This is a genomic window from Agrobacterium tumefaciens, assembly GCF_005221385.1.
GTDB lineage: Bacteria > Pseudomonadota > Alphaproteobacteria > Rhizobiales > Rhizobiaceae > Agrobacterium > Agrobacterium tomkonis.
Genome location: NZ_CP039904.1, coordinates 2,083,832 through 2,141,502 on the forward strand (window position 1 = coordinate 2,083,832; position 57,671 = coordinate 2,141,502).

General features: G+C 57.6%; 48 protein-coding genes (2 of these 48 running past the window's edge). 23 read left to right on the plus strand and 25 right to left on the minus strand.

The genetic code is table 11. The features are described from left to right. From nac to CFBP6623_RS24785, 7 genes are all read left to right on the plus strand, one after another. Positions 1–447, plus strand: the end of a protein-coding gene (nac, locus tag CFBP6623_RS24755; RefSeq protein ID WP_080843151.1) for a nitrogen assimilation transcriptional regulator NAC. 492 nt of this gene lie to the left of the window's left edge; only the last 447 of its 939 coding nucleotides appear in the window; its start codon lies beyond the left edge, outside the window; its stop codon occupies positions 445–447. A gap of 145 nt (positions 448–592) precedes the next feature. Further along, positions 593–2,656, plus strand: a complete 2,064-nt coding sequence (locus tag CFBP6623_RS24760; protein ID WP_080843152.1) for a hydantoinase/oxoprolinase family protein — start codon at positions 593–595, stop codon at positions 2,654–2,656. 11 nt (positions 2,657–2,667) lie between these two features. Then, complete coding sequence (locus tag CFBP6623_RS24765; RefSeq protein WP_080843153.1) at positions 2,668–4,344, plus strand: hydantoinase B/oxoprolinase family protein; 1,677 nt, start codon at positions 2,668–2,670, stop codon at positions 4,342–4,344. 9 nt (positions 4,345–4,353) lie between these two features. Further along, on the plus strand, positions 4,354–5,160 hold the full coding sequence (locus CFBP6623_RS24770) for an SDR family oxidoreductase (protein WP_080843154.1): 807 nt from the start codon (positions 4,354–4,356) through the stop codon (positions 5,158–5,160). Between the two features lie 12 nt (positions 5,161–5,172). Next, the gene (locus CFBP6623_RS24775; protein ID WP_080843155.1) at positions 5,173–5,871 is read left to right on the plus strand and encodes an HpcH/HpaI aldolase family protein; all 699 of its coding nucleotides are present in this window, start codon (positions 5,173–5,175) and stop codon (positions 5,869–5,871) included. A 924-nt stretch (positions 5,872–6,795) separates the two neighbouring features. Beyond that, on the plus strand, positions 6,796–7,947 hold the full coding sequence (locus CFBP6623_RS24780; RefSeq protein WP_080843156.1) for an RHE_PE00001 family protein: 1,152 nt from the start codon (positions 6,796–6,798) through the stop codon (positions 7,945–7,947). 248 nt (positions 7,948–8,195) lie between these two features. Further along, entirely contained in the window at positions 8,196–9,914 is a 1,719-nt protein-coding gene (locus tag CFBP6623_RS24785; RefSeq protein ID WP_080843157.1) for an Eco57I restriction-modification methylase domain-containing protein, read from the plus strand. A gap of 3 nt (positions 9,915–9,917) precedes the next feature. On the opposite strand, the gene CFBP6623_RS24790 is transcribed toward CFBP6623_RS24785, so the two are convergent. The 5 genes from CFBP6623_RS24790 to CFBP6623_RS24810 form a co-directional block, all read right to left on the minus strand. Further along, on the minus strand, positions 9,918–10,604 hold the full coding sequence (locus CFBP6623_RS24790; RefSeq protein WP_080843158.1) for a hypothetical protein: 687 nt from the start codon (positions 10,602–10,604) through the stop codon (positions 9,918–9,920). Beyond that, complete coding sequence (locus CFBP6623_RS24795; protein WP_080843159.1) at positions 10,601–11,704, minus strand: hypothetical protein; 1,104 nt, start codon at positions 11,702–11,704, stop codon at positions 10,601–10,603. Before CFBP6623_RS24795 ends, CFBP6623_RS24790 begins: the two co-directional genes overlap by 4 nt. Before the next feature lie 14 nt (positions 11,705–11,718). Next, complete coding sequence (locus CFBP6623_RS24800) at positions 11,719–14,220, minus strand: sensor histidine kinase (protein ID WP_080843160.1); 2,502 nt, start codon at positions 14,218–14,220, stop codon at positions 11,719–11,721. Between the two features lie 365 nt (positions 14,221–14,585). Then, entirely contained in the window at positions 14,586–16,070 is a 1,485-nt protein-coding gene (locus tag CFBP6623_RS24805) for an HAD family hydrolase (protein ID WP_080843161.1), read from the minus strand. Positions 16,071–16,361: 291 nt separating this feature from the next. Continuing rightward, on the minus strand, positions 16,362–17,282 hold the full coding sequence (locus CFBP6623_RS24810) for a DUF4238 domain-containing protein (RefSeq protein WP_167379198.1): 921 nt from the start codon (positions 17,280–17,282) through the stop codon (positions 16,362–16,364). 47 nt (positions 17,283–17,329) lie between these two features. On the opposite strand from CFBP6623_RS24810, the gene CFBP6623_RS26975 reads away from it, so the two are divergent. The 3 genes from CFBP6623_RS26975 to CFBP6623_RS27135 all read left to right on the plus strand — a co-directional run bounded on the left by CFBP6623_RS26975 (position 17,330) and on the right by CFBP6623_RS27135 (position 19,140). After that, entirely contained in the window at positions 17,330–17,503 is a 174-nt protein-coding gene (locus tag CFBP6623_RS26975; protein WP_167379199.1) for a hypothetical protein, read from the plus strand. 129 nt (positions 17,504–17,632) lie between these two features. Then, positions 17,633–18,448, plus strand: a complete 816-nt coding sequence (locus tag CFBP6623_RS24815; protein ID WP_080843163.1) for a hypothetical protein — start codon at positions 17,633–17,635, stop codon at positions 18,446–18,448. Positions 18,449–18,882: 434 nt separating this feature from the next. After that, the gene (locus CFBP6623_RS27135) at positions 18,883–19,140 is read left to right on the plus strand and encodes a hypothetical protein (protein WP_232370465.1); all 258 of its coding nucleotides are present in this window, start codon (positions 18,883–18,885) and stop codon (positions 19,138–19,140) included. 126 nt (positions 19,141–19,266) lie between these two features. Here CFBP6623_RS27135 and CFBP6623_RS24825 read toward each other — a convergent pair whose 3' ends face one another. The 19 genes from CFBP6623_RS24825 to CFBP6623_RS24920 form a co-directional block, all read right to left on the minus strand. Further along, a complete protein-coding gene (locus tag CFBP6623_RS24825; protein ID WP_080843164.1) occupies positions 19,267–20,478 on the minus strand; it encodes an SIR2 family protein in 1,212 nt (403 codons plus the stop codon). A gap of 597 nt (positions 20,479–21,075) precedes the next feature. Continuing rightward, positions 21,076–22,218, minus strand: a complete 1,143-nt coding sequence (locus CFBP6623_RS24830) for a Fic family protein (RefSeq protein ID WP_080843166.1) — start codon at positions 22,216–22,218, stop codon at positions 21,076–21,078. A gap of 641 nt (positions 22,219–22,859) precedes the next feature. Further along, positions 22,860–23,420 carry an FMN reductase gene (gene msuE / locus CFBP6623_RS24835; RefSeq protein ID WP_080843167.1) on the minus strand — a complete coding sequence of 187 codons (561 nt, stop codon included), beginning with the start codon at positions 23,418–23,420 and terminating at the stop codon, positions 22,860–22,862. A gap of 50 nt (positions 23,421–23,470) precedes the next feature. Then, the gene (locus CFBP6623_RS24840) at positions 23,471–24,652 is read right to left on the minus strand and encodes an acyl-CoA dehydrogenase family protein (protein ID WP_003504233.1); all 1,182 of its coding nucleotides are present in this window, start codon (positions 24,650–24,652) and stop codon (positions 23,471–23,473) included. Between the two features lie 115 nt (positions 24,653–24,767). Next, positions 24,768–25,871, minus strand: coding sequence for an LLM class flavin-dependent oxidoreductase (locus tag CFBP6623_RS24845; RefSeq protein ID WP_003504237.1), 1,104 nt, complete (start codon positions 25,869–25,871; stop codon positions 24,768–24,770). Positions 25,872–26,000: 129 nt separating this feature from the next. Beyond that, positions 26,001–27,113 carry an LLM class flavin-dependent oxidoreductase gene (locus tag CFBP6623_RS24850; RefSeq protein ID WP_003504238.1) on the minus strand — a complete coding sequence of 371 codons (1,113 nt, stop codon included), beginning with the start codon at positions 27,111–27,113 and terminating at the stop codon, positions 26,001–26,003. Beyond that, a complete protein-coding gene (locus CFBP6623_RS24855) occupies positions 27,110–28,828 on the minus strand; it encodes a dipeptide ABC transporter ATP-binding protein (RefSeq protein ID WP_080843168.1) in 1,719 nt (572 codons plus the stop codon). The genes CFBP6623_RS24850 and CFBP6623_RS24855 overlap by 4 nt, the downstream gene beginning before the upstream one ends. Next, on the minus strand, positions 28,807–29,652 hold the full coding sequence (locus CFBP6623_RS24860) for an ABC transporter permease (RefSeq protein WP_080843169.1): 846 nt from the start codon (positions 29,650–29,652) through the stop codon (positions 28,807–28,809). The genes CFBP6623_RS24855 and CFBP6623_RS24860 overlap by 22 nt, the downstream gene beginning before the upstream one ends. Next, positions 29,649–30,659, minus strand: coding sequence for an ABC transporter permease (locus tag CFBP6623_RS24865; protein ID WP_080843170.1), 1,011 nt, complete (start codon positions 30,657–30,659; stop codon positions 29,649–29,651). The genes CFBP6623_RS24860 and CFBP6623_RS24865 overlap by 4 nt, the downstream gene beginning before the upstream one ends. A 38-nt stretch (positions 30,660–30,697) precedes the next feature. Beyond that, complete coding sequence (locus CFBP6623_RS24870; protein WP_080843171.1) at positions 30,698–32,353, minus strand: ABC transporter substrate-binding protein; 1,656 nt, start codon at positions 32,351–32,353, stop codon at positions 30,698–30,700. A gap of 332 nt (positions 32,354–32,685) precedes the next feature. After that, positions 32,686–35,091 carry a molybdopterin guanine dinucleotide-containing S/N-oxide reductase gene (locus CFBP6623_RS24880; RefSeq protein ID WP_080843173.1) on the minus strand — a complete coding sequence of 802 codons (2,406 nt, stop codon included), beginning with the start codon at positions 35,089–35,091 and terminating at the stop codon, positions 32,686–32,688. A 38-nt stretch (positions 35,092–35,129) separates the two neighbouring features. Beyond that, complete coding sequence (locus tag CFBP6623_RS24885) at positions 35,130–36,506, minus strand: FAD-binding oxidoreductase (RefSeq protein WP_080843174.1); 1,377 nt, start codon at positions 36,504–36,506, stop codon at positions 35,130–35,132. Positions 36,507–36,619: 113 nt separating this feature from the next. Beyond that, complete coding sequence (locus CFBP6623_RS24890; RefSeq protein WP_080843175.1) at positions 36,620–37,222, minus strand: 2-hydroxychromene-2-carboxylate isomerase; 603 nt, start codon at positions 37,220–37,222, stop codon at positions 36,620–36,622. A 12-nt stretch (positions 37,223–37,234) separates the two neighbouring features. Continuing rightward, positions 37,235–37,807 carry a TetR/AcrR family transcriptional regulator gene (locus CFBP6623_RS24895; protein WP_080843176.1) on the minus strand — a complete coding sequence of 191 codons (573 nt, stop codon included), beginning with the start codon at positions 37,805–37,807 and terminating at the stop codon, positions 37,235–37,237. Between the two features lie 49 nt (positions 37,808–37,856). Continuing rightward, positions 37,857–38,885 (minus strand): ketopantoate reductase family protein, encoded by a 1,029-nt coding sequence (locus CFBP6623_RS24900; RefSeq protein ID WP_080843177.1) that lies wholly within the window; start codon positions 38,883–38,885, stop codon positions 37,857–37,859. A 309-nt stretch (positions 38,886–39,194) separates the two neighbouring features. Beyond that, positions 39,195–39,632: a hypothetical protein gene (locus tag CFBP6623_RS24905; protein WP_232370466.1), complete on the minus strand. Its 438-nt coding sequence runs from the start codon at positions 39,630–39,632 to the stop codon at positions 39,195–39,197. 187 nt (positions 39,633–39,819) lie between these two features. Next, complete coding sequence (locus CFBP6623_RS24910; RefSeq protein ID WP_080843178.1) at positions 39,820–40,698, minus strand: efflux RND transporter periplasmic adaptor subunit; 879 nt, start codon at positions 40,696–40,698, stop codon at positions 39,820–39,822. Further along, positions 40,695–40,904 carry a DUF1656 domain-containing protein gene (locus tag CFBP6623_RS24915; protein ID WP_080843179.1) on the minus strand — a complete coding sequence of 70 codons (210 nt, stop codon included), beginning with the start codon at positions 40,902–40,904 and terminating at the stop codon, positions 40,695–40,697. The genes CFBP6623_RS24910 and CFBP6623_RS24915 overlap by 4 nt, the downstream gene beginning before the upstream one ends. After that, a complete protein-coding gene (locus CFBP6623_RS24920) occupies positions 40,901–42,922 on the minus strand; it encodes an FUSC family protein (protein WP_208613761.1) in 2,022 nt (673 codons plus the stop codon). The genes CFBP6623_RS24915 and CFBP6623_RS24920 overlap by 4 nt, the downstream gene beginning before the upstream one ends. A gap of 34 nt (positions 42,923–42,956) precedes the next feature. On the opposite strand from CFBP6623_RS24920, the gene tnpA reads away from it, so the two are divergent. The 12 genes from tnpA to CFBP6623_RS24980 all read left to right on the plus strand — a co-directional run bounded on the left by tnpA (position 42,957) and on the right by CFBP6623_RS24980 (position 54,195). Further along, positions 42,957–43,367 carry an IS66-like element accessory protein TnpA gene (tnpA, locus tag CFBP6623_RS24925; RefSeq protein ID WP_080842790.1) on the plus strand — a complete coding sequence of 137 codons (411 nt, stop codon included), beginning with the start codon at positions 42,957–42,959 and terminating at the stop codon, positions 43,365–43,367. Beyond that, complete coding sequence (gene tnpB, locus CFBP6623_RS24930) at positions 43,364–43,711, plus strand: IS66 family insertion sequence element accessory protein TnpB (protein WP_080842789.1); 348 nt, start codon at positions 43,364–43,366, stop codon at positions 43,709–43,711. The genes tnpA and tnpB overlap by 4 nt, the downstream gene beginning before the upstream one ends. 45 nt (positions 43,712–43,756) lie before the next feature. Next, complete coding sequence (gene tnpC / locus CFBP6623_RS24935) at positions 43,757–45,412, plus strand: IS66 family transposase (RefSeq protein WP_233282618.1); 1,656 nt, start codon at positions 43,757–43,759, stop codon at positions 45,410–45,412. 518 nt (positions 45,413–45,930) lie between these two features. Next, the gene (locus CFBP6623_RS24940) at positions 45,931–46,737 is read left to right on the plus strand and encodes an AraC family transcriptional regulator (protein ID WP_137002593.1); all 807 of its coding nucleotides are present in this window, start codon (positions 45,931–45,933) and stop codon (positions 46,735–46,737) included. A 39-nt stretch (positions 46,738–46,776) separates the two neighbouring features. Further along, complete coding sequence (locus CFBP6623_RS24945) at positions 46,777–47,151, plus strand: VOC family protein (RefSeq protein WP_080843181.1); 375 nt, start codon at positions 46,777–46,779, stop codon at positions 47,149–47,151. 442 nt (positions 47,152–47,593) lie between these two features. Further along, complete coding sequence (gene paoA / locus CFBP6623_RS24950) at positions 47,594–48,241, plus strand: aldehyde dehydrogenase iron-sulfur subunit PaoA (RefSeq protein ID WP_175415507.1); 648 nt, start codon at positions 47,594–47,596, stop codon at positions 48,239–48,241. Beyond that, on the plus strand, positions 48,238–49,188 hold the full coding sequence (locus tag CFBP6623_RS24955; protein ID WP_080843183.1) for an FAD binding domain-containing protein: 951 nt from the start codon (positions 48,238–48,240) through the stop codon (positions 49,186–49,188). The genes paoA and CFBP6623_RS24955 overlap by 4 nt, the downstream gene beginning before the upstream one ends. Before the next feature lie 5 nt (positions 49,189–49,193). After that, a complete protein-coding gene (paoC, locus tag CFBP6623_RS24960; RefSeq protein ID WP_080843280.1) occupies positions 49,194–51,398 on the plus strand; it encodes an aldehyde oxidoreductase molybdenum-binding subunit PaoC in 2,205 nt (734 codons plus the stop codon). Positions 51,399–51,439: 41 nt separating this feature from the next. Further along, complete coding sequence (locus CFBP6623_RS24965) at positions 51,440–52,369, plus strand: XdhC family protein (protein ID WP_080843281.1); 930 nt, start codon at positions 51,440–51,442, stop codon at positions 52,367–52,369. Continuing rightward, positions 52,362–53,003, plus strand: coding sequence for a nucleotidyltransferase family protein (locus tag CFBP6623_RS24970; RefSeq protein WP_080843184.1), 642 nt, complete (start codon positions 52,362–52,364; stop codon positions 53,001–53,003). Before CFBP6623_RS24965 ends, CFBP6623_RS24970 begins: the two co-directional genes overlap by 8 nt. A 341-nt stretch (positions 53,004–53,344) precedes the next feature. Next, on the plus strand, positions 53,345–53,818 hold the full coding sequence (locus tag CFBP6623_RS24975) for an Hsp20 family protein (protein WP_080843185.1): 474 nt from the start codon (positions 53,345–53,347) through the stop codon (positions 53,816–53,818). A gap of 77 nt (positions 53,819–53,895) precedes the next feature. Next, complete coding sequence (locus CFBP6623_RS24980; RefSeq protein WP_080843186.1) at positions 53,896–54,195, plus strand: DUF982 domain-containing protein; 300 nt, start codon at positions 53,896–53,898, stop codon at positions 54,193–54,195. Between the two features lie 33 nt (positions 54,196–54,228). Here CFBP6623_RS24980 and CFBP6623_RS24985 read toward each other — a convergent pair whose 3' ends face one another. Next, positions 54,229–54,906 (minus strand): DDE-type integrase/transposase/recombinase, encoded by a 678-nt coding sequence (locus CFBP6623_RS24985; RefSeq protein WP_137002595.1) that lies wholly within the window; start codon positions 54,904–54,906, stop codon positions 54,229–54,231. Between the two features lie 2,215 nt (positions 54,907–57,121). Between CFBP6623_RS24985 and CFBP6623_RS24990 the strand changes: the two genes are divergently transcribed. Continuing rightward, a protein-coding gene (locus tag CFBP6623_RS24990; RefSeq protein WP_137002596.1) for an energy transducer TonB family protein crosses the window boundary here: on the plus strand, positions 57,122–57,671 show its 5' portion. It continues 176 nt past the right edge of the window; 550 of the gene's 726 nt are visible here — the first part of the coding sequence; it begins with the start codon at positions 57,122–57,124; its stop codon lies off the right edge, out of view.

The window sequence follows — 57,671 nt, forward strand, 5'->3', positions numbered from 1 at the left end:
CGCGAAGAAATGTTCCTCGTCTCGCCCGCCGATATGAAGTTGCCGGCCGAACCCGGTCAGCCGCTTCCGCTCTCGGCGCTGGATGGCCACGCGATGTTGCTGCCGAGCAAAGCGCATTTTCTTCGCCGGCTCATCGATGAAGGGCTGGCCCGCGCCAGGGCGCGACCGGAGGTCATTTCCGAGCTGGAATCCGTGCCGGCGCTCGGGGCGGCGGTACTGGACGGTCTCGGCTCGACGATCCTTCCAGCCTCCGTTGTTCTGGAAACCCCGAGCTTCAGCGGCGCCCAACTGCACCCGCTCACAACCCCTGTCATCGACGCCACGGTTTCACTCTGCGTCTCCGATCATATGCCGCTTTCCGAGCCGGCTCTGGCAGCGCGTTCCGTGCTTCTCGAGATCGTCACCAAGCTCAAGAGCGGCCACCATCCTGGCATTCGCGCCATCTGAATTCGCTATAAGCAAACCCTATGGCGGCAGACCGAGGTTGTGTTGGTAAAGGTGGGCTGAAGGCTTCAATTTTCCATCAGTGAACGGATTCAAATTTGGGTCCACAAGGCAGCCAAAGAGGCTGCATGGTCGCTCGAGGGAAACAATGGCAAAACTGGCTTTCGATACTGGCGGTACCTTTACCGATTTCGCGCTTCTGGACGACAGCGGCGAACTTCACCTCCATAAAGTCCTGAGCACGCCGAAAAATCCGGCGGAAGCCGTTGTGCAGGGCGTGTCGGAGCTGCTCGAAAAGAATGCGGACGCGATTGCGATCGAGAACCTGCAGGTGCTGGGTGCAACCACCGTCGTCACCAATGCCGTTCTGGAGCGCAAGGGCGTTGAAACCGGCTTCGTCACCACCGACGGTTTTCAGGACATGCTGCGCATCCGCAACGAGGGGCGTTACGATCTCTACGACTTGAACATCAAATATCCCGATCCGCTGGTCACCCGCGCCAACAGTTTCGGCGCCGAAGAACGCATCGCCGCCGATGGTGAGGTGATGACGGAACTCAAGGAAGAGACCGTTCGCGAGATCGCCGAACGGCTGAAGGAAAAGGGTATTCGCTCTGTGGCGGTCTGCCTGCTGCACGCTTACAAATATCCGCAGCATGAGCATCGCGTCGCCGCCCTTCTGCGCGAGGAAGACCCTGACATTTTCGTGTCGCTGTCTTCCGAGGTCTGCCCGGAAATGCGCGAATTCGACCGCGCCTCGACAACGGTGGTCAACGCCTATACCCGCCCGCAAATGTCGGGCCACGTCGCCCATCTGCAGCGGGAGTTTGCTAAGAAAGGCATCGACCGGCAGGTGCTGTGGATGACCTCTTCAGGCGGTCTTGTGCCAAGCCGCCGCGCCGCCGAACTTCCCGTGCGCCTGATCGAATCCGGACCCGCAGCAGGCGCTGTCGCCGCCGCCGAATTCGGCCGCACGGCGGGCGAAGCAAGCGTTCTTTCCTTCGACATGGGCGGCACCACCGCCAAGCTCTGCCTCATTCCCGATGGCGAACCGAATGTCGGCACCGATCTCGAAGTCGCGCATTACCAGCGTTTCCGCAAGGGCTCCGGTTTTCCGCTGAAAATCCAGTCGATCCAGATGATCGAGATCGGCGCTGGCGGCGGTTCCATCGCCGCGAAGAACCCTCTCGGCCTTCTCGATGTCGGCCCGCATTCCGCCGGTGCCATGCCGGGTCCGGCCGCCTATCAGCGCGGCGGAACCGAACCGACGGTGACTGACGCCGATATTCTGCTCGGTTACATGGGAACTGAATCCTTCGTCGGCGGCTCGTTCAAGGTGTCGAAGGGCGCGGCCCATGGGGCGATGTCCAAACTGGCCGCTTCTCTCGATGTGTCCGTCGAGCGCTGCGCCTGGGGCATCCACGATCTCGTCAATGAATCCATGAGCAAGGCGGCTGCCATGCATGCGACCGATCTCGGCGTCGATCCACGCTCTTTGCCGATGGTCGCTTTCGGCGGAGCAGGCCCAGTGCACGCCTACGGCATCGCCCGCAAGCTCGGCATTTCGCGCATCATCTGCCCGACCGGCGCCGGTGTCAGCTCCGCCATCGGCCTGTTGATCGCGCCGGTCGCCGTCGATCTCTCCGCAAGCCATCCGATGGCGCTCGATGCCTGGGATATCGATGCGATGAACCACCTGCTCGATGATCTTTCCGCTCAGGGTGCGGAAGTCGTTTCGGCCGCCGGCGTTCCGAAGGAGACGATCACCAATCGCTATACCGTGGATATGCGCCATGTGGGGCAGGGACACGAGATCACGGTGGTACTGCCCGACCGTAACCTGCCGAAAGACCTTTTCCTTGAAGAATTGCGCGGCAGCTTCTTCAAGCTCTATCGCGAATTGTTCGGCCGCACGGTGGCCGCACCGCTGGAAGTCATCACCTGGCGTCTCCGCGCCAGCGGCGAGAAGGATCAGGTCACCCGGCCGCATGAAACTGTTGTTGCCGAAGCCCGAAAGGGCAGCCGCCAGGTCTATTTTCAGGAGGCGGGCGGCTATGTCGAAACCTCGGTTTACGACCACTACAAGCTGCCGGTCGGCCACGAGGTGAAGGGGCCTGCCATTGTGGAACAGCGTGAATCGACGGCCGTTGTCGGGCCGAGCGGCGCCTTCCACGTCGATGCCCACGGCAATCTCGTGATCAACATTCTCTAAGGGGCAGTCAGATGTCGAAACCCGCAACCGATTTCAACGATCCGATCAACCTTCAGGTCATGTGGAACCGCCTGATCTTCATCGCGGATCAGGCCGACAATGTGCTTGGCAAGACGGCATTTTCGCCGATCGTGCGTGAGAACCATGATTACGTTACGGTACTTCTCGACAGTAAGGGCAGGGCGCTGGCGCAATGCACCTGGTCGATCCCGGTTTTCATCACCTCGCTGCCCGCGGCGGCGCAGAAATATTTCCTGCCGAAGTTTCCGGTCGAGATGCTGGAAGAGGGCGATGTTCTCGCGACCAACGATCCGGAAATCGGAACCGGCCATCTGCCCGACGTGACGATGATCACGCCGATCTTCAAGAATGGCAAGGTCGTCGCCTATGCGGGATCGATCGCTCATCTTCCCGATATTGGCGGCGCGCCGCTGCATTCGGAAGCCAGCGACATTTTCGCGGAAGGCATCCGTTTCCCTATCGTCAAGCTGCTCAAGGCCGGCGTTCCGAACGAGGATGTGTTCGATATCATCGCAGCCTCCGTCCGCCTTCCCACGGAAGTGCGCGGTGACCTGGAATCGATGATCGCCGCCAACAATGTCATGGGCCGCGAACTGGTGAAATTCCTCGATGAATACGGGCTGGACGATGTCGATGGGCTGGCCGACGCCATCCACACCCGTTCGGAGGCGCAGACGCGCAAGGCGATCCGCGAATGGCCGAACGGCACCTATTCCGCCGAAGTCCTGCTCGACGGCTACGATGTCGACGTCAAGCTGAAAGCCTCGGTGATTGTCAGGGACGATTCCATTCATGTGGATTATACCGGCACGTCGGATCAGGTCCTGCACTCGATCAACTGCCGCACGAACTACCGTTACGCCCATTCGGTCTACGCGCTGAAATGCCTGCTCGATGCCGAAACACCCAATAATGAGGGCTGCATCGTCCCGATCACCGACGAGGCGCCGCTCGGCTGCATTCTCAATCCGCAGGAATGGACGGCGGGCAATTCGCGCAACCTGATCGGCCACGTCATTCCCTCGCTCATCTTCAAGGCGCTGGAAGGCATCGTACCCGAAAAGGTTCTGGGCGATAGCGGCGGCGCGCCGATCTGGGCGGCCAATTGCGTCGGCCAGCGCAACGATGGCACGCAATATGGCTCCGTGCAGAATTTCCATGGCGGGCAGGGCGCACGCGCCGAATTCGACGGGCTGGATACGCTGAGCTTCCCATCCAACTGCAAGGTCACGGCCATCGAAATGTTCGAGGTCGCCGTTCCGGTGCTGACGGAACGCAAGGAACTCATCGCCGATTCCGGCGGTGCCGGCAAACATCGCGGCGGTCTCGGTCAGCGCGTCGTTCTGCGCAATCTCGGCAAGAACCCGATGAACATCTATCTGGCGTCGGAACGCGTCCGCCACCCTTGCTTCGGCGTAGTGGAAGGCCAGAGCGGGTCCGCTGGCAAGGTGATGAAGCAGGGCAAGTCGCATTTCCCCAAGGGCAAGGTCGTTCTTCAGACCGGTGAACGTCTGGAAGTCCAGACACCCGGCGGTGGCGGCTGGGGCAGGGCCAGCGAGCGTTCGCGCGCGCTGATCGAACAGGATATTTCCGAAGGTCTTGTCACCGCGAAGGCGGCGAAAGAAATCTTCGGCTATTCTGGCGCCATTGCCGCCGCAGCCGAATAGGAGATGAGAATGGGACTGCTGAACGGAAAAATTACGCTGGTAACCGGCGCCGGTTCAGGCATCGGCCGCGAAACCGCAATTCTGCTGGCGAAAGAAGGGGCGACGGTCGTTCTGACTGGACGCCGTCTCGATCCGCTGCGCGAGGTCGCGGAACTGATCGAGAAGAAGAAGGGCAAGGCCATCGCGCGCACGCTCGACATCGCCTCGCGCGAGGCGATCTTCGACACGGTGAAGTCGATCGGCGAGGCCGTCGGTCCCATCGATATTCTGGTCAACAATGCCGGTTCCGCCAGCAAGGTGCTCAACGCCCGCTTCATCGGCGAGGAGGAGTGGAACGCCACCCTCAACGTCAATCTGACGGCCGTGTTCAACCTGACGCAGGCGGTGCTGCCGGAGATGATCGCAAAGGGTGAGGGCACCATCATCACCGTCTCCTCGCTCGCCGCCCTCAATCCCAATCTTCTGGGCGGCGTGGCCTATGGGGCTGCCAAGGCGGGCGTGAAGAACTTCATGACCTTCCTGCACAATACCTATCGCAACCAGGGTATCCGTGCGACGACCATCCTGCCGGGCGAGACCGATACGCCGATCATGAACAACCGCGCGCGGCCGCCCCTCAAGGAAGAACGCGCCGTGATGATGGATCCGCATGACGTGGCCCGCGCCATCGTGCTCTGCGCCAGCCTGAACAAAAGCGCGGTCATTCCGGAACTGCACATCTGCCCGACCCATATGCGTGACACGTCGAAGGATATCGATGTCGCGCGCTGGATAGGGGCGCCGGACGATACGCCGGATATGCCGAAAAAGAACTAGGGAGAGACGTCCATGAATGGAGCAAAGCTGCGCGCCCGTCTTGCGGCGGGTGAAGCTATCAGCATGTTCACCCCGCACCACACGTCGTCGGGCCTTTCCGCCCGGCTGGTGGAACTGGGCGCGGACGCGGTCTTCCTCGATTGCGAGCACGGTACATGGAGCTTCGAGGATGTGCGGGCGACCGGGCAGGTGGTGCGTTCCGTCGGTGGCGCTGCCATCGTGCGCCCGCATTCGCACGAGCGGCCGATCATCATCCGCTACCTGAATGCTGGCGCGGACGGGATCATGGTACCCATGGTCGGCAATGCCGACGAGGCCCGCGCGATTGTCGACGCGGTGCGTTACGCCTTGCCGTCCGATCATGAAAAGCGGCTGGTCATCGCCATGATCGAGACCGTCGATGCGATCGATGCTCTGGACGAGATGCTGACGGTCGAGGGGATCGACGTGTTCTTCATCGGTCCCGGCGATCTTTCGCAGGATATGGGCTATCCGCCCGCGCCGCCATTCGGCGAGCCGCGCCCGGATGTGGTGATGGAGAAGGTCGCCATCGCTGTCGACAAGATACGCGCGGCCGGAAAGATTGCGGGAACGCTCGCGACGCTGGATGAATTGCCGCACTGGCGGGAACGCGGCGTACAATTCTTCTACGTCCATTCCGATCCGTTCCTGCGCCGTGGTCTCGCCGCGGTGAAGAAGGCTCTTGGTTGAGGTAGCATATTGCAGATCCGTAGCAGGGCGCACGCTCGACTGGCACGCCCGTTTCCGTCATGCGCCGGTGTACCCAGCGCCCAGCCGTCGAAAGCTCAGCCGGCTTGGCGGGCTCCGAACGGGGTCCGCCGTCATCCCCGCCGCCGCGCTTGATCCGCCCACAGTGCGGCGTCTCCCGCGGTCCCCGCGTTTTTTTGGGTCCGGGTCCCCATTCAAATTACTCAGCCGCGGGTTTCATGCCGATACTGTCGATGTCGGCGATCGACTGAAACTCGCTTAGATACTACCGTCGCAATGCAAGCCTTACGCTGTCGTGCGAAATAGTCCGCCACGGTTATCAATAGCGAGAAACTTCACTATATCACTGCGTGGTTGGGGCGGCAGCAAGTAATGATTAAATCCTTCCCCCGCAACCAGTTCCTACGCTATCGTATCCTACAATAGCCCGAAAACTGCGATCCAGTGCGCAAAAGCACTACGATCATGGGTGCAAGGTGCAAACCGAAGGCACACGTTCGCGCAGATGAGCGAGCGTGTCCGACGACGGTCATACGACGTGGCTGTAGGTCAACGGCACTCCTCGATGGGCCGGAAGCGTGAACGCCTAATGTTGCCTTATATAACGCGAAGTTGGTAGGTGCTACCGCAGATTCCTTTGCGCGAGGAAATGACTAAGGACGGATGTCGCTCGGTGGTAGCTTAAGTCAGAGTGAAAAAATGATATCCAATAAATTCTCTTATTTTCAATGTGTTTCTGAGAGTAATTCGGATCCATTTAAGTATATATGATCCTTTCGTTGCTATGGAAACATCTTATCTATTGTCGATAAGGGGTACTTATCGATGGTTAGAAGGCCAACTGACAATCATGCGATGTGAGGAACTCTAATATTCTGATAGAGTTCCTATAAGAAATCATTTACCATGATTTCAATGGCTTACGATCTCGCGAAAATCAGCATGACAGCCTTGATGCGACCGGCTTTCGACGCCGGTGTCGCCCTGGCGCGTCTCGATGAGCGCATCGCCCGTTCACCGATCGGCGCCGGCTGGATCGAACGCCAAAACTTCGCCGACGCCTGTGCTTCCCTCTGGATCGACGGCGAACTCGTCCATCTCGAAGACCTCGTCCTCCACGACGCGTTTCGCGATACCCGCGCGCCAACCCACGAACTCACCATCGCTCGTGACGTGCTCCGCACCCGTCGGCGCATTTCTGGGCAGTCGCCGGATTGGGCGTTGTCCGCAGAGGGTATCCGAACGTTGCGACAAACCCAGGCGTGGCCTGGACCATCAGACGGTCCTGACAACGCTGAGAACGACCGCAGTATTCAGCCTGCACAAGTGGTAGAGCGGGAAGGGGAGGGGGATGATGATGGCGACGACAAAGATCTCCCGGGCGTGGACCTCGTGGCCATCGATGCCCTGCTAGCCCGATCTGACGCCGCGATCGAACACGCAAAACGCCCCGACCGGCCTGCGATCGACACCCGCGAGCGAGATACTCTCGTCTATGATCTCGACTGGGACGAGGATGCCCGGCTCGACGAATGGCGCGGCGTGCTGCGCCGGGCCAACGAGTTGCCGGCGGTGCTGCAGGCGATCATTGCCCTCGATGCCTGGAACGAACTGTCCGTGCTGCAGCACGCGCCCTGGCTCGGCCGGCTGTTGGCCGCGTCGATCCTGCGGCAGGCGGGGATCACGTCAGGCGCCCATCTCGCCGCCATCAATCTCGGTCTGAAAACCATTCCGGTCGATCGGCGCCGGCATCGTGACCGGGAGACCCGGTTGCTCGCCATAGCCCACGGACTGATCGCCGCCGCGGAGACCGGACTCAAGGAGCATGACAGGCTGGCGCTGGCCCGGACACTGTTCGAACGAAAGCTGGAGGGACGCCGAACTTCTTCAAAATTGCCCGAGCTCGTCGACTTGGTGATGGCAAAGCCGTTGGTGTCGGCCGGGATTGTGGCGAAGACGCTGGACATGACGCCGCAGGCGGCGCGGCGGATCGTTTTGGAGCTGGGTCTGCGCGAGATGACGGGGAGGGGGAGGTTTCGGGCGTGGGGGCTCCTATGAGTAGCATTTCTGATCTTCAAAGCCAATGAATCGCGGTGGACGACAAGCTGTAGGACTATCGGACAACCATAAAGCTGAATGCAACTATTGCGATATGGTCGCCCATGGCAATGCACAGTTTGCTGTTGCTGGCGACGAGAGTTTGTTAAAGAATGATGTTGTAGAGCCTTAAAAGAAAAGTCGGAGTTAGGTTAAGCGGTGATATTCGAACGGGTTATTCAGATCTCCAGTAGGCTGAGCGGGTGGTGATGAATTTTGTGAACGTCCATGCTGCTTTGGAAACGCAGGCGGGCGAGCGGGTCGCGTTCGATGCTTCTAATGCAGCGCGAGGATTGCAAGAACGACGCCAACTCGGGGCATTCTACACACCGCAAAGGCTTAGCGGGATGTTATCGGACTGGGCAATCCGGGGAGCTGACGATCTTGTCCTCGAACCTAGCTTCGGCGGTTGCGGATTCCTTGCTTCCGCTTTGTCGACGTTAGCCCGCAGGGGTGCAGCTGACCCTGCGAAAAGAGTATTTGGCTGCGATATCGACTCTTTAGCATTCACCCACCTATCAAAACTGTTCGACGGCCGTAGCGACCTGGACGGTTTCGTGCAAGGTGATTTCCTCGACTGTTTTGAAGTTAACGTTTGGCCGAGCCAATTTACGGCGGTGATTGGAAATCCTCCATATATTCCCCATCAGCGCATAGGGAAGGAGAGGGTACGAGATCTCTCCTCGCGCGTGTGGCCAGTGACAGGCGTTGGAGGTCGGAGTAGCCTTTGGGCCTACTTCATCTGGCACAGTCTAAGATTCATCGCAATTGGCGGGCGTATGGCTTGGGTTTTGCCCGGCGCGTTCATGCAGGCCGACTATGCAAAAGCGCTGAGGGATTATTTGCCTCGCCGCTTCGAACGCGTCGCTGCATTTGTGGTCCGTGATAGACTCTTCATTTCGGAAGGAACTGACGAGGAAACGGTAGTCTTGCTAGCCGATGGTTTCCTGTCGTCAGAGGCCGATGGAAGGATGGCTGTCGGGATAGCTGCCGATCTTGAGGAACTTGAGAAGACGATCTCGCGATGGAATGAAGGTCTCTGGACTGGTGATTTAAGCGGTCGCAGCGCGGCGAGCCTCAGCCTCACGTCAGCTGAGACCTCGCTGTTTTCGGCAGTGGCCGCTCACGAGAGCGTAGTAATGTTTGGCAAGCTCGCCAAAGTCCAGATCGGGGTTGTAACCGGCGCAAACGATTTTTTTGTGTTAAGTCGCTCGGGCCTGGAAGCCGCCGGGATCCCCGAGTCGGTCTGCATCAAAGTGCTTTCCAAGTTTAAGGCATCGGCGAGCATCACTCTTGTTGACGAGGATTTCCACAAATACGCTGCGGAAGGAGGTAAGACGTTTTTGGTTTCCCTTGGGAATGAAGACCAATGTGCCCCGATCGAAAAATACCTCTCGACCTTCGATACAAAGCGGCGCGAGGATAACAGTACCTTCCGCAAACGCCGTCATTGGTCTGAGACATATGATGGCAGACATCCAGACGCTTTTTTTCCAGTGATGCATCATGATGGCCCGAGACTTGTGCTCAACGAAACCGATGGGACGTCGACGAACACGATACATCGCGTGTTCTTTCATGCCGCCGCGGCATCGGCCAAAATGCGCAAATTGGCCGCTATCAGCATTTTGACGTCATTCAGTCAGATGTCGGCAGAGATCGTGGGGCGAAGATACGGATCTGGCGTCTTGAAGCACGAACCACGTGACGCCGAGCGGCTGCAGCTACTGATGCCCAAAGTTGGTACAGCGGAATTGAATTCGGTGTTCCAAGAACTAGACCAGTTGCTTAGGCGCGGAAGCCGAATCGAAGCGTCCAAGCGAGCCGACAGCTTCATATATGCGGCTGCCGGCCTGACTTCTACGAAGAAAATTTCCGATGATCTTCTACAGGCGCTTGCAGTGGTGCGCCAGCGCCGTCGCCCTTGATCTCTATTTTTTTGCCTTTTGCACCCAGCGATCGCCCCACATTGAGCCCAGTGCCGTCGATTGACCGACACGCAGGCAATCTGCGAGTATTTTTGCGTAGGCTTCGAAGCAAAGCTGTTGGAACAGCTGGATGGACTTGCACCACGCGGGATCGTCGCGAAGGTGTTTTTTCCAAAGCGCCTCGAAGAAATTGGCAGAGACTACTTCGCAGAGGAGGGCAATCTCCATTGGTGGATGACACCAACGTGGTTCCTTGACGGGAAAATCCGTTGCACGATGTCCCCGCGCATGCCCGCCGAACTGCAAGTGGTAGGACGGACCGCTCTGCCCTGCATTCGCCCGATCTACATGCCATCTTCCGATTGGGTCGCCGACGCGATCAAACATCTCCAACGCTATATCGAGAGATTCAAAAGGCGGATGATGTTCGTCTATCTGCGCGACTTTTATTTTCGAAATGAGATTGAGTTGAATGTCGTGACCATCTTTGTCCTTGGCGCGAGCGAACGAAATCGGCCGTGCAGGCTTAATTTCAACCGACCATGACTTTGATCTCTTCTGCTTGATTATGTTCTTGCTCTCGTCGGAAAGCGCGGAACGGCCCTCTTGGGTCAGTATACCGGCCAAGTGTAGCTTTTCCGCGATAACACTCAGAGCTTTTCCAGCGTCCTCCGCCCTGAAGTCAGTCATTTTCCACCTTCGGTACGTTCCATTTCCTGGACGTCGTTTACAAGATCCGCATCTGTTTCATCTACTTCCAAAGGTGAGTTTAGATGCTTATAGGTGTCTTTCTGTATGCAATCCCAGCAGATACGCCTACGCGTCGTGTATCGTGGGGCTCGAGGATCATAAGCGGCAAGCGAGTGGCGAAGTTCCGATGGACGGCCGCATGAAGCGCAGGCGAATACTGGATACTCGTCGACGCTACCGTTCCAAGGAGACATATTCGGTCTGATTTCCTTCCCTAGCGTATCGCTTAGCTTTGCCGCGCGTTCGGCAGAGGTCAGGCCTGATGATCGGTCCTCGAATATCTTTTCACTGAAGACCTCAAGTCTCCCTGACCACCATCTGCGCCATCCATCTCCGAGAAGTCCTGTGTATAGGACGCCCGCCTCTTCGAGCGCACGTGCGATCAAATGAAAATCTTCCGGGTTGATCCCGAGCATCGCACAGGCCCAATGGTCATCGATTAGGATTGCGGGCCTTTCGATCATGTTTCGAAGTAGCTGGCGAATGATAAGATGCGGAGCTGCGGCGGTCTCGAAAGAACGACGGAGTTCCTGGCTGTCGAGCTGCTCAGTATCAAGCTCATTCGCGCCGAGAATCTTTGAGATGTCAAATTTCGTGTGCATCTGTCGAAGAGTCTCGTATGCACGCGCTAGAGCGATCAGCTCTGTTCTGACTCGGCCCCGGTTTTCATTGACCTCTTCTTTGGAATATACTTTGTCGAAAAGATCGTGGGCTGTCTTATCGGGATCATATGCCGCCTTGAGCTTGGTTTCGTTGGAGACCAGCACGAGACTAAAGTCGTTGGCTGGATGCATGATCGCTACATCCCGCAAAAGCTGAGCTAGCCCGCTGCCTTTATAGGTATGTCCAGCCTCGATACCCGCATCGACTTCATCAAGCCTATAGTCCAACGCGACCACATGTGGGTTACGCTCGCGGATAGTCAGAGCCTGGGTGGTCAAAGGAGATACCTTTAGGAATTCGAATTCCAATTCACCAGGAGTGCTCATAACGCCGGCGTAGGCCTCGTCCGCGTCGTCTACAAAAACGCCCTTAAACATCGACTGCTGAAATCCTATTTTGAGAGAATGCGAAACTCAATCTTGAAATTGTACCCATGACTGGGCGTGGCAACCGAAACGGATCCGCCATAACTTTCGGCGATGTCTGAAACGATTTTTAGACCTAATCCCGTGCCGGGGCCTGCTATGCCGTCCTCCTCCGAACCAGCACTGGTCGTGAAGAATGGATCGAATATGCGGTCAGCGATTTCCGGTTCTAACCCTGTGCCGTTGTCTTCGAATGCGAGCACGATGTGCTGATCGATTTTCCGCGCGGATATCCTGATTCTTTTAGGATGGGCCTTGGCACGCTTCATCGATTTGACTGCATTGGTCAGGAAGTTAAGCAGCATAGAGTCAAATTCGGCCGAGTGCATCGCCGTTGTCCGGATAGAAGGTGGCGATATGTCGAGGACAAAGTCGACACCCTGCTTGGTCATGTAGTTTTTGAACTGCGCCACGAACCGTTGGACGGATCCTTGCACTGACAGCTCGTTAAGTTCCCGGCTTTCGGTCTGGGACAGCAATCCAGCGATGTATCCTCCGATGTCGAAGACGCGGCTTACCGCTTTCTGCAGCTCCAGATGCTGGTCGGAAAGCTTGCCCTTCATCACCGGGTCCGCTATTTCCAAAACGAGATCGTTCAGCAGATGAAGGTTCGATACCAGTGCTCCCTGAGAGCCTTTGATTTCGTGGCCGAAGACGCCGATTGATATCCCAAGCGAAGCCAATATCCGCAGCATCTCCTCGTACTCGATGGAGGCCGCGCGCTGCTGCTCTACAACCCGCTCGTACTCGACGATGAGTTGTTCCGCTTCGGCAAGGCTTTCTTGGACTTCTTCGTTGACGTCGCTGTCTTGCCTACTCGTAATTAGGCGCTCTCGGAAGTCTCTGAGGACCTCGGAGGGCTTTTTCTGTTCGGGAACGTAGTTGCGCTCGCTGGCTCTGGTCTTACGCTTGCGTGTTGAAGCTATTCTGATTGCAGCCCACTCTAACGCCCAGCGGGTGAAACGGCGCAATTCCACAAATGCTTCATTTTCTATGAGGCCTTCACGGCTACTAGTCTCTTCGAATAGCGATTCCGACAAAGGAGGAATGCTGACTTGACCGAAAAAATTCGAGTTGTTGGCTGGGACGAGAATATTTCTGCGACCAGTATCAGCAGCTAGCTGAAGCCAGTCGTCCGTGGGGTCACCGTACGGCTGGACGCGAAAGCCATTGCGGTAGATTCGAATGCCACCAAACTCGCGGCTCATACGTGCGGCTTGTTGAATGGATAAGCCTGAAAAATGTTCTGGGCTGTAAATGAAGTATCGCGAATCCAGTTTGACCGGACCAGTCAAAAGAAACTTTTCTTCGCATATTGCCTGCTCATCCAGCTCGAATTTCGGGGATGTAACCCGCAAGCTGGCAATTCCCTTATCATCGATAGCAGCCGTGATCGTTGCAAGCGCATGCGAGAGAAACGATCGTTCGATAGAAAATAGTTCGCGCTGGCTCTCTTGGGAAACGTCGTTAATTTCTACTTTGAATCCGGGGTCCGCCCTAAAGCCCCCCTCCAGAACGAGGTGGGTATCGTCGATCGCTACGGGGAATGGTGGCTGTAGCAGAACGACAGCTCGCCACACCTTTTCGATATCCGATGCTGACCATCGCTCACGCAGGTCCTCGATTTGAAGTCGGGTGCCATGATCTTCGGAGGGCTTTGAAAATCGCTCTATTGAGCTGAATACGTCTTGAAGTGAAGCACCCGCAATGAAGTCGCGGTCCCAGTCAAACTGAACTCGATAACCAAAGCTCTCACCTGCTGGTTTGGACACGAATGTGAGGCGCTTTCCCAGACGCTGCACAGAGAATCGTCCAATACCTTTTTTACCGGCACGAGCACGACCGAACACCGGCGAGGTGGGCTCGGTATCTTTCGCGTTCGTTGATATCCGCATCCACGACGACCGGATGACGTCCTCGGTCATCCCCACGCCGTCGTCTTCGATAACGAGACTGCCGCCTATTTTTTCCTGATTGCTGAAAGTAAGTGTGACCTTCGTAGCATCTGCGTCGTAGGCGTTCTTGATGAGTTCAGAGAGAGCGGTTTCCTGCTTGCTGACAAGCTGCTCGCCGAGCCTTTGGATATGGGCAGCATCGACAGAAAACCGAACTCGGTTAGGATCGTCATCAACAAACTCCCGGCTGGCCGCTTCCACGAGATGCCAATTCGGGATTTTCTTGCTGACCTCAGCTTCGACTATCTTCCGTGGGTCGATACTGGTCGTGTGATCCAAGTCGGCGTCGTATTCTACGGGGTGCTCAGCATGCGAGACTTGAAAGCTCAAAACGCTTTCCCGACCCTTATCGACATAGCCGCCATGGACGATGCTGAGCTTGCCAGGGGTTATGCCAACGAACACGCCAGCTGCGGTGATCAGCTCGACTACCTCGTTGGCATTCCTAGCCTTTCTTATGTACCAAGTACCGCCAAAACGAAAAGGGTAGCCAATAATCTTGTCTTCGGTCATGTTATCCACGTTTAGCGCCGATCCTTGTTAGACCGTAGGCTTGATCGCAAAGCTTTGGAACCACGCCCAAGACCGGACTGGCCGTCTCAATAGCGACGGTCTTCTTCCGAAATGGCGGTGTAGGTGGTACTCCTCTCTGCGTTGCAAGCACGTTAGGGCTGTTGTCTCGGTATTTCAACCTAGGACATACGCGAAACGCGAGCCCGAGCACATTTCAGGAACCCGTCGCCGAGGAAATCCTAGGCGAAGACCGTGCGAAATCGTCATTTTTCACCTCAGAAAGAGGATGCTCGGCAACGAAGGCGGGCGTCTTCAGTTCAGAGCCCGCCTTCTGCGTTAAAATTCGAGGTGGCCGCGTCTCGATGCTACGGCCGTTTAGACTCTTCGAGGACACGCGCATCGCGCGGGTAGTCACCCGGACGTTGCGGCTGCGCAATTAGCAGAGTGAGAAGGACTACTCCCAGCATGGCTAAGCCTGCAGCATAGAATATCGTCAGTCGTCGTTCGGAATTCGTTTTCCAGCAGAGGATTTTTACATCGCCGCTCATTTGCGAGATCGTCGTGCCGAGACCGATCCCCGGAATTCGATCGGCAAACTCTTTTTCGATCGTGCTAGCGTGTTTAACAGCTCCCCGGAGGAAGATATGGTACCAATATCGATCCATAAAAAAGAAGGCTAACCAAGCGAAGCCGGCAGCGAGTACAAGCCCCACGCCCGCTGAAATCCTGACACCAAACACATCCGCCTGAAGGCCCTGCTGATAGGTAAAGCCCACCGAAGCGATCAGCGCACCCACCACCGTTATCGCGAAATTCCTTATGCGCATTTCTAGATCATTGAAATGCTGTTGGACGTCGACGGTCTTCTTCCAAGTTTCAAGAGCATACTGGGTTGCCGTTTTGTCATCGACGATCGCACCAGGCTTGATATTGAACGACTCGAATTCGCAGTGAATAAAAATTTCAGCGAAGGAATCTGTCAGCACTGCACTTGGTTCGAAGTCGTGACCCTTCTCAACGATGGCCTTTTCACGCTGTACATCGGCTTCCGTCCAATGAGACACTTGCCTTAAAAGGTCATATTCAGGGCGGCGCTGACTCTCGCCGTACTTTGCGTGTATATCGAAGACACCGACATCGCGAGCCATCGCAACATCTTTGAAAAGGCTGTCTCCGACGTAGGCGCATCGATTGACCGTCGCGCCTACCTCCTTGATGATATCCAGCAGCACGCGTGGATTTGGCTTGAGTTCATCCGGCGGGGTGTGGCGCGATTCCGTAACCTGTAGTTCGTAGAATTCCTCTGGAAGTCTTCGCATCCTGTCGACCGACACACCGCTTGGCATATCGTGGTCCTCGGGACTAAACATTACGTCTATAACACCGTCCAACCCGAAGCGCTTCAGGCGGTACGCGCTGTAAAACGCCATGGACTCCGTATAAGCGACGATCTTCGTGCCTTGGCCTTTAATCCGCCACAGGGACCTCAAAACGCTTGGGTAGAGTTTGAGGTTGAGGTCCCGACCCTGCCGCGACAATTCGATAGCTTCTCGGAACGCTGTTCGAATGTCCCCGCGCTGGCGCAAGTCGGCAAGTGCTTCAATTTCCTCGAGAAGGAATGTGTATTCGGAGGTGCGACGTATCCGATGCACATTTCGAATGTCAGCCTGAATTTCTGCTTCGGCGCGGACGGTCTGTTTTATTATCTCGCGGTAGATTGGCTCAAAAGACGCGTACCATACCGCGAACCAATCAAAGAGGGTGTTGTCAAGATCAAGGATGAGGGTATCGACGACTTTGCGCGGCACGGGATGTCTTTCAAAAGTTATGGTGGCGCTGTTCGCAGCCATAGCTGAGTATTGTCAGTGCGCCGGGCTACAGCGTGAGAATTCACAATAACGGTCTCTGTTCAATGATCATAGGGCTATATCAAACGAGCCAGCACAGAGGAGAGCCTTTTGGCATGCGCGGAAGCAGATGGGTGAGCAAAAGCCCTGCTTTTGCAGCACTATTTGCGGAGGATGCCGATCTGCCTCCACCCCGGAGCCAAGACTAATATCCTGACGAATGTCTAGCTAGAGAAAAACTTGAAGTCAGAGGTTGACGGTTCGTATCCGTTCAACGCGAGTATTACGGATTGATTATTTGCTAGTGGCCGCGCCGAACGTGGCCGGCAGCGCCGTCTCCTTGATTTTACCTAGCATAGCCGCCAGTTTCTCCTTCTGCGAGCTTTCGTCGAGTCGGATCTGCCACCCGAGATGCTCATCGACGAACGTATCCATGATATCGAGATCGGTGAAAGCGACTTCAGCGCGGCCAAGCGTCAGGAAATTGAGAAAGGTCGCCTGCTGCCAGATCGTGAGTTTCTCAAGCTCGGCAGTGAGCGCAGGTTGCGAACACCAAAAAAGTCCGGACGTTGGGCTCAGGGCGAGTCCCACAAGGAAGTTTCGCTCATAACTACCGACGCGGCCAACCGGATAATTTGAGGACAGCAGCCGCGGGGCGTGTGTCTCGAACGCAATAGGCGGGCAGCCGAAAAGGATGTCGGAGAAGGTGAAGTCATTGGCGATCCCCAGGCCTGCTGCCGTTTTACCGGTGTGAATGGAAGACAAAAGACGTGCAGCCTCGCGAGCACCGACTGTGTCGCCAGAAACCGCGTTTTGACCGGCGTGCAGCGCTCCGACGTCGGCCTCGGATAGGCTCATCAGCGCAATCGTTCTAGGATTCCGCATTTCAAGCATCACGACATAATGACTGAAGGTCCTGCGTTCTTCGGACGATAGTGAACGTATGCCTGTTTCCCTGGCTTTCTTGACGATCTCGGCACCGGGGGTATCGAGAAGTGCGGTCACGATTGTCGTTTCGAATTCAGCTCGCCCGTCGGTATTCTCTATCACGTAGAGGTCATTCTCAGAGCCAAGATTGACGATGCCGGCGCCCTTCCTGAAATGCAACTTGCCGGTATGAGCGATGCGCACATATCGGCTAACGAGCCTGCCGTCCTGGGACCAAGCAGCTAGAAAATGCTGCGGAACATAGTGATGGTTAGTGGGTGTGTTCATAGCCTTCATCCTACGCGTTGCCGATGTTGCGACAGGTTCGGACGAACATGAAATCAAATTCTGTCAGAAACCTTACCGGTACGCGAAAAACGCCGGCCAAGGCGAGTGCCAAACCTACCGACCGCGGTTTTGGTGAGCAATTCGCCCTCGAAACCCATCTCGGCAGCAAATGCCGACAGCTTGCAGAGATCGAGGCTCATCTGGCCGCGACGCAAGAGTAAGAAGGCGGGGATGAGGGGCGGCGTGTGGCGTGAAATGCGCGGATGATCCTCGCAAATTATTACCCAAATATTTGCCTTTTGCTCGTTTTGGTTGTACGCTTGCGCTCTATGTCTCTGGGGGGAGGATCTATGGAGTCGAGAAGTTTTCTGCCTGCACTGGCAACGGTCTTTTTGAGTGCCTGCACAACCGCAGATTTGGCGCCGAGCACGAGTGATCGCCCGGTTCCCCTCGAAGCGATCCTAAACCAAATGAAATGCGAGATGGCTCTCGCCTTCACGCAGGTCGATCCCAAAAAGCTTGATCTGACCGGCTGGTACATTGACGGTAAGCTTACCGCCAAGATCATAACCTCAAGCGGTTCATCCGCAGGCGTAAACACGCCTGAACTTGTTCCGTTGGGATCAGGGGTCAGTGCCGGTTTCAAGGTGGGTGGCGGAGTGATTGTATCGAGGACGTTGAATCAAGTCAGCGACTTCATTGTCTCTCCGTACGCTCACAACACCGATATCTGCAACGCACCCCGCGCACCTGGCGTGCGAAACGTAAACGGACTGGGCATTTATGCGTGGCTTCACAACCTGACCTCGACGGCGTCCGGAGATCCCAAAATCGCTTTGTCGAATTTGGGTTACACACTCGATTTTGGCGTCAAGCGGACGGGCGATGCCGGCCTAGACGTTGTTGTCATTGGGATCAAAGCTTCGGCATCGACCAATGTTTCGCGTGACGATACAAACCAGCTGGTGCTTAACTTCTCACCGGGAGAGGCCGCGGTCAAAGGTGCGAAGGAACAGCTGCGGAGAAATCCAAGTCCCGGCAAGTTCGATGTAGGCGGCGCTGTATTTACGCCCTTCAACCTGAAGGTTCCGGGGGGCGGGGCTCTACTGAATGATGAGACCTTGCTAGAACTCCAGCAAAAGAGAGTATTGAAGGAGCCTGATTGAGACGAGGCTCTGGCATAACGCGCATGTCGCTCTTGTCGCCTAAGATGGCTGTTTACTTGGACTATCCCGGGGCGGGCAGTAGGTCCCGCTCGCCCTTTGGACCGTTATGCCGGAGCTCCTGCGGCTGCCCTTCGTCACACCGACATAGGGCGCGAGTTCCCGCTTTCCCGCGCGTCAAACGCGCCGCCCTCGTGGTAGCGCGTGACGGTCGCGCAAAGCGCTGCCTTCCCTTGCGGCCCGGATGCCGCAAGCGCCAAACGCGTCAGGGATGGAAGTCCTACAAGGGGAGGCGGTGCGAGGCACCGGCTTGCGCGTAAAATTGTGTCCTCCGCCTATGGCGCCCGTCATTGCGCCACGCACACACCGAGTGTTCTGCAGCCAGGCAGAGTAAGCGATCTCATGCGCGAGAGCTCGAGACGTTCGGCTATCCGCTGATGACGATCGGCCCTATCGAGCACGGATTAGCCGAGGTCTATCCGCATCCGGCGCTCGTCGAGATGATGGCAGCACCGAAAAGACTGCTCTACAAATTCGCAAAGATCCGAAGCTACTGGCCGGCCGATGGCGCTGAGACACGACGCGATCACCTGCGCAACGTCTGGCAGACAATCGTCGCGCAACTCGATGAAAACGTCGCCGGTAAGCAGACATGCTGCCGCTCCCCGACGCCGATGCCAACACCTGGGAGATGAAGGCATTCGACGATGGTCTCGACGCGGTGATCTGCGCCTAGGCCGGCGCTTGCATGCTTATGGGACGGGCGATGGCATACGGCGACGACACCTCGGCCGCCTGGATACCGCGCGTCGCAGGCTAACTTATATCTTGCCCGTCGAGCTGAGGTTCTTCAGTCCTTCTTTAAGTTCACCCCAGCCATCGATCCATGCTGGCCTGACGCCCAAATGCGTGAGACTTGCTAGGAGTATTTCCTGCGTGAGCGTGTCACTTGGCTTCGGCCGGATCCAGATATGCTGCGGATTGGATCGGTCGGAGTTCCCATGCGCGCGATGATAGTCCTTCGCGTCCGCCTCTAGGGAGCTCATCCATCGACGTATATTGGTATCCGACATCGACAGGCCACAGAAAACCATATGTGTCGATTGGCCATAAAAGAGATAGACGCTCTGCGCCCAGGCGGATCGGCCGCTCGAAAGAGCGAGATATTCTTCTTCAAGGAATACGAGACGATCGCGGCGATCTCGCGTGCGGCCACCAACGCGCTCCAAGGGAGCGATCGAGCCGTGGCAATGATAGATCGGGATCTTGTCGTCGTAGGCGCCGCCGGTGCCATTCACTGCAGCGAAGAGGTAGGGCGGATGGCCGTGCGGCGGCGGACCGCGGTAGTGCTCGCGACGTAGATAGAGGTCTATGTACGTTTCGAGAAAAGTATCTGCGTTGAACGAAAGGACGGCCTGTGGACCGTGTCCCGCCTTGGCGGCTTCGATGAGGAACTGCCCAACCGGAAACAGAGAACATCCGGGGAAGCTGTCTTCGAGGAAGTCGCAGACTTCGATGGCTTTCTTTTTCTCGATTGTTTTCGGGTTGTTCAAAACTGCCGTGAGGTAGGACTCCAGACCTAGGCCGCGCGCCTTGCTTCTGATCGTGGCATACAGGCATTGCTCAATTGCCTCTGTCACATCGGCATTGCTCTTGCCTTTCCGCTTAAACTCGTTTGCGGCCGCCTGTATCAGGCCATCAAGCGACCAACCCAGGGCCAACAAGCGATCAAACGTCGTTTGTGGTATATCTTCGCCGAATGACTGAGACATGAGCTCTTGCGTCAAACTCTGCCAATCAGGGGCTATTCCTCTTGAAATTCCGGCCCCGAGGCACACCGTGTAGCGGTTTGGCTTCAGATATCCTCGAAATTTGGGATCACAAGCAAGAACGGGCTTGAGGAGGCCCTTGGCAGTGGAAGCGCTGATAGTCATCGATGTTCCAAATAATTGATTTAATGATTTAATCATCTCATAGTTGTGTTTCGTCCCGGTTAACGCGGTCTGCCATAGCGGGACATCGCGTCGATGCATAGTCGGCCCCGGGACCGGCCATGGGTGCTGATGCGGCACGTGCACCGAGAGCCTGCGCGGCGGCGCGGCTGGGCGGGTCTCGTGCCGTTTGAAAATCGCTTCCGTCGGGAAGGGCTTTGCCCCCAGCGCAAAATTCGGTACGGAGCAGGTTCCCGGACGCCTCCGCCTGCTGCCGGAAAGGATGCTGGATGAGCTGAAGGCGATTACTGAACCACGAGCACCCTACTCGGCAATGGCCGGCGCCTGGCTTGAGGACTTCATGCAAAAAATCGCATGGGCCGCCACGACGAATGCGCGATAGTCGCACTCGCGATCACCTACAGCCATGCACATTGCGTTCGATTTGAGGCTCGTGAGTTAACCCCTTGTTTGCTCCATAAGCTGCCTTACGCCGCACCTATTATCCGCATACGCCAAATAAACGAGGTTTCAGCTACATAGAAGATTTGATGGGCAGGTCGCAGGTTCAATTCCCATCAAGAGCTTAACTTCAGGCCCAAAACTGTCCGCGCATTAAGAGCGTTGTCCTGACGATCACAAAGGGTGCGAAATAATGAAGTTGTCTTGCAACTCCCATCGCCGCCGCACGAATTGATTTTACCCGGTATGAGAAGCGTGGTTCGCTGAGAAGTTTAAAACCAACTCGTAGGCCGTGCTGCGTCCACCAGCTTCGCCTCTTCGTAAAATTCCTTTCGCCATCAGGTCCGCAATATCGCGAGATGCCGTATCCTGGGAGGCGTTCGTCAATTTTGCCCACTTTGTCGATGTGAGCTTGCCCTGGAAATTTCCTTCTAAGAGCCGGTTGATGACTTTAGCTTGTCGTGAATTGAGATCGCTTGCAGAATGCGTATGCCAGAAATCATTCTTCAGCATCACGTTGTCGAGGGTCAGCAGCGCCTCACCTACAGCGTTGCCCAGACGATCGAGGAACCACTCGATCCAGCTCGTGATGTCGAGGCTTTTTTTGCTGGTAATTGATTGCAGTGCTTCATAATACCCGATGCGGGATCGCTCGATTGCTGCGGACATGGAATAAAGTCGCTGCGCTCCGCCGCCGCCGCGTGCAAGCGTCATGTCAGCTATCGCACGAGTTATGCGGCCGTTGCCATCGCCGAAAGGGTGGATCGCAACAAACCAGAGATGGGCAATGGCTGCTTTGATGAGGGGATCCGGTTCGTGCGAACCGTTAAACCACTCAAGAAAAGTTAACATCTCAGCTTCAACGCGATCTGCGGGCGGAGCAACATAGTGGACTTTCTCATGCCCGAATGCACCAGAAACGATTTCCATACGGCCGCCAGAGTCGTCACGCCAATCGCCGACACGAAGCCTATGACCCCATTCGTTGCGGCCGGTCGGGAATAGGGCCGCATGCCATTGGAACAGTCGCTCGGCCGTCAGTGGTTCCGCGCAATTGATGGTGGCATCGAGCGTGATATGGACGATGCCCTCGATTGAGCGGTTTGGAGTAACAAATCCATCGATATCGATACCTAGGCGCCTGGCGAGCGAGGATCGAACCTGTTGCTCATCCAACTGTTCTCCCTCGATCGCTGATGACTTTACGACGTCATCGGTCAATGCTCGCAGAAATGTCGCCTCGCGGGTACGAAAGCCGAGGCTTTCGACGCGGCCAATAAGTCGTCCTTGATCAAGGCGTACATCCGCAATCCTTGATGTAAGGCGGTCATTATGCCACTCGAAGTTTGGCCATAGGGTGGATTGCCAGATATAGGTCATGTCCCACGATAAAGCTCATTTGCGGAGAATAGCAAGGTTTATCTCCGCAAAATTGCGGAGTTTGTCGTCCGTAATCTCCGCACCCATCCGGAGTTGGGCACTTCAACATCACCGGTTCACCGGTTCTACCACGCGACCGTCACGCTTCTGACTGTTAGGACTGAAACTCATTGACCAAATCTTACTTGTGACAGCCCGGTCCATTATGGTCTGGGAGATGAAAATGCAGACGGATCAATAATGTTAGTAGCTAAAGTGGGCTATAATTTCTGGAAGAATACGATTTTCTATTTGTATGCCGCGGGTTCGAATCTCTTCAACTGCGCCATTACTAGCTCAAAATAGTCCTCTAAGTTGTTCGGTAAGAGACGTGGTCGGCTTAAAACTTCAAAGTCTGATGGTTATCGTAGCGTGACATTTGCATCGTCGCAAATTAAGGCTCTCCGCGACAAACCGTCGTCGCCAAAATGGATTGCCACTTTCCCATATAGCCGTGCATCCACTGATCCCAATCTCATAGAGCCGATCACCACCCATTTTGCGGAGCACGGGGCGCTGGCGATACCGATCCGACCATATAAAAAGATCATACGGTCGTGTTGAGCAACCCATGACATGCGGTATCTCTACACATGATCCAGTTATTCCGCAGCGATTGTTACGCTTTCATAACGTGCTTTTACAAGCAAGGCAGCTTCTGCGATTGCCTGATTTACCCGTGCGTTTATGGTCGGTGAAAGCTCACCTTCTACGAAATCTCGGCTGGAGGTATAGATTGCGGTCGGTGTCACGAAAGCTTCGAAAAATGCAAATAGCGGTCTGAGCTGATGCTCCACCACAAGTGAATGCCGGTCTCCGCCGCCTGTCGCCGTCAGGATGATCGGCTTGCCTCTGAGGTCGGCGGGGTCGAGAAGATCGATGACGTGTTTAAAGAGGCCGGTATAGCTGCCCTTGTAGGTCGGTGAGCCGATCACCAGAGCTTCGGCATCGATGATCGTTTGAACAATCCGCCGCGCATCACCATCGAGATCCGCCACGGATCGTGCCGAGCTCAATGATGCCCCGAGATCCTCGATGTCGAAAACCTGATGCTGCAGGCCCAGTTGCCCGGCCAGCGCTTCGCTGACGTTTTCGACAAAGCGCTTCGTGCTGGATGGGCGCGATGTGTTGCCGGAGAAACCGACGATCAGATTGTTGCTCATTGACGTTCTTTCGAGTGATCTTGGGGAAGGGTGGTTCGCGCCAACGCGTCTTAAGCCGTCTTCAGGATTGAAAGGGCGGCTGGATGTGTCGATCGGTCATTCTCACTGGTTTTCCAACGATCAAAGGCGGCACGTCCGAGAATGGCGACGGACGTATCTTCCTGGGGTGCATGGACGAGAACTGACTGGATATCGCGGAAATGCCGCTCCAGGCCGAGATCGGCGTTGAGGCCGGGATTGCCGATGCCACGAACAGCCAGTTGCACAGCTTCGCGGATCTGCCTGCCGGCGAGGAGCCGGGCCCTTATCAGGTGTTCGGCATCGCCAATATGGCCTGTGAGCGCGCCGAAGATGATCTGCCGGGCGCCGGAGACCAGAAGGTCGATCTCACCCGAAAGCGTGACAAAACGTTCTGTCCGCGCAATGGGATGGCCCAGATTGGCGGGCACACGTTCATGCGCGAAGCGGATGAAGGCTTCCTGAGCCGCTTCGGCTGCGCCGAGATAGATTGCGGTCAGCGCAAGCGTCATTGCCGCATGGCTGCGATTATCCTGCTGCGCAACGGAGGGATCAACGAGTTCCAGCACATTTTCTGCCGGGATTTCAACCTCGGTATATTCGACGTCATGCGAACCTGTCGCCCGCATTCCGAGGCTCTTCCAGTTCTCGATAATCCTGATGCCGGGCAGGCCGTTAGGCACGACAAACGTGCCGACCCGCGCCTGAGCCTCGTCGGTGTGCGCCCAGACGAGAAAATGGGTGAGGCCGTGCGCGCCCGTCACGAAGCGCTTGCGGCCCGTGATCGACCAGCCATTTGCCGTCCGGCGCGCACGCGTGGCCGGCAATCCGCCGCGCGCCGGCGAGCCCAGTTCCGGCTCCACACGGGCGGCGTTCAGCAGCAGTGGCCGATCTTTGGCTCTGGAAAGAAGGTCCCTGTAAAGACCGTCGGGCCAATGATCCTTCGTCGCCTGTCCCAGGTGGGTGAAGATCGTCATTGCGCTGATGAGCGCCACGGAGGGATCGCCGCGCCCAAGGGCCGCCAGAATATGGGCCGCGGTGCTCAAGGTTCCTCCCGGGCCGCCGTAACGCGTGGCCACGGTGCTCTCCAGAAGTCCGGCCTGATGAACGGCGCGAATGCCGGTCCAGGGAAACTGACCGGTCTGATCCGCCTCCGGTGCGGCTTCGGAAACGGCGCGCACAGCGGCGTCAAGTGCGGTGGGATCGTAAGACATGCGGATAACGGCTTTCTGGAAGGTCGAGAGGCGGGATCATCCGTTGCGGGCGTGGATGATCCCGGTCTTGGAGGAAGAGGTGGGCAGGTCCGACGGCCTGGCCGGACTGCCGTGATCAGGCGGCTGCCTTCTTCTTTGCCTCTTCACGTTCGCGAATGCCCTCGCGGACGAGAGGCAGGATGTATCGTCCGTAGTCGACGGCATCATTGTAATTGTCATATCCACGGATCGAAATCAGATCGGCGCCGAGATCAATATAGTCGAGAATGGAGTCGGCGATTGTGCGCGGCGATCCGACCAGAGCGGTTGTCGCGCCGCTTGCATTGGTCGCGGTGACGGTCGGATACCAGAGCGCGCGGTCATGGACATCGCCGCGTTTGGCGATATCGAGCAGGCGCTGGGAGCCGATATTGGCGGGGGGTGTTGCGTTGACCGGCGCGCGCGAAAGGCCCCTCTGACGGTTCTCGTTCAGACGGTCGAGAACCCTGTGCGCCTTATCCCAGGCCAGTTCGTCTGTTTCAGCCACGATTGGCCGGAAGGTAACCCAGATGCGCGGGCGATCGGTTCGGCCTGCTTTTGCGGCTTCGGCATAGATGCGGTCAATCTGCTGCTTGGTTTCAGCCAGCGGCTCGCCCCAGAGCCCGAAAATGTCGCACAGCGAGCCACCGATACGATAGGCGGCATCTGACGAACCACCGAGCGAAATCGGGATAAGACCGTTGGTGGGACGCACGGCGCTGCGAAACTGCTTGAACTGGTAATATTTGCCGTCGAAATCGAAGGGCTCGGTCGAACTCCAGGCAAGGCGGAGAATGCGGATATATTCTTCCTGGCGTTCGTAACGCTCTTCCTTGTTGAGGAAATCTCCTTCGCGCGCCTGCTCCTCGTCGCTTCCGCCTGCGATGAAGTGGACGACGACGCGACCGCCGCTCAACTGGTCGAGCGTGGCGAGGGACTTGGCCGCAACCGTCGGATAAACGGTGTTGGGCCGGAGCGCGACGATGATCTTGATGTTCTTCGTATGCGCAAGCACGGTGGCGCCCAGCGTGAAGGGATCGAACGAAGAGGAGGAATAGGGAATGAGCGTGTAGTTGAACCCGTAGTCGTCCAGTGCACGCGCATAACGTTCCAGGAACAGCGGATCAACCGGAGCATCAGGGATGGGGTTCAGATCATTGGACTCGTTGGGAAAGCTGACGCTGATGAATTCCGCAGCCATGGGAGCTCCTTGGTGTTTCTGAGTGTCGGGTAAAAGCTAAAGCCGGTGTGGCATATGAGGAAGACAGGTCTTTCTATTTCTATGGAATATGTAGAAAATATTGCCTGACTATCCTGATGGTCTAGAACCTTAGATTGCCGCCCGTTCCGGCCCTTCGTGATCGGGAGCAGGTTTCCACCCCAGAGATGGAGCAACCGTCGTCGCAAGATCGGTGAGCAGTCGTATGTTTTCGGACAGTCCGAAAGCGGGAGGCAAAAAAAGAACGAGCTCATCTGCGGCCGCCAGTCCCGGATCGCTCAAAACCGCCTCTATGACTTCTTCCGGTGTACCTTGAAAGACCGGGGAAATCTGCGCGCCAACAGGCGGGCCGGCAGGGGCCAGCGCACCCTTCGGGCGTGAGGCGGCAATTCCCACCGTGCGACGCTCAAGGTCGTAAGCCGCGTATTTCTCACGCAGCTCCGGGGTGGTGCCAACGAGAATGGAAGCGGCAACAGCGACCGGGGGTGGCGTCGTCTTCCAGATGCGGAGCCAGTGGGTGCGATAGGCATCAATGATCCGCGCCTGATATTGACCGAAAGTCTCGCCTTCTGCCTGATCGTGAAGGACGGTCCCGGAAATCAGGCCAATCCCAAGTTCGGCGGCCTGTATTGCTGAATCGAGGCTGGCGGAGCCTTGTCGGATACGGCTGCGCAAGGTTGGGCTATGAGGGGTCACCCGCAACTCGGCTCCCGGAGGTGCACCAATGTCCCGCTCGGTAACAGTGTGCAAAACATCACCGGCAATGGCGGCGAGGAAACGCGACTGGCGTCGCTTTGCCTCTGTGCGGGCATCGGTATCGACGGTTCCGAAAACGGCATCGAACGCGCCGTTGGTCCCGGTCGAAATGGCAAGTTCAAGCCGACCGTCGATCAAGAGGTCGGTTGTTCCCGCCGCCTCAGCCAGGAGGATGGGGTCCTGATAACGCATCGGGATGACGGCGGAGCCAAGCGTGATGTGCCGCGTATGCTGGCCGACTGCCGCAAAGAAGGGTAACGGGGAAGAAAGATAGTGGTCGAAGTGACGCTGATAGGCCCAGCCTGACTGATAACCCAGCCTTTCCGCCTGCCTGAACAGCTCTATGCCCTGTCGCAGCCCCTGTGCCGGACCGTCATCGTCGTTGAACGACACGCGCGTATTGAAACCCAGCCGCTGTTTCGGTCGAAACAACGCGGGAAGGTCGCGGGAAGCTGCTGCAATATTCATGCGAGTTGCTCCTTCCGCAGAGCGCGCTGGACAGCGGGAGCGCGAACCGTTCCGGCAATGCCCGACGGGATGGAGTTCAGCAGCGACGCGGTATATTCGTGTCTCGGATTGGCGAATATCTCGGTGACGGCTCCATGTTCGACAATGCGTCCCCGCTGCATCACCGAAACGCTGTGCGCAAGTTGCCGGACGAGGGCGAGGTCGTGCGAAACGAAAACATAGGTCAGGCCGAGCTTCGCCTGTAGCGACAGCAGAACCTCGACGATATCCGCCTGAACGCTGACATCGAGTGCGGATGTGGGTTCGTCCAGCACGATCACATCAGGCTTGAGGACCAGCGAACGGGCGATTGCCACACGCTGACGCTGCCCGCCGGACAGGGCCGACGGTTTACGCTCCAGGAGGTGCTCGCTCAAGCCGACATTCGCGAGAGCTTCCTGTACGCGTTCGGATCGCTCTTTCGGCGTCCCGATCTCGAACCGGTCGAGTGGTTCACGGACAAGCTGCCCCACCTTCCACGTCGGGTCGAGGGACGTAAACGGGTTCTGGTAAACCAGTTGAAGATGCCGCCATACGGACCGCAGCGAAGCGCGGTTTTTGTTCGTGACGGTCTCGTCGGCAACCGTAATCGTGCCGCTTTCCGGCTCTTCGAGCCCCAGCAGCAGGCGGATCGTCGTCGTCTTGCCGGAGCCGGATTCGCCGACGAGGGCATGAGTCGTGCCCGCCGGAACCGTAAACGAAATATCGTCCACCGCAGTCAGGGTTTTGCCATCGACAGTGAAGCGTTTGGTGACGCCGCGGACGGCGATCTTTGGCGACTTGTCGCCATCAAGGAGGCTGAACCCCGGATCGCGGAATTTGGCATAGCGCTCCGGGTTGAGCGCGGGGACGTCGCCATGGAGTTTTTTGGCATAGGGTGAGGAAGGGGAGGAAAAAACCGCGGACGTCCTGCCTTTCTCCTGCACGACGCCGTTCTTCAGCACGACGAGATTATCCGCCCTTTCGGCCGCTATTGCGAGATCGTGGGTAATAAGAAGGAGGCTGATGTTCAGCTCATCCCGAAGACGGGAGAGGAGATCGAGGATGCGCTTCTGGATCGTTACGTCGAGTGCCGAGGTCGGTTCGTCCGCCACCAGCAGTGCAGGGCGCGGCAATATTGCCAGAGCGATCAGCACGCGCTGCAGCATCCCTCCGGACAACTGGTGCGGATAGGAATCGTAAACCCGTTGCGGATTGTCGAGACCCACCTTGGCGAAGGTTTCGAGAATAAGTGTCCTGCGGATCGCTGGATTGGTCTCTTCCATCAGCGCTGCCGCTTCCAGCGCCTGGGAGCCGATTGTTCTCACAGGATTGAGAGAGTTGCCGGGATCCTGCGGCACGAAGCCGATTTCACGGCCGCGAAGCGGCCTGAAGCGGCGTTCTGGCAATGCGAGAATGTTCTGCCTGTCGAAAATAACCTGCCCTGTGGCGTTTGCGCCGGTGGGGAGAAGCCTCAGCACGGCTTTCGCGATGGTCGATTTTCCAGAACCGGATTCTCCGATGAGGGCGAGGCTTTCGCCACGTCCGATTTCGAAGCCGACATTATGGACGACCTCCTGCCGTCCGTAGGACACGGCAAGATTTTCGACCTTGAGAAGGGGTATCGCGTGTTGTGGAGACGCAGCCCCGAACTCGGGAAGGATTGGCGCTGTTTTCAGTGCGATTTGCGAAGCCATCGGCTGATCCTGTTGACAGAGAGGACGGTCACGATCGTAACGAACGCGGGCGCATAAACGAGCCAGGGCCATTTGAGGTAGTCCTTGCCGATTGAAATCAGCAGGCCCCAGTCGGAAGAAGGCGGAGGGTCGCCGTAGCCGAGGAAGGCGAGGCTGGCGATCACCAGAATGGACTCGCCGAATTGCAGCACGGCAAGCGGCAGCATCGAGCGGGACGCATTTGGAAGGACGTGTCTGAGAACGATGTAGCCGCGCGAGCCACCCGAGAGAAAAGATGCCTCCACGAAGGTCGCCTGACGTGTCTTGATAACCTCGGAGCGTGCCACGCGGGCGAAGAAGGCAATGGCCGATATGCCTGTCGCAATCGCTGCGTTGATCGTTTCGAAGCCGATGGCCGTGACGATGATGACCGCGAGCAGGAACTTCGGGATGGAGAGCAGCACGTCGACAAAACGCGCAAAGACGATATCCACCCAGCCGCCGAAAAATCCGGCGAGCAAACCGATCACACCACCGATGAAGACACCGATGACGACAGCGACCAAAGCGCTCGATACGGATGAAGCCGTGCCATAAACGACCCTTGTATAGAGATCACGCCCGAGATGATCGGTGCCGAACCAGTGCGCAAAACTGGGCGCAAGAAGCTTGTCGGCCGGGACACCGTTGATCGGGCTCTGGCTGGTGAACAGTTGCGGCGCAATCGACCAGGCGACGACGATTGCGATGACGAGGAGGGAAAGGGCAACCGTTGGAGTAAGGTTGAGAGCTCTCAGCTTCTCGAACGGATTGCTGCCGGAAACCGGGCTGGAGATAAGGCTCATGGTTTGGCCCCCGTTTCAAGGCCAAGCGGCGTGTCGTCGATGGTTGCCAGACGACGTTTCCGGCCAACGATAATTTTCACCCGTGGATCGAGCAGCGGATAGAGAAGATCGGCGATGAGGTTGACGACGACGAACACCACGGCTCCAAGCGAGACGATGGCCTGCAGGACGGGCAGGTCCTGCGTGCTGACGGAGCGCTGGACGAGACTGCCGATACCGGTACGGCCGAACACGGTTTCCGTGATCAGCGAGTTGCCCAGAAGCTCGCCCACGGTAAGGGCGATAACGGTCACCACCGGTAGCGAAGCGGGCTTGAGCAGATGTGTAGTGAAAAGTCGTTTCGGCCCGATGCCGCGGCTGCGGGCAACCGCCGCGTAATCCTGTTCCGCTTCATGATCGAGATTGGCGATCAGCACTTCCGCGATCTGTGCGGAAAACGGTATGCCGATGGTGATCGCCGCAAACAGCGTCGCCCAGAAGCTGTCGGGCTCGATGACCCGGAACAGCCGGAGCTGAAACCCGAAAAGGTGGATCAGAAACAGGCCGATGACGAAATTGGGCGTCGACAGGAACAGCGAAGGGAATGCCCGCAGCAGCCCCTGCCCATATCGTTTCGGCACGACCTGTGTGCCATAGGCAACGGCGAAGGCGAGGATCAACGCAACCGTGAGCCCGGCGGAGGCCAGTACCAGCGTCGATGGCAGCACCTCGGCGATCAGGGTCGAGACGGGTCGATTGGAGCGCATGGAGATGCCGAGATCGCCCGTCAGGAATGCCGACAGGGAGTGCCAGAGCTGCACGATGATCGGCCTGTCCAGCCCCTGTGCAGCAATGATTTCGGCGATTTCTTGCTCGGTGAAACCGTTCTGCGGGTTGCGCAGAACGCTGGTGATCGGGTCGCCAGGCAGGACGCTGACGACGACGAACGTGAAGACATAGGCCAGAAGGATGACGACGATCGCCTGGCCGAGCCGCTTTGCGGCGTAGGTTAGGTAGGCATTGCTCATGCCGTCACCTCCTTGACGTTACTTGGTGGGCGCTGGCCTCATTCGGCAATGAACGCTGTGTAGTAGCTGGCGTAAGCGACGCCGTTATAGACTTCGCCCTTCAGCTTCGGCGATTGCACGTAAATGCGCTGGACGATTTGGGTGCGTGGTATGAAATAGCCCTGTTCCAGCACGTATTTTTGCAGGCCGTCCAGAAGAGGCTTTCGTTCCTCGACCGAACCCGCGCCGGCGATTTTGTCACGCAGGTCGTTGAGCTTTGCATCACGCTCATCCAGCGCGAACCAGTTCTCGCCATTGTTGGCGTTGGTCAGGATGCTGGCGACCGTGCCGGCATCGATGAAGCTGCGCGTGACTTCATATGCGGGAACTGCGGCGCCACCGAATTTGACCTTCTCGCCATAGGTCACGACATCATAAGCCCTGATGTTGACCTTCCATCCGAGCCTGCCAAGCTGCTGGGCAATCAGTTCATCGACGGATTTCGAAGTTGCCAGATAGGGATTGGAATGGATCGTCAATTCCAGCGGCTTGCCGTCTTTCACCCGAACGCCGTCCGCGCCCTTGGCCCATCCGGCTTCGTCCAGAAGCTTCTCCGCCCTGTCCGGATTGTAGGCGAGGAGATCGCTATGATCGGTCGCGCCGGGGACGTTGCTCTGGATGAACGACGTCGCAAGCTTCCAGTCCTGCGTATAGACGGTGTCGATGATTTCCTGGCGATTGATGCCTGCCTGGAGTGCCTGACGCACCTTCGCATCATCATAGGGTTGAAGCTTGGTGTTGACCGCCCAGCCGTTGACGAAGCCGAGATAACGCGGCGTCGCGACGGTAAAGCCTTCCTCCTTGAGTGATTTCAGTTCCTGGGGCGAGGCGTTATAGGCGACGTCCGCCTGACCGGACTGAACCGAAGCGACGCGAAGGGATGGTTCCGACACCAGCTTGTAGGTGATGGTATCGAGATAGGCGGGTCCGGTATGGCCGACTGCGGCGGGGCCCCAATTATAGTCCTTGCGCTTGACCAGAGTGACATGGTCGCCCTCTTTCCAGGACTCCACCACATAAGGTCCGCTGCCGGCGGTTTTGCTGAGGTCTGCCTGCTGGCTGGCAGGCTGGGCGATGCTTTTGGGAGAGATCAGGATGGAACCGTGATAGCCAAGGGTCGGAATGAAACCGAGCGTGGGCTTCTTGAAGACTACCTTGACCGTCGTGGCATCGACCGCTTCCGCGTGATCATAGGTCTTGGGGAAAAGGCCGATCGGGTTGATCCCCTCGTTCTTGCGGCCGGCATACCAGATGTCGAGATTGGCGACGACGGCCTTCGCATCAAGCGGTTCGCCGTCGGAGAAAGTCACGCCGCTTTTGAGGTGCAGGGTGAATTCCGTTGCGGTGTCGTTCTGCTCCCAGCGTTCGGCAAGCCAGGGGCTGACCTTGCCTTCGGCATCGACGTAAAGCAGCTTATCCGTAACATGACCCCAGATGTGGCCCTGGAAACTGGAGATGGCGCTGTTGTTGGGGATCCACGTGTCGCCCAGTGAATCGATCAGAAACGTGATGTCACCGCCATCGCGCGGCGTATCTGCCGCCAGTGCGCTCAGAGGTGCCAATGTCGATAAAAACAGCGAGGCCGAGACCGCCAAGGAGGCTGTGAAACGCAGCCGGCGACGCGACAGGGAGAATGAGAAAGAACGTTTTGTCATGGTATGATCCTGATAAATTCAAAGTTTTTTTCGTTGCAATTTCTGCATCTACTGCGGACGGACTGCTGCTGCCATCGGCACAACGCACGTCAAACCGTTGCCGCACCGGCTTTTCAGCCGGGCGGGAGAATGCTGGAGTTCATTGATGATCGGGTTGGGCGTCGCGGGGTTAGCGAGCGGCTTCCGGAAGCCTGCTTGGCTGAGGAGCGCGCCCGCTTCTACATATTCCAGTCATGACGCGGTCCCTCGTTGCGGTGTTCATCTTGCCCATAACCTAGCAGTCAGGCGTGAGGGAGAAAGACTGGTTGTTCTTTTTCTATCGATTTAGTGAATTATTTTATCGCCATTTTGCCGACAGTTTGGATTGGTGTTTCAGGCGCCCTTAAATTGCCGTCTCGCGCCGGTGATTGATGATGGCCCGGCGCCGAAGATGCCGTGTCACGCGGGGCAAATGTCATGACTTCGAAAATCCTGACCGGCGGCAAATCACCGGTAAAAAGCTCAATCTCCACCCTGGCGATCTGGCCAGTCGACCCCTGAGACAGTTTCGAAGTGCCGATGTCGCGGGTCAGGATATTGGGGTTGCCATGGATGCAGATGGCATTGTCGTCAGCGGAATCCTGCGGCTCGAACCATGCGCCGGTGGCAAGCTGCATCACCCCCGGCATGACGTCCTCACTGACGATGGCGCCAGCGAGGCAGCTGCCGCGCGCATTAAAAAGCCTGACGACGTCGCCGTCAGATATTCCGCGGGCCGCGGCATCGGCCGGATGGATGCGGACAGGCTCCCGATCCCTGATCTTGGTCGAACGGCTGAAATCGCCATAGTCCAGCTGGCTGTGCAGACGTTGATACGGCTGATTGCAGACGAGGTGCAGGGGATGCAGGCGGGCGTCATCGGGCGTCTCCATTCTTGGGGGATACCAGCGCGGATGACCTTTGCAGTCCTCATAACCGAAACCCTCGACCGTTTCGGAATAAATCTCGATCTTTCCTGAAGGTGTCGGCAGCGGCTCCGTCCCGGGACCCTGAAGGAAAGCGCGCGCCGGGCCACCATCGTCGGGTTTAACCGGAAGAAGCAGTTCCCCCCGCTCCCAGAAGGTTTCAAAATCGGGCGCGTCGTGGCCGCCCGCAGCAAGCACCTGACGGGTCGTTTCGTACAGGAAGGCGAGCCATTCTCTGCTGCTGCGGTTTTCGGTAAAGGCATCGAACCTGCCAAGTTCCCGCGCAATCCCGGCGAATATCTCATAATCGTCGCGTGCTTCGCCGACAGGGGCGATCAGGCGCTTCATGGCGATCATCAGGGGATCGCGATCGGCGGCGCCGATGTCGTCACGCTCAAGCGTGGTCGTGGCGGGCAGCACGATATCGGCATGTCGCGCGGTCGAGGTCCAGGCGGACTCGTGGACGATGATCGTTTCGGGACGCCGGAAAGCGGCCCGCAACCGGTTGATATCCTGATGATGGTGAAACGGATTGCCACCCGCCCAATAGACAAGCCGGATATCAGGATAGCGGAGTGCGTTTCCATTGTAATGAAACTCGGTGCCGGGATTGAGCAGCATATCGGCGATGCGCGCACAGGGAATATAGTCCGGCACGGGATTTTTGAATTGCTGCAGCGTTGGCAAGGGAACGGCGGGAAGGTTCTTGCCGATATTGCCCAATGCGCCAAGGGAATAGGAAAATCCGCCGCCGTCCAGTCCGATCTGGCCAAGCATGGCGGCAAGGACAATGCCCATCCACACCGGCTGTTCGCCATAATCGGCCCGCTGCAGCGAATGGCTGACCGTGATCAGGGTTCTGGAACTGGCCATCTTTCGCGCCAGCTTGCGGATCGTCTCCGGGTCGATGTTGCAGATCGCGGCCGCCCATTCGGGGCTTTTATGCTGGCCGTCCTCCCTGCCAAGAAGATAGTTCTCGAACCGATCATATCCAGCCGTATAACGCTCCAGAAACGCCCGGTCGTGCAGTCCTTCCGCGACGAGGACATGAGCAAGCCCGAGCATCATCGCCGTGTCCGTACCGGGAATAATGGGAAGCCACTCGGCATTCAAATCACCCGGAAAATCGTCTGCCAACGGGCTGATGAATGTGAAATGCGCACCGCGAGCGCTCGCGCCGGCCAGTTTCTGCCGTACGGAATGCGTGCTGATCCCTCCACCGTGGACATCGGCGTTCTTGATCGCCATTCCACCGAAGGCGAGCACCAGCTCGCTGCTGCGTTCGATCGCGTCCCAGGTCACGCTCTTGCGGTCGAAGCTGTCATACGGTCCAAGCACATGGGGGATTATGACCATGGCAGCGCCGGAACTATACGTGTTGACGGACCGGACATATCCGCCAAGGACGTTCAAAAAGCGGTGAATCTGGCTTTGTGCGTGATGAAACCGGCCGGCACTCGACCAGCCATAGGAGCCGCCGAACACCGCGCTCGGGCCATGACCGTCATAGACCCTTTTCAGCTCATCCGCGACCAGCTTCGTCGCTTCGGCCCAGCTGACCTCGACGTAATCGTCAGCGCCGCGTCGCTGCGCGTGGCCGGTCTCGCGTTCAAGCCAGCCCCGCCGGACGGCAGGCCGTTTGATGCGAACGGGGCTGTCGGCAATCGCTGGAAGATTGCCCAGAAGCGGTGATGGATGCGGGTCACCGGGGTGGGGCTCTATCTCCAGTCGCCCATTTGCAAAGCGTCCGGAGAATGCACCCCAGTGGGAACTGTGAGTCTTGAAGGAATTCATCGCATGGCCTCACGATCATGGATTGCAACGTGGCAATTCTATTTCGGCAGGATTTTCCCCGGATTCATGATGCCGGCAGGGTCGACCGCATGTTTGATGAGCGCCATCAGATCAACCGCGTCGCCATGTTCCTCGCGCAGATAAGCGATTTTCCCGGTGCCGACGCCGTGTTCGCCGGTCGAGGTACCGCCGACAGAGAGGGCATATTGCACCATCTTCTTGTTGATGGCCGCCACTTCGCCGAGCTCTTCCGCATTGCCGGGATCGACCGCGAAGACGACATGATAATTGCCGTCGCCGACATGGCCGAGAATAGCCGCCGGCACGCTGCAATCCTTCAGAAGTTCGCGGGTCTTTAATATGCAATTGCTGAGCTGGGAGACCGGGACACAGACATCCGATGACCAGCCTTTGGCGTTTGGCCTCTGCGATACGACGGCATAAAACGCGTTATGCCTCGCTTTCCAGAGACGATTGCGCTCTTCGGGTGCATTGGCCCACTCGAAATCCTTGCCGCCATGTTCCTCCACGATGGCGGATACCATGTCGACCTGTTCCTGAACGCCGGCGGGTGAGCCATGAAACTCGAAAGCCAGCGTGTCCTCGATCTCCAGGTCCAGCCCGGAATAGGCGTTGACGGCCCTGATCAGGCCACGGTCCATAAGCTCCATGCGGGCGACCGGGATGCCCAGCTGCACGACCTGAATGGCTGATGCCACCGCCTGTTCGACGTTCTCGAAAGAGCAGAGCGCCGCCGAGATGGTTTCCGGTATTCCGTAGAGACGAAGCGTTATTTCGGTGATGATCCCCAGCGTTCCTTCCGAGCCTACAAACAGCCGCGTCAGATCATATCCGGCGGAAGATTTTCTGGCGCGACCGCCGGTTCTGATGATCTGACCGGTCGGCAGCACCACGGTCAGCCCGAGCACGTTTTCCCGCATCGTTCCGTAGCGGACGGCATTGGTGCCCGAAGCGCGGGTTGCGGCCATGCCGCCAATCGAGGCGTTTGCGCCAGGGTCGATGGGAAAGAACAATCCCATGTCGCGCAGATATATGTTCAACTGCTCCCGCGTGACGCCGGCCTCAACCGTGCAATCCAGATCCTCACTGCTGATACGGGTTATCGTCGACATCCGCGAAAGGTCGATTGAGACCCCGCCATTGACAGCCGTCAAATGCCCCTCGAGCGAAGTGCCGGCGCCGAAAGCGATGACGGGCACCCCTTCCGCTGCGCATAGCCGCACGATCTCGGATACTTCGGAGGTGGTTTCAGCGAAAGCGACCGCGTCGGGAAACACGGCTGCATGATGCGCTTCGCCGCGCCCATGCTGCTCGCGCAATGTCAGGGACGTTGAAAGACGCTCCCCGAGGAGGTCCCCCAGGGATTGGATGAGAGAAGGGGATAGTTCAGGCATAGGAAGATTCCGTGGGAGCCAGGCAGCAAAATGCCACGACAGACTTACAAACGTTGAAGGCGAAGCGCGCGCCCGGCGGAACGCCAGACTGTCTCCGCCATCTGGCGGTGATATCAGGCGGCGAGCTTTTCGCCCCTGAGATGACGCTCTAGGAATGGAAGGCTATCCTGCCCCCAGTAGAGTTCATCCTGATAGCGATAGGTCGGCACGCCGAACACGCCGGCTGTCCTGGCGGCTTCGAAGCTGGCCTTTTGCAATGCTGCAACCGCATCGCTTTGGCCGTGTTTGTCGAGCGCTGCAGCATCAAAGCCTGCGGCTGTCGCAATGGCCCCGCGGACATCTGCGTTGCCGATGTCTTCACCACGAACCCAGAAGGCCTCCTGAAGCGCAACCGCCAGCTTGAGCCAGTCATCGCCCGTCTCGATCGCCGCCGCGACCATCAGGCCGGCGGGTGCGGGATCCGAGAGAGCTGCGCGATTGTCGAAATTGAGCACTTTTTCGCGCAATGCCGCCCAGCGCTTCAGATCCCTGATCCAGTAGGCGCGTCTGGCCTCTGGCCGGTTTCGTGAATAAATGCCGCCGTTCTCCTCGATCAGCGGAATGACATGAGGGCGGATCGCGGCACCCTGTTCTTTCGCCAGCGCAGCAAACGGTTCAAGACCGATGAAGGCCCAAGGGGAGCCGATGCTAAAAAAATAATCGATCGTCTTTGTCATTATCTGCTGCTTTCAGTTGGGTTGATTGGTGGAGGCGGCGGCCGTGTCGAAGACGGAGAGAGCACAGTCTCGCGCAATCAGCACTGCTTTGGGATCGCGTCCGACGGCGACGGTTGCCAGTGCCCCTTCGTAGAGAAGGGAGAGATGGGCAGAGGCAATCTCCACCGTGCTGCCGGCTCTTGCCAGGACAGCGGCAAACACGTCCCTGACCTTCGCCTTATGGGCACGCGCAACGACCACGACGCGTTCGGATTCGCCATGTTCCGCAACCGCAAGAGCGAAGGCGCAGCCGCGAAAATCCGGGCTATCGGCCTTTTCGTGGAGTTGCTCGAAGATCAACCGGATCTGCTCCTTCGGAGCCATGTCCTCCTCCAGTACCTTCTGAAGCGAGTATATCACTCGCTCGTGCCGCGCCTGCAGATAGGCCGCAACTAGATGATCCTTTGACGGGAAATGCCGATAAAGCGTCGCCTTCGCAACATTTGCTTCTTCGATGATCCGATCTATGCCGACGGCCCGGATGCCCTCGCGATAGAAGAGTGTGCCAGCGGCGGTGAGGATATGGTCTGATATGGCTTCTCGCATTATCGTTTCACACTGTCGTTTCAAAAGTCGCGCTGATACGGATTGCCGGTCATGAAGTGACGGCAGGACTGGCATGCGCCGCCCGGTCCGGGGCGGCGATGAGAGACGTGATCGCATCGAGCGGCAGCGGCTTTGAAAACCCGCCCTGATGTGCCAGCTTTCCGGCAAGCGTTTGCACGGCTTCGTTATAGGGCGTCGGAACGCCGTGAATCCGGCCCAGCAGAACGATTTCGCCGTTGAGGAAATCCACTTCGCTCGAGGCTCCGCGCCTGAATCTCTGCCAGGTCGATTGCTGGCCCGGGTGAATTCCGCTGTTCGGCGCGACCCGCCAGTTCGAGATGTCGAGGCTTCGCTCGGAAGGCGAGGCAAGGGTGTAGCCTGCCGCTTCCAGCACATGGCGGGCCTCATCCACCAAAGCCGTGCTGATCCTGTCGTTCAGATCGGCCGGACCGTCGAACAGTTCCAGGGCATTGCGAACGTTGTGAAGGAGCTTTGCTGCTTTCCATCGGCGGATATCGTCGCTTGGCTCAGCAAGATATCCCGCCCTGTTCAGGTCTGCCGTGACCTGCGCGGTCACGTCATCCTGCCCGAGCGGAAAGCGCCCGACTGTCACGATGCCCAATTGCGGCTCGCCGCCAACCACCACCTTGCCGGTTTCGGTGAACCGCGCCGGGGTCAGAATGCTTGCGCCATAGACCCTGGAAAATGTTCTCAGGGCATTTGCTTCGGTCGCCAGTCCATTTTGAAAAGTTACGATCGGAAGATTTGCCGCCGCCGGTGTCGTTGTGTTCGAGACGCTTTGCCAGGACCAGAAGGCGAGCGCGCTGACGGCATCCTGCGCTTTCACGGTGAGCAAGAGGACATCATCCGGCGTCAATTCCGGAATATCTGTCAGGTCGAAAACCCTCAAATCGATCTGCCGCGTCTCCGAGGGGCGCTGAAAGGTGAGGCCATGCTGCCTGATATGGCTGATCTGGGCGCCCCGTCCGAAAAGTGCATAGTCAATGCCGGAAAGTGCGAACTGCGCTGCAAGGCTCGCGCCCACCGCACCGGCGCCGATGATAACGTAACGTGGCATCTGTCGTTTCTCGTCTTGTCTTTTTCGCGCTCCGGATTTCCCGGAGAGCTTGGCTGCTGATAGGTTCGGCGCTCTGTGCGGATAGCAATTGAGGATCGCGGTAACACACGGTTCAAAAGCACTCTGGGACAGATCGTAAAGCCTGCGAGCAGTATGAAGGAAGACCGGTCATTCTATATCTACTAATTTTGTAGAAAATCAGTTCCCGAAATCGGCGATTTCGGGAGAGATTGCGCTGCCCCTGGCCGGCGCTTCGCATTGCCGAGCCGGAGGCGCGTCAGCGTTCAATACCGTCAGCCGCAACGGAGTTTATTTGATGCCGAAACCGAGGCGACGCAATGTCTGGCTCAGTTCCGCGCGGCCCTTCAGCGCGGCGGCGTTCTCCACACGTTGGGCGATGGGCGCCGTCCAGCCGTTTTGCTGCAGGCCCTGTTTTTTCTGAAACACCTTCAAGACCTCATCGTAAGAATTGAGATCGTCGCGTGCCGGTTCCGAATAGGTTTCATGAAACAGAATGGATGATTGCGACAGGCGCGGTTTGACATCGGTTTTCACCGCCGGGTCGGGATAGCCGACCGTCAGGTCAAAGACGGCAATCGTCGCGGGAGGCAGGTTCAGTTCGCGGGATACGTCTTCCGGCCTGTTGCGAATGCCGCCAACGTAGCAAGAGCCGAGACCGAGTGAATCGATTGCGGCAACGGCGTTTTGCGCGGCCAGCCGCGAGCTGCCGGTTCGATTCCTATGCAAGAGCTACTGGGTTGGTAGTAGCATGCTTTGCGGCTTAACGTGGTCCCAGACACCATGCTTTCGGAATGCCTTAAACCAGACAAATGCATGGCTCATCGCCGAGGAAACCCTTGACAGAATGAGGTCACGAAAAAGCTGGGACGCGCGTGCACCTTGATCTACGCATTCCGACGCATGGGTTTACGCCTCAGTTGCCCCTCGGTTTAACAGAGACTGTTGCGGTCCTCCCCGCAATCAGGTTGACCGACTTCGGAACGTCGTCGATCTCGATCCGCACCGGAACCCTCTGGGCCAGACGGACCCATGAAAATGTCGGAGCAACGCTAGCTAGCGAGCCTGCAGAATCGCTTCGCTCACGATCCTCAATCCCGGCGGCAACACCTGCGACATGGCCGATAATCGGTTGCTGTTCTCCCATGATCTCGATCTTCACGCGATCTCCGACGTGGATCCGCGGGAGTTTCGTTTCTTCAAAATACCCCGCAACGTAGATGGCGTCACTTTCGATTAGCACCCCGACCGCATTTCCGGCGGAGACATAGGTGCCCCGACGTAAAGGGAAGTTCGTGATTTTGCCCGAGACTGGCGCTTTCACGGTTGTCCGGTCAAGGTTCAGCTTCGCCAGATCAAGGGCGACGATCGCCGATTGGTAAGCGGCGTCTGCCTGGTGCCGCAGGCTTTCTGCGTGCTGCCGCTCCTTGAGGCTGGCGGCTTCTTTAGAGGCGAGCAGTTGATATCGTTCGAATTCGATCTTCGCCAGATCCGCTGCGGCCTTACTGCTCCGCACTTGGGCCTCTGCCTGGCGTAGCGAGAGTTCGAAACGGTCTGCTTCGATCCGAAACAGGGGCATCCCTTTTTCGACTTGCGCGTTGTCGGATACTAAAACCTCTGTGACGGGTCCCGACACATCTGGTGCCAGACGAACGATATCTGCCCGGATGTGAGCGTCGCGTGTCCACGGCGCTTCCATGTAGAAAGACCACAGGTGCCAGCTTAGTACCGCTGCGCAACATGCCATGGATAAGGTCAACAGGGCTCTGCCCAAGGTGATGGTAAAATTTGTCATGTCTGCAACCAGTTGAGAATAGCGGAAAGCACGCCAAGGAGGGTGATATAAAGCGCGAGGTTGAACAGCGAGCGATGCCACACCGCTGAATAAAGCCCCAGCCTGCCGAACACCGGTATGAGTACCCGGAGCAGACCGTATGCACACACCGCGAGCGCGGATAACCAAGGCAGGAAGACACCATAGAGGTCGAATTGTCCGGTCACTTGGCATTCCTATTCGATGGGGAGGTTGTCGAAACCGGAGGATCCGTCTCCGGTGCAAGGCACAGACGAAGAGCGGCCGCGTGCACCATGAGTTCCGTGTCGGCGTCCGTTACGCAGAGGTCCGCGGTTGAAAGAATAAAGGCGTCCAGCATACCAAGTGCACGCTCCATGGCCTCGCCACGCTTGGCGGGCGTCATCCGATACAAGAGCTCCAACGCCGAGAAGATAACTTCGGCCTGGACACAAACAGGTATCGAGGCTTCATCTAAGCGCACCTGCATTGCCGTTATGTGCAGCCCCGCGCGCAGGTCCCTTATCAGGTCGGCATCGGAGGTGTCGGAGGTGGCAGGGAGTTTCGCCGCCCTGACTGCAAACATGCCTGCCACGTCGATGACGTGATGGCGCGTGACATGCGCGTCGGCATGCTGGCCCGCCGCGATCCCGGCAACATGCGCCCGTGTCACTGAGAAAAGCCTCCTGGCATTCGTCTCTGCTCTCACAGATCGAAAGATGCCGCACACCACGATCGCCCAGACCATCCCAAGAACAGTCGCGGTAGCCGAGTTTGCAAACGTCATGAAGTCGCTGCTCTGGTGTGCCTGAAGAGTAAGAAGAAGTGGAAAGTTTATACAAAGGCCCATGCCGACGATCGCAAGCGAAGGCACGGCAAGGCAAATCCCTGCAGGTATCAGGAAGAGGCCTAGTGCAGCGACAAGCGGCACAAAACCATCGATCGCCGGAAGGATCGCGAAGGCATAGACGGACGCAGCGATGACCGACCCTAGGGTGACGTACACGAATTTGCGCATGGCTGGCACCGGATCGTCCATCGTCGCCAGAAGGCAGCAAAGTACGCCTGAAATCTGGGCAAATGTCATGCCATCGGTCCATCCGCTGGCGATCCAGAAGGCGATTGATGTTGTTAGGCAGATCGCAACCGCCAGTGCCGAAAGTAACGCCATGGCGATGTCAGCGTGCTGGGCTGGGATGTTTTCCCGACACGCGAAGCGACCAACTGCCCTCGCTGCATTCTCTTCCTTCAAAGCGTCTCGAAGCGACTGATACTCATGAGAAACTTGAGCAATATCTCGCAAGTTCCGCGAAACATTGGCAAGAAGAAGCACTTTCCATGATCGAGTCGCTTCGACAAAGGCTGGCGCCTCGGTTTTGATCCCGAAGAATTCCGGGGAGCTTAATGATGTTGATCCGATCGCCGCAATCATCGACATGGCCTGCTCCGTGCCCGGAGTATCGAGCCTGGTCAATACCCTTCGCTGATCCTCGAGTTCGCTCAACAACGGAAGAATGGCGACCATGCGGTGCTGCAGTGACCTCACAAGCGAAACGGCAGCTCGATATCTCGACCCGTCATATCGAAGGTGGACTGTGAACGACCGCAGGTCCGCCGCTTCTGCCGCCAAGGCGTATCGTTCCGCTCTGTTTCGGGCTTGATCCGCCTTGGCGGTTGCAGTTGCCGCAAGGAGCGCCTGCGCCCTTGCCATCCAAGCATCGATCCGCCCGAGCAGTGCAGTGCCGACATGGACTGGAAAAACAACGTGGCTGACGATCGAGGCACACAGGATCGCAAGTCCGATCTCCTCGACCCGCGCAACGACAGTGTCAAACGTGCTTGCCGGCGCCGTGACAAGTGGAAATCCTGCGAGAAGCACGGTGTATCCGGCCAGCAGGGAAATATAGCTGCGGGGTGTGCGGTCAAGAAGGCTGATGAACGTGCATCCCGACACCCACAAGATAATCGCTGCGGAAAGCAGTGCGGGTGAGTTCACGAGATTTGGGACCATAATGATGGTCGCCCCGCCCCCGATCAGCGTTCCCAGCAGTCGATAGAATGATTTTGATGAGATGGCGCCCGAAAAGGGATGAGCAATGATGTAGACGGTTGAAACGGCCCAAAACGGTCGCGGCAGATCGAACCTTATCGCGATGTAATAAGCAAGCATTGCCGCAAGGAACGTAAGCCCACGGTGAGGGCCGTCTTGCGAGCTTGATGCGAACATCGGAAGTCCTAGTGCAAACACTAGGAGTAGTCCTATGACGAAGCATCCGATTGAAGTGATCACGTCTGTCGAGCGCCGTCGGCGCTGGTCTCGCGAGGACAAAGAGCGGCTAGTTGCAGCCTGCCTTGAGCCTGGTGCGGTTCTTTCCGAGATTGCCCGTGCGGCCGGCATCCACGTGAGCCAGCTCTTTCGGTGGCGCAAGGAACTCTGCCGAATCGAGGAACCGAGGCCTGATACGGCGAGCACGTTGGTGCCCGTGATCGTGTCGGAGGCCTCGCCGGCAGTCCAGCCCGCCGCCACGGAAACGCCAGTCGCGCCGCAACCCCGTCGGAAGCGTAGCGATGTGACGATTGAGCTGGGCCGCGGTCGCCGTGTCCGTGTGGACAGCGACATCGACACGGAGGCGCTCGGTCGCATTCTCGACTGTGTGCTGGGTCGGCGATGATCCCGGTCCCCGCTGGTGTGAAGGTCTGGCTGGCGACAGGCCATACAGACATGCGCAAGGGTTTCCCTGGTCTGTCACTGATGGTGCAAGAGACGCTGAAGCGCGATCCGATGTGCGGACACCTGTTCGTCTTCCGCGGTCGTGGCGGTGGCCTGATCAAGGTCATCTGGCATGATGGCCAAGGAGCCTGCCTGTTCACGAAGAAGCTGGAACGTGGACGCTTCATATGGCCATCGTCGGCCGATGGGACGGTCGTGATTACCCCTGGGCAACTCGGTTATTTGCTGGAAGGGATCGACTGGCGGATGCCGCAAAAAACCTGGCGACCGACGTCGGCCGGATAAGCAAAAACGCTGGAATCGCTGGATGGAATATGATTCCATCAGGTCATGGACGATGCGGCTGAACAGCTTCCCGACGACCTTGCCGGCGCACTTGCGGCCCTGGCGGCGGAGCGTGCTCTGCGGATTGCGGCCGAGGCAGAGGCCGCGACCGCCAAGGCAGAGGCCGCCAGCGCGAAGGCGCTCGTATCGCATTCCGAGGCGCTAATCGCGCGGTTGAAGCTGGAGATCGAGAAGGTCCGCCGCGAGCTCTACGGCAGCCGCTCCGAGCGCAAAGCGCGGCTTCTCGAACAGATGGAACTGCAGCTCGAGGAGCTGGAGGCTGATGCTGGCGAAGATGAACTGGCGGCGGAGATCGCAGCCAATGCCTCGACCGTCAGGGCCTTCGAGCGCAAGCGACCATCACGGAAACCGTTCCCCGAACATCTGCCGCGCGAGCGCGTCGTCATCGCTGCCCCGACGAGTTGCCCCTGCTGCGGCTCGGCCAAGCTGTCGAAGCTCGGTGAGGACATCACGGAGACCCTGGAGGTCATCCCGCGTCAGTGGAAGGTCATTCAGACCGTGCGGGAGAAGTTCTCCTGCCGCGAATGCGAGAAGATCTCGCAGCCGCCAGCACCCTTCCATGTGACGCCGCGCGGCTTTGCCGGCCCGAACCTTCTGGCGATGATCCTGTTCGAGAAGTTCGCCCAGCATCAGCCGCTCAATCGCCAGAGCGAGCGCTATGCCCGCGAGGGGATCGACCTCAGCATGTCGACGCTGGCCGATCAGGTCGGCGCTTGTGCAGCGGCCCTGAAGCCAATCCATTCGTTAATCGAGGCCCATGTCCTGGCGGCCGAGCGACTGCATGGCGACGACACGACCGTGCCGATCCTGGCGAAGGGAAAGACCGATACGGGCCGCATCTGGACCTATGTCCGGGATGACCGGCCGTTTGGCGGGCTGTCACCGCCTGCGGCTTTGTTCTACGCATCGCGAGACCGGCGACAGGAGCATCCCGAACGCCACCTGAAGACCTTCTCCGGCATTCTGCAGGCGGATGCCTATGGCGGCTACAATCCGCTGTTCAAGGTAGATCGCGATCCCGCGCCTCTGCGCCAAGCACTTTGCTGGGCACATTCACGCCGCAAGTTCTTCGTGCTGGCCGACATCGCCGCGAACGCCAAACGTGGCAGCAAAGCTGCGCCGATCTCGCCAATGGCATTGGAGGCCGTCAAACGGATCGATGCCCTGTTCTATGTCGAACGGGAGATCAACGGTCTTGCCGCCGAGCAGCGTCTGGAGCGCCGCCGCAAAGACAGCCAGCCACTCGCCGAAGAGCTGCATGATTGGCTCCAAACCGAGCGGGCAAAATTGTCGCGCAGTTCTCCCGTCGCCGAGGTGATAGATTACATGCTCAAGCGATGGGATGGCTTCACGTCATTCCTGGAAGACGGCCGGATTTGCCTGACGAACAATGCTGCCGAACGAGCGCTCAGAGGCTTTGCGCTCGGCAGGAAGTCATGGCTGTTTGCCGGATCGGATCGTGGTGCTGAACGTGCGGCGTTCATGGCGACACTGATCATGAGCGCCAAGTTCAATGACATCGACCCGCAGGCCTGGCTTGCCGACGTCCTTGCCAACATTGCGGACACGCCGATCAGCAGGCTCGAGCAATTGCTGCCGTGGAACTGGACACCCAAGACGCTGAGTGCTCAGGCGGCCTGACCTGCGGCCTTCGCCGGATGCTTACCAAGGAACGTCTTCAATGAAAAAATCACGTTCCCGGGGGTGACAAAGGTTCGAGCGCTCATAAGTCATCCACCGGGTGAGCGTCGACCTGCGTCGCGCCTCTGTCACCCCTGGAGGTGGTCAGTCCATAGAGTTCAGGCGAGACGTAGCAAAAAAACGGTGTCGCTAAGCATGCATGCATATAAGCATCCGACAGATCAGCGCGTGAAACGACCGACGGTGTCCGTGATCGGCGGGCAAACCAAACGCCAACTCTCTCAAGGAAGGTTTTTACGGCCATTCGCGCGATAGCTATGCGGCTGGCCCCGCGACCCACGCTGTCTGGAAGCATGATGCAATGCTTGGAATCACACGTCTGAGGCAATCGAATTTCTGTCTGAAAGATATCAGACCAGTATCCAGGCTCATGATGTTGCACCGACATTGTCGTTCTCCGAATTATCTGGAATGACTCTATCGACAAAGCCTGTTGATGAATTTAGATATCCTCTCAAATGATGACTAAATTCCACCATCCACCTTTATCCCTTTCTGCAGCCTTGGACGACCACGACCTAGAAAAGTCCGCGGCGCGAGTGCACGCTGTGAGGATCGATGTATCCCAGAACGAACGGGAGGCACCTGAACACCGCCACCAAAAAGGACAGCTTGTCATGGCCTCACGGGGCGGCGTGACCTGTCGCGTTCCAAGCGGGATGTGGATGGTGCCGCCCCATTGCGGCGTCTGGGTTCCCGGTGGCATGCCGCATAGCAACGTGGCAACCGCCAACGCCCGTTTGTTTTTTCTGTTCATCGAGCCGGGCGCTGCCGATCTGCCGGATCGGTGCTGCACACTGTCTCTATCACCGCTCATCCGGGAACTTATCATTGAGATGGCTAGTCAGCCTGCAGCAGTGACCGCAGATTCAGAACTCATGGCAACACTGCTTCTGTCGGCATTGCCGCAGATGCCGATAGAACATCTTCATCTCCCGCTTACAGATGAGCCCCGGCTTGTGCGGATTGCATCAGAGCTGGCCGACCACCCTGCCGATCGCAGTACGATGGCGCTATGGGCAAGGCGGGTCGGGATGAGTGAGAATTCGCTCGCACGTCTCGTCCAGCACCAGACCGGCCTCACATTCGGTCGTTGGCGACAGCAGCTGCAATTGATCGTCGCAATCCGTAGCCTTGCGGCCGGGTCGACAGTTCAGCAGGTTTCGGGCGACCTTGGATATGAATCCGTGTCTGCGTTTATCACCATGTTCAAGAAAGCACTTGGCACATCGCCAGCCAGATATTTAGGTAACTTTGAGCGGTAGCATCATGAAATTCAGCTATCACCTGAAAGGGGATAAAGCATGTTCACCCACGTCATGATCGGCAGTAACGACTTGGAACGATCCAGAAAATTCTACGACGCAACCTTTGTTGCCCTAGGGGGCAAGCCCGGCGAGATGGATGCGAGAGGTCGACTGATCTACGCTCATGAAGGAGGGCAGTTGATGATAACGAAACCGATCGACGGGAAGCCGGCGACCGCTGCCAATGGCGGAACGATCGGTATTGCGGCGACGACCCCCGACCATGTCGTGGCATGGCATGCCGCTGGTGTCGCACATGGCGGCATGGCAATCGAGAACCCGCCCACGGAACGTCCAAACGGTGCGTTCGTCGCATATCTTCGCGACCCCGACGGAAACAAACTTTCCGCGCGGACGCATCAGTTGAAATGAGGTTGCTCAGCGTCGCGCCTAGTGATCAAGGACGGGAGGGTGAGCGGGCGTGTAGCGTGGGTCTGGATCGCCTCTAAAAATACCGAATCGGAGGTTTTGCATTCCCAGCCTGAGTAATAAAGAGAATACATGCAGTCAGCATGTCGTCGGTATGTAGCTTCCCAAACCTGATTGATGATTTTGGCGGCTATGCGACTTTGTCTTGCGGCAGGAACAGATCATAGTGCTGCTACACGACGTCAGGCGTATCTTGAATGGCATAGCAACCGACCCGGGATTCACCACAAAGCGCCGCAGGAGGGACGTAAGTCCCAACCGGTAGCTGATTTAGGCGCCCTGTCTAGAAGACCTATCGGGGAACTCCCACTCCCGATCATCCGTTTATAACGATCCGCGATCTCGCTCCGGTGATACGAGACCTTTGGTTTCTCCAACCGATGAAGTGGAACTGATCATGCCAGGCACCAGTCAATTTGAACTTTCACGCCGGAATTTACTTATCTCTTCTGCCGCCACCGTCGCTGCCACCACTGTCACCAGGGCAGCGGCAGCCCAGTCCGCAGGAGAAACCATGAATCACATGTCAAACGTATCGCTGAAGGTCAACGGGCAAATCCGCGACCTAGAGGTTGATAATCGGACGACCCTTCTCGACGCTCTGCGCGAGCATCTTCACCTGACCGGCACCAAGAAGGGGTGCGATCACGGTCAGTGTGGGGCGTGCACGGTGATGGTCGGTGGACGCCGCATCAACTCGTGCCTTTCGCTGGCCGTGATGCACGATGGTGACGAAGTGACGACGATCGAGGGTCTCGGACAACCCGGCAATCTGCACACGATGCAGGCTGCGTTCGTCAAGCATGACGGCTTCCAGTGTGGCTACTGTACGCCAGGGCAAATCTGTTCCTCCGTGGCGGTGCTCGAGGAGATCAGGGCGAACGTCCCGAGCCACGTCACTGGCGATCTCAATGCGCAGACCACGATTAGCGAGGCGGAAATTCGCGAGCGGATGAGCGGCAACATCTGTCGCTGCGGCGCTTATTCCAACATCGTCGAGGCCATCGTAGAAGTCGCGGGGACAAAAGCATGAAAGCCTTCACCTACGAAAAGGCCTCATCTATTGAGGCTGCAACCAAGGCGGCCGTCTCGAACTCCGAGGCAAAGTTTATTGCCGGTGGCACCAATCTTCTCGACCTGATGAAACTTGAGATCGAGACGCCGACACATCTGATCGACGTGAATGGTCTCGGTCTCGACACGATAGAAAAGACGTCTGAGGGAGGCCTGCGCATTGGAGCGCTGGTTCGCAACACCAACCTTGCCGCCGACGTAACCGTCCGGCGCGACTATGGGCTCCTGTCACGCGCCTTGCTCGCTGGCGCTTCGGGCCAGCTTCGCAACAAGGCGACGACCGCAGGTAACCTCTTGCAGCGCACACGCTGTCCATATTTCTATGACACCGCACAGCCCTGCAACAAGCGCTCGCCGGGAAGTGGCTGTTCCGCCATCGGCGGCTTCAGTCGCCAGCACGCCGTGGTGGGGGTGAGCGACACCTGTATCGCAACGCATCCGAGCGACATGGCGATCGCCATGCGCGCACTCGATGCGCTCGTCGAGACCGTAAAGCCGGATGGCAGCCGCCGAACAATCCAGATCGCCGACTTCTATCGCTTGCCCGGCGATACGCCCGAAATCGAAACGGTCCTGGAGAAGGGCGAGTTCATTACCGCAGTGGTGCTACCGCCGGCGATCGGAGGAAAGCATATCTATCGCAAGGTCCGCGACCGAGCTTCCTACGCGTTCGCGCTGGTCTCTGTTGGTGCAGTCATTCAGCCGGACGGCACAGGGCGGGTGGCAGTTGGTGGCGTCGCTCACAAGCCGTGGCGCCTCGAAGCTGCGGACGAGGAACTCTCCAAGGGAGTAAAGGTCGCAGCGAACGCTCTCCTCGCCGACGCTCATCCTACCGAGCAGAACAAGTTCAAGATCGATCTCGTTGAGCGCACACTCGGCGCCGTGATCGCCGAAGCGAGAGGATGATCGCCATGAAGTTCGATACACCAGCAACCACCAATCCAATCGACCAGCTGAAGATGGTCGGCCAGCCTGTCCACCGCATCGACGGCGAGCTCAAGACGACTGGGCAGGCGATGTACGCCTATGAGTGGCATGATCCGAACATGCCTTACGCCTACGGTTATCCCGTGGGATCGACCATCGCCAGGGGCCGCATCATCTCGATGAATGTCGATGCTGCCAAACGCGCGCCGGGCGTGCTTGCCGTGGTAACGACACTTGACGTCGGCAAACGCGAAAAGGGCAAGTTCAATACCGCGAAACTCTTCGGTGGCGATGAGATCCAGCACTACCACCAGGCAATCGCCGTAATCGTCGCCGAGACGTTTGAACAGGCACGAGCAGCAGCAGCCCTGGTGAAGGTCGACTACACGGAAGAGCAGGGTACGTATGATCTCGCCGAGGCGAGGGATTCGGCGGTCAAGCCGAAAGACGCAGGCGGTGCTCCACCAGATACCACCGTTGGAGATTTCGAAGGTGCGTTCAAGTCCGCCGAAGTGACGTTGGACGAGACCTACACGACCCCGGATCAGTCGCATTCGATGATGGAGCCGCATGCATCCATAGCTGCCTGGGACGGTGATGAGCTGACGGTTTGGACGTCCAGCCAGATGATCGACTGGTGGCGGTCCGACCTCGCAACGACGCTTGGTGTCGACAAGGAAAAAATCCACCTCATGTCGCCGTTCATCGGCGGCGGCTTCGGCGGCAAGCTGTTCCTGCGTGCCGACGCGGTTCTGGCCGCGTTCGGTGCAAAAGCAACAAAGCGGCCCGTAAAGGTCGCGCTGCCGAGGCCGTTTCTCGTCAACAACACGACGCATCGTCCAGCGACGATCCAGCGTATCCGCATCGGTGCGGGCCGCGATGGAAAAATAACCGCAATCGCCCATGAAAGCTGGTCCGGCGATCAACCCGATGGCCAGCTTGAAACGGCTGCCATGCAGACGCGGCTTCTTTATGCGGGCGAGAACCGCATGACGGCGATGCGGCTGGCGACGCTGCACCTTCCCGAGGGCAACGCCATGCGCGCGCCCGGCGAGGCGCCGGGACTGATGGCGCTCGAGATCGCCATCGACGAAATGGCCGAAAAGCTCGGCATTGATCCGGTGCAGTTCCGTATCCTCAACGACACGCAGGTGGATCCGGAGAAGCCAGAGCGCCCGTTTTCGCATCGCGATTTTGTCGGTTGTCTCAAGCTTGGAGCGGAACGTTTCGGCTGGCGTGGACGAGTTCGTCCTGGTTCTCGTCGCGAAGGCAACTGGATGATCGGTTTCGGTGTCGCGGCCGCATTCCGCAACAACCTCCTGGTCCCATCGGGCGCACGCGTGCGTCTGGACAGGGAAGGGGTCGTCACCGTTGAGACCGACATGACCGATATCGGAACCGGCAGTTACACGATCATCGCCCAAACCGCTGCGGAAATGATGGGGCTGCCGATCGGCAAGATCGCGGTCCAGCTTGGTGATTCTCGCTTTCCCGTATCCGCAGGCTCTGGCGGACAGTTCGGCGCGAACTGTTCGACCTCTGGCGTCTATGCAGCCTGTGTCAAGCTCCGGGACGCTATTGTCCAGAAACTCGGGTTCAATGAACAGGACGTCGTCTTCGAGGGCGGTCGGGTCCTCTCCGGTTCGCGCTCGGTTTCTCTTGCCGAAGCGGCGGGCGCCGAAGGACTAGTGGCCGAGGACAAGATCGAGTGGGAGAAGCTTTCGGACAGCCATCAGCAGTCGACCTTCGGAGCGCATTTCGTGGAGGTCGGCGTCGATGCGGCTACGGGCGAGAGTCGAATCCGCCGCATGCTTGCGGTATGTGCCGCCGGCCGCATCCTTAATCCGATCACGGCGCGCAGCCAGGTGATTGGTGCGATGACGATGGGTGCTGGTCTGGCGTTGTCGGAGGAACTTGCGGTTGATACCCGTCGGGGGTTCTTCGTCAACCATGACTTGGCTGGCTATGAGGTGCCGGTGCATGCAGACATCCCGCACCAGGACGTCGTGTTTATGGATGAGACCGATCCGATTTCCTCGCCGATGAAGGCGAAGGGCATTGGCGAACTCGGACTATGCGGCGTCTCGGCCGCGATCGCGAACGCGATCCACAATGCGACAGGTATTCGCCTCCGGAACTATCCGATGACCCTGGACAAGCTGATCGGCGGCCTGCCTGACCTTGCGTAACCATGCTCGGCGTCAGGCTGGCTTTGACAGGAATAAGGTCTATGAACGTGTTGCTGGATACGACGGAAATGCGGGCTCCAAGGAGATCATCGACTAGCGACGATCCTTTGGACATCCTGGAGTTCGCCATCGCTTCTTTTCGGCACGGCGGGGCAGCGCTCGCAACGCTCGTCGAAATCCGGGGAGGCGCCGCCCGCGCTCTTGGTGCGCACGTCGCCGTGGCGGCAAATGGTAGCTTCTGCGGCTATGTTTCCGGCGGATGCGTAGAAGCGGCGGTCGCCTCGGAAGCGATCCTGGCTATTGCTGAAGGCCGCGACCGGAACGTGGTCTATGGCGACGGCTCGCCGTTCTTCGATATCGTTCTTCCTTGCGGAGGCGGGATCACGGTTGCCATTCACGTGCTGCGCGACGTCAAGGCGCTGGAAGGTGTTATAAACGAAGTACGACATCGTCGGCCTGTCGCACTGCGGTATTGCCCGAACAGCCAGACAGTTGCCTGCATGGAACCACCTTCACGGGCGCGTTGGATGTGTGGACGGTTCGAGACAGTTTACCGCCCCAGGACCAGAATCGTGGTGTCTGGTTATGGCGCCGAGGCACTGATGGTGGCAAGAATCGCGGAGGCGGCGGGACACGACGTGACAGTCTTGGGCAACGGCGAAGCATGCGATGGCCGTTATCCAGCGATCGACCCGTTCACCGCCATCGCGCTTCTGCACCACGATCTTGACGCGGAGGAGCGGATTCTGAGACGTGCACTGCGTTCGAAGGCTTTTTACATTGGCGCCCTTGGAAGCACGCGCACCCATCGGAAGCGTGTGGAGTGTCTGCGGCGCGCGGGGTTTTCGAAAGCTGAGATAGACCGCATCAAGGCGCCCATCGGATTGTTCGGGCCGACCAAGGACACTACGTCGCTGGCATTGTCAGTCCTTGCCGACGTTGCCGCTTCTAGGCTGACCGCATATGCATAAATACGAGCGGTGTGACCAGATAGGCGGACGTCTTACGATTGCCGTGCTCGTCCTTGCCGCAGGGAGATCGACCCGCACCGGTGGCTGGCACAAGCTGTTGGCGACATTCGATGGCATCCCGCTCATTCGGAGATCAGTTCTAGCGGCGAGTGGGTCAGCCTGTGATAACGTGGTCGTAGTGACTGGACATCTGGATGACGAAATCCGTTCCGCGATCAAGGATATTCCGGCACAAGTTGTTCACAACTCGGACTTCGAGTCAGGAATGGCAACGTCGATCATCGTCGGCCTGCGGGAAGCGATCCGTTTGCGGGCCACCGGGGTTATGATCTGTTTGTCCGACATGCCCGATATCACGAGTGAGCATCTCGATCTCCTTGCCACCAAATTCCGACAACGTAATGGAAAACCAATCGTCCGGGCTGTAGCTGCCGGCGAACCTGGCCACCCGATAATCTTTCCTGATTGCACGTATCCGGAGCTAGTGAAGCTGGCTGGAGATGTCGGCGCGCGCGCGGTGGTTCGGCGCCATAGGAGGTCGATAGTCGACGTCGAGATCGGACCAGCAGCCACGACCGATCTCGATACGCTCGAGTCATTGCGCGAAAGGGGCTGGTTGCCCGCCCAAGGTTGAAAAATCGGGTGCGTCCAGTTCCTGTCGCGTTGGTTGGGATTCAAAGGTTGGGTGGGAGAGAAACGTCACCGGTGTCATTCCGCTCAGGAGTGCGGGTTCATGATCAAGGGCCATGAGTCCTTGCCTAGCAGAGCATCCAATCTTGCGAAAAAAGAATGCCGGCCGGGATAAGTCTCATTGAGACAGCCTGGAAAGCAGTACAATTTTTTTATTGCAAATCTTGAATCCGAAAATCGTCAAAACCAAATCGATTGCCGCCAGCCACTGAAATAAGGGCTGGTATCGCCGGGAGCGCCGCTTTTGGCATTCCCGTACCATGTTGCTTCAAGGAGGATATGGCTATGGCAACATCTTACGACTTCGCACCGCTGTTCCGATCGAGCGTCGGCTTCGACCGGGTGTTCCATCTGTTGGAAAATGCTCAGCGCGCCCGCTCAATCAGCGACTGGCCGCCTTACGATATCGTCAAGACTGACGACGATACCTACCGGATCTCAATAGCGGTCGCCGGCTTCACCCAGGACGATCTCGATATCACCTTCCAGTCCAACCTGCTGACTGTAACCGGCAAGAAACATGAGGTATCTGCCGTTGGTTACCTCCATCGCGGGATCGCTGGGCGTCCATTCGAACACAGGTTCGAACTTGCAGATCACGTCAGGGTGAACGGAGCGGACCTTAGAAAAGGCCTCCTGTCGATCGAGCTTGTTCGAGAGATTCCGGAGGCGTTGAAGCCTCGAAAGATATTGATCCAGAGCACGCCTGCGTTGACGTCCGCCGTTCCGGCGCAGATCGAAGCACAGAAGGCCGCTTGATATCCAGGCTCGTCCAGTAAGCAAGGGTGCCATTGCGATGGCGCCCATCACCATTCCGGGTTGGGAAGGAGAGACCAATGAAACCCGATATGTTCAGAAAACCTGTCACTATCCTTGTCGGCTTAGGCTTTCCTGTGGAAGTACGCGGCGTAATGGATGCCTACCGGCATCTTGTCGAATGGCCGACCTCGTTCAGAGACACGGCACACTCGATTGCACTAAAGGCTTCTCAAGCGGCGCTTCGCGGAGAGATCGAAGCGGAGACCGCGCGCGGCTTGTTTGCCGCATTCGCCGCGAAGCATGATCTTCTGGCCCCGCAGTTGCCGGTAATTAGCGCTTCTCTCATGCATGGCGACAGCGGTCCCCATATAAAGTGAGGACCTGCCCACAGCAAGCGGCCTGCCACGAAACTACGGGTTCTTACGCTGCTCGAGCGATGCATAAATCGCATCCATGCCGACATGATTGCCACTGAGAACTGACCGGGCGTTGGAGTGAACCCCTCGGCCTGGACCAGCGAGGCACTTCAAACTAAGCCGCTTGCTGGGCGAGTTGAGTTTCAAATTCTGCTGGCGACCTATAGCTAAGGGCCGAGTGCAGCCGCTTGCATTGTAGACTTCTTCGATGAAGCTGGGCAATCGCTCGGCGACGTCTGCGAAGGTTTCGTACCCGGCAGGATGAATGCCCTCTATTTTCAGAGTCTTCATAAAGCTCTCTGCCTGCGCATTGTGATAAGGGTTGCCAACGGCACTCGTGGATCCCTGTAGGGCTGCCGCATCGAGTGCTCGTCGATAGGTCTCATTTGCGTACTGGCATCCGTGGTCCGTGTGGTGAATGCAGCCAAGCGGAGGCATTCTGTTCTCGATGGCCGAATGTAGTGCGGCCAGCGCCAGCGGCGTATCCGGCCGTGTCGACAGGCCATAGCCGAAGACTTTCCGGCTGCAGGCGCCGAGAATGACGGCGAGATAGCAACAGCCGATGGCGGTGCGGATGTAGGTGAAGTTGGCCACCCAGACCCGTTGAATATGCATACAAGTGTTGGTCGGTAATGGTAGCGCTTTCTTTGTATTGAAAATGACATTTAACAAGTTTAACGACTCGCATGCGGAGTTGGGGACATACCCTCGGCTGATACGATTCCCGTCAGACCGGTCGCCATCTCCGCAAATTCAAATTCCAGTTGGACCCCGCAACCGGGATTTGCCGACTATGTGATATCCGGCCTGAGCCTACCAAAAATTGGTATTTGGTGATGCGTCGTTATCGAGATCACGGTCCACAATCTTATAATTTCCTTTATGTATTTCAGGGAATTTCCTGGTCTGTGTCCTAATCCAACCGAAACACCGAGTAATGTCATCGGCTTCGAAAACTGGACTTTCCTCGCCAGCGCATTTTAATATTACGATGTACCGCAATCATCGCTCCATTATGAAATACTGAAATAAATAAATACGTGTATAGATTTTATTGGCAATTTCGCAACGAATGCCTTCGGTGCAGTAAATTTTACCCTATCTGAGTAGTTTAGAAACCTCCCGATGTACACTTTGAAGCGGCGTTGCAGAATGGCCTGCTGCCGAGCATGAACCTCAGCAAAGATGGAATTCCCCCCCGCGACCCGCCCCAACGGGGCGGCCCCCGACCGGCCGCAAGTTATGATGGTTGCGCCCTTCCGTAACCGGTAGACGCGGCTATGCCAGAACGGGCACCGCGCCAAACTCCAGGCGTGGCAGCCGCGCGAAATTCCCGGCCGGGTTGCCGTAGCTGACATTCACCATGAAGTTGACCTTGATCGCTGTGTCCTCGAAGAAGCCACCATCTTGGCTACGCTGTCGCGCGATATGTTGAAATGCTGCTGCCTGCCGCTACGTCATCCCTTCGGAAACAGCCAGGCGAACCCACAGATAAAGTTCCACGGTATAGATCCCCTGTCCCACCTGCGCTCATTGCAGAAAGAAAATAAGTGGCCGGTTTTTACTCCGCTTGCGGACGGATTATTCCGCCGCGACTGTGGCCGACTTTTCCACCGCCGAGGCTCACGTCACGCGAGGGTCTTGCTTTCCTGCGTCTCGGGCGGCTCGAAGAGGGGCGGATAGCTTATTCGAAGGCTTGCCACTGATCCCGCCTGCGACGAGGCCCGCCTGTTCAGCTTGGTGAGATCGATTCCGAACCAAGCAGCGCTTCCGGGACTCGGAACCTTCCGTGTGGCCAGCCAGTTTTTGTCGGTGAAGCTAGAGGAACTGACCATGCCCAAGAAAATTTCGGTCCCCTCCAAGACGACCGACCCTAAAGAGCAGCCTGTCCGCCGTTCTGACGACCAGGTGGCGCCCGCCGAGCCGGACGATCGCCAACATCCGCCGCGAGATACAAGAGAGACGCCGGCTCCGAACCCAAACGACAAAGGGCTTTCGAACAGGGCGCCTGAATAAGTCGGAAACCGAGACGGACTTAAGATGCGCGATCGGTAAGAGCGTCGGCTCCCTCCTGCTCGACGCCATGCCCTGAATAACGTCCCAAGTTTGGGATCACCACAGGTTTGCCCTCAATACTTGAGCAAATCAGTGCGTGAAACCTATGTGCCTGATTTAGTGCATTTCACGCGGTGGCCGCTGGTTCGATTCCCTTCAAGAGCTAATTGGATGAGAGTCGTTTATCCGTGAACCAAAGTACGCCGGATCGTAAGCTGAAGTCCGGACTTGAACTTTTAGACACCCGGCGTGATTGTGAGAGACGGACAAATCGGAGAAAAAACTCTCCGGTCCTAACTTAATCGGTGTTGGAGTTTACATGATCAGAAAATCGATAATGGCGGTATCGCATGCGGTTCTTGCCGTACCCAATCCCCTCCGCGCCCAGCGACGATGAGCGGACGACGAAGTAATTCTACGCTTTCGGTCGTATCGATGCCCTCTACCAACCATGCAGCAAAATAAGGGAAATGCCGCATTGGTTTCCTGCGTTGTAGCTGCCCGATGGAAATTTCGCACAAGGATATCGCCTCGGCCACTTCGAGGCCGAGGCGAGCGCAGAAGTCTGTGAATGATTGGCCCATGAATTGACAAAACTGAGTTAACAAAGGCGCGAGATGATGATGCCAAAAATGCAGATTGTATTAGGGCTCGTCGTGGCCAGTGTTGTGGCGCTGTCTGGACTGGCTGCACCTGCTATAGGTGCTTCGAGTATTGAACAGGGAATAGATTTACAGTTCACGCCACCGAAGGGTCTTTGTCAGGTCGATCCGTCACGCTCGAAAGCAGACCAGTACCTTTGGACTAGTCTTCCTGATAAAAAGACGCCGAATTGACACATACATTGTTTGTCGATTGCCTTCCGCTGGAACAGGCGCGGAAAGGTGATTTTTCGGGTAAAATGCCAACGAATGTGATTTTTCTCGCAGTGATTCCGCGTACAAAAGACCAGACACCTCCCATCCCATACAATCTGAAAGATTTATTGTCGGCTTTGGTAGCGAGGGACGCGCCGCGTTATAAGGACGCAAAGCCGTTTTTTGGGTCGCGGAAAGAGACAGCCGACGTTTTCGCATTACTCGGCAGCGACGAAAACGGCGTGTATTACGGCATCCGAAAATTTGACAAATCCGGCAAGGAAATAGGAGGCGGCATTTCGATTTACACGATGATCGAAACATCCCCCATCCTCATCTGGGTGCTCGCTTTTGAAAACACGATTGATGAAGCCAAGTTTGACACGGCAAAGCAGCTGGCCGCACAATTACAGGCTGAAAACAGCCGCCCCGTATCAGTAAATCTAAAGGAGCTGCCGCACTTGGCAAAAAAGGTACAATCCTGCTTCAACGTGCCCGCAGGAATAGGGGGAAAGGCGGTTGTTT

Bases quoted from the DNA above. Each gene is read 5' to 3' on its own strand.
- CFBP6623_RS24760 (WP_080843152.1), top strand. From the start codon at position 593: ATGGCAAAACTGGCTTTCGATACTGGCGGTACCTTTACCGATTTCGCG.
- CFBP6623_RS24765 (WP_080843153.1), top strand. From the start codon at position 2,668: ATGTCGAAACCCGCAACCGATTTCAACGATCCGATCAACCTTCAGGTC.
- CFBP6623_RS24770 (WP_080843154.1), top strand. From the start codon at position 4,354: ATGGGACTGCTGAACGGAAAAATTACGCTGGTAACCGGCGCCGGTTCA.
- CFBP6623_RS24775 (WP_080843155.1), top strand. From the start codon at position 5,173: ATGAATGGAGCAAAGCTGCGCGCCCGTCTTGCGGCGGGTGAAGCTATC.
- CFBP6623_RS24780 (WP_080843156.1), top strand. From the start codon at position 6,796: ATGATTTCAATGGCTTACGATCTCGCGAAAATCAGCATGACAGCCTTG.
- CFBP6623_RS24785 (WP_080843157.1), top strand. From the start codon at position 8,196: ATGAATTTTGTGAACGTCCATGCTGCTTTGGAAACGCAGGCGGGCGAG.
- CFBP6623_RS24790 (WP_080843158.1), bottom strand. From the start codon at position 10,604: ATGACTGACTTCAGGGCGGAGGACGCTGGAAAAGCTCTGAGTGTTATC.
- CFBP6623_RS24795 (WP_080843159.1), bottom strand. From the start codon at position 11,704: ATGTTTAAGGGCGTTTTTGTAGACGACGCGGACGAGGCCTACGCCGGC.
- CFBP6623_RS24800 (WP_080843160.1), bottom strand. From the start codon at position 14,220: ATGACCGAAGACAAGATTATTGGCTACCCTTTTCGTTTTGGCGGTACT.
- CFBP6623_RS24805 (WP_080843161.1), bottom strand. From the start codon at position 16,070: ATGGCTGCGAACAGCGCCACCATAACTTTTGAAAGACATCCCGTGCCG.
- CFBP6623_RS24810 (WP_167379198.1), bottom strand. From the start codon at position 17,282: ATGAACACACCCACTAACCATCACTATGTTCCGCAGCATTTTCTAGCT.
- CFBP6623_RS26975 (WP_167379199.1), top strand. From the start codon at position 17,330: ATGAAATCAAATTCTGTCAGAAACCTTACCGGTACGCGAAAAACGCCG.
- CFBP6623_RS24815 (WP_080843163.1), top strand. From the start codon at position 17,633: ATGGAGTCGAGAAGTTTTCTGCCTGCACTGGCAACGGTCTTTTTGAGT.
- CFBP6623_RS27135 (WP_232370465.1), top strand. From the start codon at position 18,883: ATGACGATCGGCCCTATCGAGCACGGATTAGCCGAGGTCTATCCGCAT.
- CFBP6623_RS24825 (WP_080843164.1), bottom strand. From the start codon at position 20,478: ATGCATCGACGCGATGTCCCGCTATGGCAGACCGCGTTAACCGGGACG.
- CFBP6623_RS24830 (WP_080843166.1), bottom strand. From the start codon at position 22,218: ATGACCTATATCTGGCAATCCACCCTATGGCCAAACTTCGAGTGGCAT.
- msuE (WP_080843167.1), bottom strand. From the start codon at position 23,420: ATGAGCAACAATCTGATCGTCGGTTTCTCCGGCAACACATCGCGCCCA.
- CFBP6623_RS24840 (WP_003504233.1), bottom strand. From the start codon at position 24,652: ATGTCTTACGATCCCACCGCACTTGACGCCGCTGTGCGCGCCGTTTCC.
- CFBP6623_RS24845 (WP_003504237.1), bottom strand. From the start codon at position 25,871: ATGGCTGCGGAATTCATCAGCGTCAGCTTTCCCAACGAGTCCAATGAT.
- CFBP6623_RS24850 (WP_003504238.1), bottom strand. From the start codon at position 27,113: ATGAATATTGCAGCAGCTTCCCGCGACCTTCCCGCGTTGTTTCGACCG.
- CFBP6623_RS24855 (WP_080843168.1), bottom strand. From the start codon at position 28,828: ATGGCTTCGCAAATCGCACTGAAAACAGCGCCAATCCTTCCCGAGTTC.
- CFBP6623_RS24860 (WP_080843169.1), bottom strand. From the start codon at position 29,652: ATGAGCCTTATCTCCAGCCCGGTTTCCGGCAGCAATCCGTTCGAGAAG.
- CFBP6623_RS24865 (WP_080843170.1), bottom strand. From the start codon at position 30,659: ATGAGCAATGCCTACCTAACCTACGCCGCAAAGCGGCTCGGCCAGGCG.
- CFBP6623_RS24870 (WP_080843171.1), bottom strand. From the start codon at position 32,353: ATGACAAAACGTTCTTTCTCATTCTCCCTGTCGCGTCGCCGGCTGCGT.
- CFBP6623_RS24880 (WP_080843173.1), bottom strand. From the start codon at position 35,091: ATGAATTCCTTCAAGACTCACAGTTCCCACTGGGGTGCATTCTCCGGA.
- CFBP6623_RS24885 (WP_080843174.1), bottom strand. From the start codon at position 36,506: ATGCCTGAACTATCCCCTTCTCTCATCCAATCCCTGGGGGACCTCCTC.
- CFBP6623_RS24890 (WP_080843175.1), bottom strand. From the start codon at position 37,222: ATGACAAAGACGATCGATTATTTTTTTAGCATCGGCTCCCCTTGGGCC.
- CFBP6623_RS24895 (WP_080843176.1), bottom strand. From the start codon at position 37,807: ATGCGAGAAGCCATATCAGACCATATCCTCACCGCCGCTGGCACACTC.
- CFBP6623_RS24900 (WP_080843177.1), bottom strand. From the start codon at position 38,885: ATGCCACGTTACGTTATCATCGGCGCCGGTGCGGTGGGCGCGAGCCTT.
- CFBP6623_RS24910 (WP_080843178.1), bottom strand. From the start codon at position 40,698: ATGACAAATTTTACCATCACCTTGGGCAGAGCCCTGTTGACCTTATCC.
- CFBP6623_RS24920 (WP_208613761.1), bottom strand. From the start codon at position 42,922: ATGTTCGCATCAAGCTCGCAAGACGGCCCTCACCGTGGGCTTACGTTC.
- tnpA (WP_080842790.1), top strand. From the start codon at position 42,957: ATGACGAAGCATCCGATTGAAGTGATCACGTCTGTCGAGCGCCGTCGG.
- tnpB (WP_080842789.1), top strand. From the start codon at position 43,364: ATGATCCCGGTCCCCGCTGGTGTGAAGGTCTGGCTGGCGACAGGCCAT.
- tnpC (WP_233282618.1), top strand. From the start codon at position 43,757: ATGGACGATGCGGCTGAACAGCTTCCCGACGACCTTGCCGGCGCACTT.
- CFBP6623_RS24940 (WP_137002593.1), top strand. From the start codon at position 45,931: ATGATGACTAAATTCCACCATCCACCTTTATCCCTTTCTGCAGCCTTG.
- CFBP6623_RS24945 (WP_080843181.1), top strand. From the start codon at position 46,777: ATGTTCACCCACGTCATGATCGGCAGTAACGACTTGGAACGATCCAGA.
- CFBP6623_RS24955 (WP_080843183.1), top strand. From the start codon at position 48,238: ATGAAAGCCTTCACCTACGAAAAGGCCTCATCTATTGAGGCTGCAACC.
- paoC (WP_080843280.1), top strand. From the start codon at position 49,194: ATGAAGTTCGATACACCAGCAACCACCAATCCAATCGACCAGCTGAAG.
- CFBP6623_RS24965 (WP_080843281.1), top strand. From the start codon at position 51,440: ATGAACGTGTTGCTGGATACGACGGAAATGCGGGCTCCAAGGAGATCA.
- CFBP6623_RS24970 (WP_080843184.1), top strand. From the start codon at position 52,362: ATGCATAAATACGAGCGGTGTGACCAGATAGGCGGACGTCTTACGATT.
- CFBP6623_RS24975 (WP_080843185.1), top strand. From the start codon at position 53,345: ATGGCAACATCTTACGACTTCGCACCGCTGTTCCGATCGAGCGTCGGC.
- CFBP6623_RS24980 (WP_080843186.1), top strand. From the start codon at position 53,896: ATGAAACCCGATATGTTCAGAAAACCTGTCACTATCCTTGTCGGCTTA.